This window comes from Tistrella arctica (assembly GCF_039630945.1).
In the GTDB taxonomy this organism is placed as follows: domain Bacteria; phylum Pseudomonadota; class Alphaproteobacteria; order Tistrellales; family Tistrellaceae; genus Tistrella; species Tistrella bauzanensis.
This window is the reverse complement of sequence record NZ_JBBKTV010000017.1, coordinates 1-57,115: the sequence shown is the minus strand read 5'-3', so window position 1 is coordinate 57,115 and position 57,115 is coordinate 1. Positions and strand designations below refer to the sequence as shown.

The following is a 57,115-nucleotide window of genomic DNA, read 5'->3' as shown; positions in this document are numbered from 1 at the left end:
CTCGATCTCCTGGGTGTTGCCGTCGCGGTCGAGGAAGCGGACCCGCGCGGCGGCGGGCCTGGCGACGTCGGCATAATGGGTCGGCACCGACAGGCAGCCTTCCTCATAGGTCTTGTCCTCGTCGGACACCCAGATGATTTCCGGATTGGCCATGAAGATCGGCGTGGGCTCCTTGCCCTCGCGCCCCCAGCAGACATCGATGACGATGACCCGGGTCAGCGCACCGACCTGGGGGGCGGCAAGCCCGATGCCTTCGGCGGCATACATCGTCTCTAGCATGTCGTCCATCAGCCGGCGCACGTCGTCGTCGACGCGCGCGACCGGGGTCGCGGTCTTGGTCAGGCGCGGATCGGGTGCTGTCAGGATGGGCAGGATGGCCATGGACGTGACGACTCCAATTCTGTTCAAGGGTTAGGTATTACGGCGGGGGCGCCGGGTCAAGACGGCCCGGCGCCCTGCAGCCCTGCGGGCGTCACGCGACTGTTGCATCAGCCCTGCGGGCGTCACGCGATTGTTGCATTTGGCGCCGCCCTGGCCATTGATGGGCGCCCACCGCGACCCGCGCACCGTATAAGACGATGGTCCCCCTGCCCGGAGCTCCGCCCATGCCTGATTTCGCCGCCATCGATCCCGCCCTGCTGATCATCGCCGGCCTGTTGTTGATCGTGCTGCTGGGCGCCGGCATGGCGGCGCTGGCGGCGGCGCGCCGCGCCCGAGCCGCCGAGGATGCGGCGCTGGACCAGTCCGACGTGCTGGAACGGCTGGCGGCGGATCTGGCACGGTCGAGCGCCGTGCAGGCCGGCCGGATGGATCAGGTCTCGGCCGCGCTGTCGGCCCAGCAGGCGCAGGTGGACGCCAGACTTCAGATCCAGGAACGGATGATCGCGGAAGCGGTGGATGCGCGGCTGGTGGGGCTGGCGGCGCGGCTGGATCATCGCTTCGACATCGAGGGCCAGCGCGCGGCGCAATCGGCATCGGAGGTGCGCGCCCGGCTGGCGGTGATCGATCAGGCGCAGCGGCTGATTTCGGACCTGGGCGAAAAGGTGGTCGGTTTTCAGGACATCCTGTCGAACAAGCAGGCGCGCGGCGCCTTCGGCGAGGTGCAACTGAACGACCTGGTGTCGCAGATGCTGCCGCCCGGCGCCTATCGGATGCAGGCGACCCTGTCGAACGGCCGGCGCGCCGACTGCCTGATCAACCTGCCCAACCCGCCGGGGCCGATCGTGGTCGATGCCAAATTCCCGCTGGAGAGCTTTCACCTGCTGCGTCAGGCGAAGACCGATGCCGAGCGCAACGAGGCGGCGCGCGCCTTCCGCACGGCGGTGCAGGCCCATATCAAGGCGATTTCAGAGCGCTATCTGATCCCCGGCGAGACGGCGGACGGTGCATTGATGTTCCTGCCCTCGGAAGCGGTTTATGCCGAACTGCACGGCAATTTTCAGGACGTGGTCGACAAGGGGTTCCGGGCGCGGGTGTGGATCGTGTCGCCGACCACGCTGATGGCGACGCTGACCACGGTGCGGGCGATCCTGAAGGACACCCGGGTGCGCGAACAGGCATCGTTGATCCGCGCCGAGGTGACGGCGCTGCTGGAGGATCTGGGCCGGCTGGACGACCGGACGTCGAAGCTGGTGCGCCATTTCGAACAGGCGACCGAAGACCTGCGGGCCTTGAGGATCTCGGCCGACCGCGCCACCCGCCGTGGCGAGCGCATCGAGGCGCTGCAACTGGGCGATGGCGCCGGCGAGGCAGACGGCAACGCGGCCGGTTGACCCGGCAGACGCCCGTCTTGCCGGATCAGCGGCCGGCGCCGGCCTCCGCCAGCCATTCCAGCGCATCGACGGCGGCGCCGGTGCCGTCTTCGGCGGCCATGCGCCGGCCGATGCGGCCGGCGGTGTCGGTGAGGGAGCGGTGACGCAGGGCCTGACGGATCACGTGCCCCAGGCGCTCGCCGGCGCGGGCACCGCCGCCATCGGCGGCCAATGCCCGCAAGCCCGGCCCGCGCAACCCATAGCCCAGGGCGCGGGCCTGTTCCGCCCAGAACGGTTGATCGGCGCCCCAGGGGCAGATCACCGCCGCGCGGCCGGCGAGAAGGCCGGCGGCCAATGTGCCGACGCCACCATGATGAACCACCAGATCGACATGCGGGAAGATCCGGGCATGAGGCGCGCGATCCAGCACCAGCACCCGGTCGCCGGCCGTGGCATCCAGCGTGGCGCCGTCGATGCCGCCCCAGCCGGTGGTGACCAGGGCCGCGACATCGGCGCGATCGAGGGCACGGGCGATGCTGCGCGCGACTGCGGCACCATCGACCCCGGCCATGCTGCCGAACCCGATATGGACCAGCGGCCGGCGGCGCGCGGCGGCACGGCTGGCGAAGGCCGCCGCCGGCGCGGGCAGGCCACCGGCACGGGTTTCATCGGCCGGCGCCTGCCAGATGCCGGTGGTGACGACATCGGGCCCCCAGTCATGGACCGGCGGCAGCAGGGCGGTGGAGAACGCATTCAGGACCAGGGACGCCGGCGGCGGCGGCGCCAATCGCCGGGGCGCCAGGCCGAGCGCCGCCTTGCGCCAGCGATCGGTGCGCCGGTCGAGTGGCCGGGTGAGCAGATCGGTCAGGCGATAGCTGAGCCGGTTGCCGATCCGGCCCAGACTGCGTGAAAACAGCGCGGCATTGGGAAAGGCGGCCGTGGGCGCGATGCAGGGCAGCAGCGCCAGCCGCACCCAGGGCACGCCCCCAAGCACCTGCGCCAGATCGGCGGCGCCGGTGAATTTGGGATGGGCCAGAATGATGTCCGGCCGGCTCTCGACCGACCGCGCGGTGGCATCGAGCAGCCGGTCGATCACCTTCGACAGGCTGCCCGCCGCCATCAACCGGTCGTGCAGCGCCGGCAGGCCGGCGGCCTGGGCCTGACCGCTGCGGGCCAGCGCCCTGAAATCGACATCCACCGCGACATGGCTGGCGCCGGTGGCCACGACATCGGCGGCATCGGTGGCCGGCGCCACCATGGTGACGGCATGACCGCGCCCCACCGCGCGCGCCGCCAGATGCAGCACCGGCCGGACATCGCCTTCGGTGCCGGCGGTCATCAGCAGCAGACGCGCCATCGGTGGCCCTCTCGATCGCGTTCGGACATGGCTGGCATGGGCGGGCAGGGTGTCGGGCGGCTCAGACCGGGCCGTTCAGACCGGGCGGCGCGCCTTCAGCGCCGCCTGAATGGTGCCGTCATCCATGTAATCGAGCGCACCGCCCACCGGCATGCCATGGGCCAGGCGGGTGATGCCGGTATCGGGGGCGGTTTCGGCCAGCCGGTCGGCGATGTAATGGGCGGTGGTCTGGCCGTCGACGGTGGCGGGCAGGGCCATCACCACCTCGGTGATGCCGCCATCGGCGATGCGGGCGGCCAGACGCGGGATGCCAAGCTCGTCGGGCCCGACGCCGTCGAGCGCCGACAGGGTGCCGCCCAGCACGTGATAGCGGCCGCGAAACGCGCCGGCACGCTCCATCGCCCACAGATCCGCGACCTGTTCGACCACGCACAGCACCGAGGGATCGCGGCGCTCGTCGGCGCAGACCCCGCAGGGGTCGCGGGCATCGAGATTGCCGCAGATCGAACAGCGCCGGACCTCGGCCGCCGCCCGGGCCATGGCGTCGGCGAGCGGCAGCAGCAGGGTTTCACGCCGCTTCAGCAGATCGAGCGCCGCCCGCCGTGCCGATCGTGGACCCAGCCCCGGCAGCTTGCCGAGCAGGGTCACGAGCTTGTCGATTTCAGGTGCGGCCATGGGGCGGGCTTCCGGCAGAAGACAAAACGGGGCGCCCGACTATAGGACAGACGGGCGCCCCGATCCTAGTGGTCTGGCCGGAGGTTCACATGTCGCGCGGGCTCAACCCTCGCGGGCGGCCTCGAACAGGAACCAGGCGCGCTGCTCGGCCATGTCGGTCCAGTCGTCGAGCACGCCGGAGGTGGCGTTATCCTTGGCGGCCTCGGCCACCTCCTTGGCGTCGCGCAGCAGCTTCACCAGGGCCAGATTGTCTTCGCGCAGTTCGGCCAGCATGTCGCGGGCGCCGACCATCTCGGCGTCATTGTCCTTGATGGTCTGAAGCTTCGAGACATGGCCGATCGAGCGCAGCGTGGTCTGGCCGATCTTGCGCACGCGTTCGGCGATCTGATCGGTGGTGCCCAGGATCTGGGTCGCCTGCTCGTCGAGCAGCAGGTGGTAATCGCGGAAATGCGGGCCCGAGACGTGCCAGTGGAAGTTCTTGGTTTTCATGTACAGCGCGAAGCTGTCGGCCAGCACGACATTGAGCGCATCGGCGACGCCGCGGGTGTTGCGGCCGGCAAGATCGGTGGGGGTGGCAAGGTCTGCGGCAGGGGTCTTCTTGGCCATGGGAGGCTCCGGTAACGGGAGTGGAGGGCTGGATAGGGGGCGGGCGGCCGGACGGCGCCACCCCCTGATATGTCGGGCGTCGCCGATGACGCGCAACCCTTCCGGACGCGTCAATATCACATGTCGTAACTAACGTATTGCGAGAATGTTGTGGGTTGCTATCCTGCACCGATTGCGGTCATGCTCCACCCCATCCGGATGCGCACAGCCCCCATGGCTTCCACGATATCGTCTTCGGCCCGACCGGTCCGGTCGGCCTTGCGCCGCAGTTGGCCGGTCTGCCTCGCGGTCAGCCCGGTGGGGCTGCTGTTCGGCATCCTGGCCGCCGCCCAGGGCTGGGCGGTGCTGGAGGTTCTGGGCATCGCCATGATCGGCTTCACCGGCAGCGGCCAGTTCGTCTGGCTGCGGCTTGCGGCCGAAGGCGGGCCGGCGCTGGCGGGTTTTGCCGTGATCCTGCTGATCAATCTGCGCTATGTGCCGATGATCCTGACCATCTCGGCGCCGTTCCGGGGCACCGGGCCGCTGAAGGGCGTGGCCGCGCATATGGTGAGCGACGAATCCTATGCGGTGGAGGCGCCGGGCGATGACCGCAGGGCGCGCTGGACGGTGCGCGGCGCCCTGTTCGTGACCTGGACCACCACCAATCTGGCCGGCGCGCTGATCATGCCGCTGATCGCCGGCACCGAGGCCGCCGCGGTTCTGGGCCTGCTCGCCTTCTTTCCCGCCAGCCTGCTGCTGTTCACATTGTCGGTTCTGCGGCTGGAGGCGGCATCGCGCGACCTCAGTGGCCGGCCGGTGCCACGCATGGTGCTGGCGATCGCCGCCGCCGCCGGCCTGGCCCTGATGCTGTATCTGGTGCTGGGACCGCAATGGTTCTGGCTGCCGGGCATTCTGGTCTGCGCGGTGGTGGTCGATCGGTTCGGGTTCGGTGATGCCGCGGCCGATGCACGGGTGGTTGCGCGATGACGATGGCGGCAGGGTTCGATCCGGTCGCGATGCTGGGTGTGCCGCTGACCGGCATTCTGCTGCTGGGGCTGGTCTCGGTGCTGGTGCGGGTGCTGCCGGCCTATCTGCCGCTGCCGACCTCGCCCGCGACCCGGCGCCGGATCGAGGTGGTGCTGCCGGTGGCGGTGTTCATCAATCTGGCGATCTATTGCGCCGCCGGTGAAATCGGCACCGCGACCCGGCCGGCGCTGGCCGGCTTCGCCACCCTGGCGCTGCTGTTTCCCTGGCGCCGGCGCCTGCCCTTCATCCTGCTGGTGCTGATCCCGAGCGGGGTTTATGTCGCGGTGTTGAAGCTGTCGGGCAGTTGATAGCTGGGGCCGGCCGGTCGTCGCCAGTCAGCGCAGCACCAGTCGGTCAGCGCAACACAGGATGGATGCTGTGCGCCTCGGTGGCGTCGGGCACTTCCCAGCGGCTGATCATGCGGTCGATGACCGCATCGGGCACGCGGCCGGCGCGGGCACGGTTCTGGCGGAGCAGGGTTGCCGGCGCGCTCTCGACATAGACGATCCGCACGCGGGCACCATAGGATCGGAACAGGGAAATCCACTGGCTGCGGCTTCGGGTGCCGATATTGGTGCCGCTCCAGGCGAAATCGGTGCCGGCGCGCAGATGGGCCCTGGCGCGGGCCTTGGCTTCCTGCACCACCCGGCCCTCGGCCTCGCCATGGCTGACGCCGAAATCGCGCCGGATCTCGTCGAGCCCCACCACCGGCAGGCCGGGATGATGGCGGGCCAGCCAACTGGTCTTGCCGGCGCCCGGCAGGCCCGACAGCAGATGCACGGTCAGGCGGGTGTCGTCGTGCTGCGGATGGTCGGGGGCGATGCCGGCGGTGTCGTGTTCGAAGAACCGGATGCGGGTGTGGTCGGACGGGAAGACGAACGGCCGGGCCAGAACGCCCTCATCGTCGCAGAGCGTGCGGAACAGCGCGATGTTGCCGAGCAGCCGGCCGGGATCGGCACAGATCCGGCCGCGGGCATCGGCTTCGGCCAGCAGCGCCAGAAGGTCGTTGCGGCCGGTGAGGCTGATGGCGATGGCGCGTCGGCGGGCCTCGACCGGGTTCTTCTCGATCAGGAACAGCGGGATCTGATGCCAGGCGATCAGCGCGCAGACCCGTTCGCGCAGCGCGAAATCCATGCCCATCCGCCACAGGATGGCGCGGGCCATGATCGCGCCCTTGCGGGAATGGCCGGGCTGCGACACCCGGCCATCGGCATTCACCCGCGTGGTGGCGGGCTTGGCGACGTCATGCAGCAGGGCGGCCGCGAACACGCAGGCGCGGTCTTCCGCCGGCAGGGCCTGATAGCCGTCGAGGGCAAGCAGCGCCTCCATGACCATGCGCGTGTGCACCAGCACATCGCCTTCGGCATGATGAACGGGATCATGCGGGCAATCGGCCAGAGCCTGAAGCCAGGGAAAATCGGCGAGCATGCCCTGCCAGTCGAGCGCGGTATCGCCCGGCGCGGGTATGTAGTCTGACAGGGCGGTCACGGGTGGATCTCCGGATGGACAGCCTTACAGAATATCCCGGCAGCCACGCCCTGACCAGCCCCACCCTGCGACCCTCAACCCGGCACGGGGCCGCACACCTCCAGCAGCAGGCCGTCGGGATCGCGCAGGAAGGCGACAAGCTGGCCCCAGGGCTGGCGGGCGGGGGCGGTCAGCAGATCGGCGCCGGCGGCGATCGCGCGGTCGACGGTGACCGCCACCGCCTCGTCGGCGACCACGAAGGCAAGCTCGGTGCCGACCGGCGGCGCTGAACCGGCGTTGCCGGGATCGACACCCAGGTTCCGGATCAGCTCGGGGGTGGCGAAGGCGAGCACGGTGGCGCCGGTCTCCATCTCGATATAGCTGCCGCTGTCGTGGACGAGGCGGGTGGTCAGATCGAAGGCGGTTTCATAGAACCGGCGGCTGCGCTCGACATCGGCGACATGGCGGATGACATAGCCGAGATGCACGGGGCCGGCGGGATCGGCAGGGGTGGCGGGCATGGGATGTCCTCTCAATCCTTTGGGGGTGAGCGGTCAGCATGCCTGATGCGGGCCGGCGCGGTCTTGAAGCTTTCGGACAGCCAGGACGATGCCCTGTTCGGCCAGCAGCCGCGCCGGCGGCAGACCGGTCAGACTGCGGCAGTCGCGGGTCATATGCGGCTGGTCGGCATAGCCGGCGGCGGCGGCGAGGTCGGCCAGCCCGGCGACGCGAGCCAGCCCGAGGATATCGGCGGCATGGGCATCGCGGGCCAGGGACAGCATCCGCTGAAGCCGGAAGACCCGCGCCAGATGCCGGGGGGTGAGGCCGGTGGCCCGCAGCACCGCGCGGTCGAAGCGCCGCTGGCCGTAACCAGTTTCGGCGGCGAGCTGGCCGATCGACAGGGGCGCGTCGCTGGTGGCCAGATGGTCGAGGGCGGCGCCGATGGCGGCTGGCGCCACGAACCGGCGGCGATCCTCGATCGCGCGGCCAAGCGCCCGCATCAGCCGGTCGAGGCGGGCCGGGTCGGCCGGCGCATCGGCGAGATGGCGGGCGGCGTCGTGCACGCCGCCGGCAAGCAGCAGGGCCGCCGGATGGCTGGTGCCGACCAGTTCGGCCGGCGGCGCATCGATCAGCGCCGCCATCCGGCCGGGCCGGAAGCGCAGCCCGATATGGCGGCGGCCGGGCTGGTGCGCGACCATCCGGGCGGTATCGTCGGTGCCGGCGATCAGGATGACGGGGTCAAGCCCGCCGCCATGGGCGACGATCAGGTCCATGCAGCCATCCGGCAATACCCGGAAGGGCGCTGTCCCGGCCGGTGTCGGGCCCGGTGATGGCGCGGCCATGCGGGCGTGCCACACGGCCTGAACCATGCCGGCAAGGGCCGGCGGCGGTGCGTGCTCGCGATAGAGCCCGGCACCGGTGCCGGTGGCCGCTATTCCGTCCGCCATGGCGGTTCCGTCGGGTCTCAGAACGGCAGATTGCCCATGCCGGGGATGCTCAGGCCGCCGGTCATCTTCTGCATCTCGTCGTTCACGAAGACCTCGACCTTCTTCTTCGCGTCGTTGACGGCGGCGACGATCAGGTCTTCAAGCATCTCGACCTCTTCGGCGTCGACCAGCTTGGGATCGATCTTGAGGCTGCGCAATTCAGACTTGCCGGTCATCACCGCGGTGACCATGCCGCCGCCGGACTGGCCGGAAATCTCCACCTGACCAAGCTGCTCCTGCATCTCGGCCATCTTCGACTGCATCTTCTGGGCCTGCTTCATCAACTGGCCGATATTGCGCATCGCACGGGGCTCCTGGAATGGGGGCATGGTGGTTGGAGTGTATATAAGGCGGGGGATGGGGGTGGCGCCAGTCCCGCGCCATCCATTCGCCGCGCGCCGGGCGTAAAACGGCGGGGCGTGGCTTAGAAATCGCCGAATCGGGCATCGTAATCTGCTCCGGCGCTGTCCTCGTCGCCGGCGCCATAGGCGTCTTCGTCGATGCCGTCGCCAAAGATCTCGGCGTCCAGACGGTCGATGGCGGTGCCGCCGGCCGGGGCATCGGTGGTGGCGGTGGCGAAGATCGGCGTCACCTCTTCCAGCGTCGCACCCGGGAAGGCGCTGAACACCGCCGACACCATCGGATGCCGGCGGGCCAGCGCCATCATCCGGCGGCGGCGCATCTCGTCATACTGCACCAGCGTGGGGGTGGCGCGGGCGGCGGCGACCAGGGCCGGGTCGCCCAGCACCGCGGCATTGCGCACCGTCCAGGGCGCATCGTCGATCCGCCCCAGAACATCCTGCAACTTCTGGGCGAGCCCGCTATCGGCGCCGGGCTCGAAGGCCAGCACCAGCCGGCGTTCGGCGGCGGTGACGCTGATCTCGGCGATATGGGCCATGCCGCGCAATTCCGGCACGATCCGGATCTCGCGATGCCGGCGCAGCAGATCGATGATCTCGCGCCAGCGGTCGAGCCGGTCGCGCACCACATCATCCAGCAGGGGGGCGGTATCCGCCTCGGGCGCTGCCGTGGCTCCGGGCGCCGGCTGCGGTTCCGCCGTCGGGGTAGTCGGTTCCACCTTTGGGGCAGGCTTCGGCGCTGGTGCGGGTGTCGACGCGGCAGGGGCCGGCGGCGCCGGTGGACGCGCCGGTTGCGTTGCTGCCGGATGAGTGACGGCCGGCAGAGGGGTGGGCGTCAGAGGGGCGGGCGGCCGGGGGGCGGCAGAGAGGGGGGCGGCAGAGAGGGGGGCGGCAGCGGGGGTCGGCGGCACGGCCGCGGGCGGGGTGGTCGGGCGCCGGTCTGGCGCCGCCGGGGTCGGCGCATGCGCCCCGGCGGCCGGGCTAGGGCGGGGCGGTGGCCCGCCCTCGGCCTTCATCCGGTCCAGCATCCGGGCAAGCTCGGCCGGGTCGGGCAGGTCGGCGGCATGGGCCAGGCGGATGACCACCATCTCGGCGGCCGCCTGCGGCACCGGCGCCATGCGGACCTCGCTCAACCCCTTCATCAGCATCTGCCAGGCGCGGCCCAGATGGGCCATGCCGATCCGGCCGGCGATGCGGGTGGCGGCGCCGCGTTCCGATGCGGTCAGCACCGGCCCACGGCCATCGGCGCCGGCCAGCTTCACCCGGGTCATCAGATGGACCAGGGCCAGCATGTCTTCGACGATCACCGCCGGATCGGCGCCGGCGCGGGCCTGATCCTCCATGATGTCGAGTGCCGCCGCGATGTCGCCGCCAAGGGTGCGGTCGAGCAGATCGATCACCACCGCCCGGTCGGCCAGCCCCAGCATGTCGCGGACCTGGATCTCGGTGACGGCGCCGGCGCCATGGGCGATCGCCTGATCGAGCAGCGACAGCCCGTCACGAACCGAGCCGTCGGCCGCGCGCGCGATCAGCGCCAGAGCGGCCTCGTCGATCTCGGCGCCCTCGATGCCGGCGATGCGGGCGAAATGGGCGGTCAGCACCTCGGGTTCGACCCGCTTCAGGTCGAAACGCTGGCAGCGCGACAGCACGGTGACCGGCACCTTGCGCAGTTCGGTGGTGGCGAAGATGAATTTCACATGCGGCGGCGGTTCCTCAAGCGTCTTCAACAGCGCGTTGAACGCGCTGGTCGACAGCATGTGAACCTCGTCGATGATATAGATCTTGAACCGCGCACCGACCGGGCGATAGCGCACGCCTTCGATGATCTCGCGGATGTCGTTGACGCCGGTGCGGCTGGCGGCGTCCATCTCCAGCACGTCGACATGGCGGTCTTCGACGATCAGCCGGCAGGTCTCGCACACGCCGCAGGGTGCGGGCGTGGGGCCGCCGGTGCCGTCGGGCCCGGTGCAGTTCAGCGCGCGCGCGATGATCCGCGCGGTCGAGGTCTTGCCGACACCGCGGACACCGGTGAGCAGAAAGGCATGGGCCAGCCGTCCGGTCTCGATCGCATTGGTCAGGGTGCGGACCAGGGCGTCCTGGCCGATCAGTTCGGCGAAGGTGCGGGGGCGGTATTTGCGGGCGAGCACGCGGTATTCGGCACCGCCTGCCTGTGCGTGGACCGCGCCTGCGTCCGGTGCCGTGGCGCCACCGGCCGCGATGGCGGCTGGGGCTGGCTCTGCGGCACTGTCGGATGCGGTCATGCCGGGTTCCGGTCGCGTCTCTGGCTGGCGGGCCGCCTGGACCCGCGACGAGAATAAGTGAGGTGGAAGACTGGACAGCGACCCGGATCGCGAACTCGTTACGGCTGCTGCCTTCCGGCCCTGACCGGTTTGGCGAGGCTCTCCGCCCGCGCCAGCCTTCCGGGGTGCACTATGGGGATCGTGTCCCGGCTTTGCAAGCCCGCTATGCGGCTGATGCCACGCGGGGACAGTGACGCGCCCCCGTGCTATCGTCCCCGACATTGCCGCCAAGAGCCCCGATAAGACGCTGCGTTCCGAGGTCCAGACCGATGTACGATCCCCATGATCCCGACCGCCCGAATGTTCTGGCGGGCCTGCGCATCGACCGCGCCGGCCGCCATCGCCGCGACGATGCCTGGCTGTCCGCCCGTCAGGCGGCGCCCGAGGCCCGCACCGTGCTGATCTGGCGCGACCAGACCGTGGTGGTGCCGATGGGTGGTGGTGCCGCCGTCGCGCTGCTGGCCGATCTGGCCGGGCTGATGCAGGCGGCGCGCGATCTGCTGGACGACCCGCCGGTCTATCTGGGCGATGTCGATGGCCGGCCGCTGTTCGCGGTGGACATCACCCGGGTCGAGGATCTGGCCGGGCTGCTGGGCGGGCTGACGCCTGACGATCCGGCGATGGACATCGCCGCCGCGGCACCGGTGGATCTGCGGCAGGCGGCATCGACCCTCGACGATCAGCAGGCGGCGCTGGTCGCCTATGGCCGGGCGATGGCGCATTGGCACCGTCGGCACCGGTTCTGCGGCGTGTGCGGCGCACCGACCGAGGCGCGCCAGGGCGGCCATGTCCGCCGCTGCACCTCCGAGACCTGCGGCACCGAGCATTTTCCGCGCACCGACCCGGCGGTGATCATGCTGGCGGTGAAGGACGACTGGTGCGTGCTGGGCCGCCAGCCGCGCTTTCCGGCCGGGATGTATTCCACCCTGGCGGGGTTTCTGGAGCCGGGCGAAAGCCTGGAGGAATGCGTGCGCCGCGAGATGATGGAAGAAGTGGGCTTGAGGATCGGCCGGGTCAGCTATCGCCACAGCCAGCCCTGGCCGTTTCCGGCCTCGCTGATGGTGGGATTCCGCGCCGAGGTGCTGGAAGGCGGGCCGCTGGATATCGACCATCACGAGCTGGAAGACGCGCTATGGGTGCATCGCGATGAGCTGCGCGACCCGGAATTGTCGCCGGTGACCCTGCCGCACCGGATCTCGATCGCCCGTCGCCTGATCGACGAATGGATGGCGGAGCGCTGACCGATGCGGGTTCTGCTGGTCGAGGATGACGACCGTCTGGCCGAGGCCGTGACATTGGGGCTGACGCAGGCGGGGTTCGCCCTCGATCGGGTCGAGGATGGCGAGGGCGCCGAGGCGGCGCTGGCGGTGAGCCGGTTCGATGCGGTGGTGCTGGATCTGGGGCTGCCCGATATCGACGGGCTGGACCTTGTGCGCCGCTGGCGCGACCGCGGCCTGACCGTGGCGGTACTGATCCTGACCGCGCGTGACGGCATCCGCGACCGGGTGGCGGGGCTGGACCGGGGCGCCGACGACTATCTGCCCAAACCCTTCGCCATGCCGGAACTGGCGGCGCGGTTGCGGGCGCTGATGCGACGCCCCGGCGGCACGCTGGGCGTGGACATCACCTGCGGCGATCTGTCGTTCGACACCATCGGCCGCGAGACCCGGGTGAACGGCCGTGTGGTGTCGCTGGGCCGGCGCGAGACCGGGCTGCTGGAAGTGCTGTTGCGCCGCCAGGGCCGGGTGGTGCCCAAGGATGCCGCCGAAGAGGCGGTGTATGGTTTCGACGACGCCGCCAGCGCCAACACCCTGGAGGTGCTGGTGCATCGGCTGCGCAAGCGGCTGGATGCGGCCGGATCGTCGGTGCGCATCCACACCCTGCGCGGCCTGGGCTATCTGCTGGATGGCGGGGATGGCGATGGCGGGGTTGGCGATGGCGGGGGAGGGCATGGCTGACCGGGCGACCCCGGGCGGCTGGTCGCTGGCCCGCCGGGTGGCGTTGCGCGCGGTGCTGGCGGCGGTGCTGGTGCTGGGCGCGATCCTGACGGTGCTGGTGCTGGAGCTTCAGGATGTGCGCGACGATCTGGACGATCAGTCGCTGCAGGCGCAGGCCCGGCAGATCATGCGTTTTCTGGACATGACGGGGGTTGTGACGGGCCGGCCGGTGTTCGCGCCGCCGCCGGCGGTGGCGGCGCTCTATGGCGACCCGGCCGGCAATCAGGCCTTCGCGCTGGTCGATGGCACCGGCCGGCTGGTGCTGGGGTCGGCCGGCATCGACGGGCCGCTGGCCGATCTCGGCGACATGCCGGCGGCCACCGCGCCGGGTGATCCGCCCGGATTGCCGGATCTGGGCATCCCGTTTCGAACCATCACCGATGGCGGCCGCAGCCTGACCGGCGCCAGCTTTGCCGTGATGCTGGGCGACCGGGCGATGATGCTGCAGGTGGGCCAGGGCCCCGATCACCCCGATGTGCTGGCCGACAGCCTGATCGAAGAGTTTCTGGAAACCGCCGCCTGGTGGGTGGTGGGGGCGTTCACGGTGCTGATCGCGGTGACCTTGTGGACGATCCGCGACGGGCTGGCGCCGCTGCGGCGGCTGTCGGCGCGCGCCGCCCGGATCGGCCCCGCGACCAGCGGCGTGCGGCTGGCCGACGGGTTGAAGCCGGCCGATCTGCCGCGCGAGGTGGCGCCGCTGGTGGAGGCGATCGACCGGGCGCTGGACCGGCTGGATGGGGCGCTCGACCATCAGCGCAGCTTCATCGCCGATGCCGCCCATGAACTGCGCACGCCCATCGCCGCGCTGCGGGCGCGGGTGGAGGCGACGCTGCCGGCCGATCAGGCGCGGTTGCTGGCCCCGGATTTCGACCGGCTGGCCCGGTTGGCCGGCCAGCTTCTGCGGCTGGCCGAGGTCGACACCCTGGCGATTGGGGCCGATGAGCGGGCGGATCTGGCGGCGATCGGCCGCGACGTGCTGGCCGATCTGGCGCCGCTGGCGGTGCAGCGCGGCCGCAGCCTGGCGCTGGATGGCGCCGCACGGCCGGTGACGGTGCGCGGTCGCGCCGAGCCATTGGCGCGGCTGCTGCGCAATCTGGTGGAAAACGGCCTGGCTCATTGTCCGGCCGGCGGCACGGTGACGGTGCGGGTGCAGGCGCCCGCCCACGGCGCCGGGGCGGAACTGCTGGTCGAGGATGACGGGCCGGGCATCCCGCAGGACCGCCGCGACCGGATCTTCGAACGCTTCTGGCGGGCGGATCGCCGGCGCGGCGACGGTGCCGGGCTCGGCCTGGCGATCGTGCAGCGGATCGCCGACGCTCATGGTGCCGGGGTGTCGGTGGGGGACGGTCCGGCCGGTGGCGCCTGCTTCCGGCTGCGGTTTCCGCCGGTCGACCGCCCGGTATCGACCGGCCGGGCGGATGGGGGGCCTGCGTAAGGCAGGGGTAAGTGCCGGCGCCTAGGGTTGGGACGGTGATGGCGATGCCGCTTCGGCACCGCCGCACCTCCACCCCCTGAAGGCGAGGCCCCTGCCATGCCCCCGAGCCCGCATTCCACGCCGCTGAGCGTGCCTCTGAACGGGGGCCCATTGTTCAGCGTTGTGCTGCCGGTACGCGACGAGGCGGCGGCGATCCTGCCGCTGATCGCCGAAATCCACAGCGCCTTTGCCGATGGCATCGTCGACGTCGCCGGATACGAGATCATCGCGGTTGATGACGGCAGCACCGACGGGTCGCCCCGGCTGCTGAGCGCCGCGGCATCGGTGGATCGGCGGCTGGTCGTGCGCAGCCACGATCGCGGGCGCGGCCAGAGCGCCGCGATGGTGACCGGTGCCCGTATGGCGCGCGGGCTGGTGATCGCCACCCTGGATGCCGACGGTCAGAACGATCCGGCCGATCTGGCGCGTCTGATCCGGCGCTGGCTGGCGGAGGTCGGCGAGACCGGCCGCGGCGTGATGGTGGCCGGCCATCGGGTGGGCCGGGCCGACGGGCCATGGCGCAAACTGGTGTCGCTGGTCGCCAATGGCATCCGCAGCCGGGCACTGTCGGACGGCACACCCGACAGTGGCTGCGGCCTGCGGGTGATCGCCCGCGCCGACCTGTTGTCGCTGCCGCTGTTCGACCATGCCCACCGGTTTCTGCCCAGCCTGATGACCGCCGCCGGCGGCCGGGTGGTCTCGATGACCGTGACCGATCGCCGGCGCCGGGGCGGACGATCAAAATATCGCACCATCACCCGCGCGGTTCAGGGCGTGATCGACCTGGCCGGTGTCGCATGGTTGCAGGCGCGGCTGCGGCCGATCGACCCGATCGGTGCGGCGGTGGTCGCCGCCGAGGGCGCGCGGCCCGATCTGGTGCCGGTGCTGGTGCCGTTGATCGATGTCGCGCGCGCGGCCTCGCGCAAGGGTGAGGCGGTGGCATGAGCCTGATTCTGACCATCATGGATGCCCTGAACCCCGGACCCGGCTGGATGCCCGATCTGTGGGGGATCGATCTGTGGCTTGTGGTGGGCTTTGCCGGCCAGTCGCTGTTTTCGGCCCGGTTCATGGTGCAGTGGCTGGCGAGCGAGCGCCGCCGCCACAGCTATATCCCGGTGGTGTTCTGGTATCTGAGCCTGGGCGGCGGCGCGTTGCTGTTCGTGTATGCCATCAAGCGCGGCGACCCGGTGTTCATTGCCGGCCAGGGCGTGGGGCTGGTGGTGTATCTGCGCAATCTGGTGCTGATCCGGAAAAGCCGGCAGCCCGCCGCCGCCGACCGGAGGATGACGGCGGCATGACGATGGCGGTGGGACGGCCCGGCAGCCGCGGCCATACGGGCGTCGGCCTGAAGGCCGCATGGGGCGATATCGCCCTGGCGGCATCGATGGTGCTGGCGCTGGCGGTGGTGACCATCGCCCTGCGCCCGCCCCTGCCGGTGGATGAAACCCGCTATCTGACCGTGGCCTGGGACATGGCCCGGTCGGGCAGCGTGCTGGTGCCGCATCTGGATGGCAGCGGCTATACCCACAAGCCGCCGCTGCTGTTCTGGGCGATCCGGCTGGTCTGGGCGCTGACCGGGGTGTCCGAGACCGGCGCGCGCGCGGTGCCGTTTCTGTTTCTGGCGGCATTGCTGGCGGCGACCCATGGCCTGGGGCGGCGGCTGTGGCCCGACCGGCCGGGGGTGGCGGGGCTGGCCCTGCCGCTGCTGGTGGCGATGGGGCCGATGACCGTCTTTGCGACCCTGGTGATGTTCGATGTGCCGGTGGCGCTGGGCGTGGTGCTGGCCTTGACCGGCCTCTATGGCGGCGCCACCCGTGGCCGGCGGCGCGACTGGGCGCTGATGGCGGCGGGGCTGGGGCTGGGGCTGCTGGCCAAGGGGCCGGTGGCGGCGGTGTTCGTGCTGCCGGCGCTGCTGGCGGCGCCGGCCTGGGCGCCCGTGGCCGCCGATGCCGGCGGCGCGCGCCGGCCGGCGCGCGGCTGGCGGCGCTTTGCCGCCGGTGGCGCGCTGGCCAGTCTTGGCGGGATTGCCATGCTGCTGGCCTGGGCCCTGCCGGCCGCCATGGCCGGCGGCCCCGATTTCGCGCGGATGCTGCTGTGGGGGCAGACCGCCGGCCGGGTGGTGCAGGCCTTCGACCATGCCCGGCCCTGGTGGTTCTATCTGGCTGTGGCGCCGGCAATGGTGCTGCCGTTCCTGTTCGTGTGGCTGGCGCGCGGGCCGGCGATGCTGGCGGCGCTTCGCCACCCTGCGCGGCCGGACGAGGCCAGCCGGTTCCTTCTGGTGGTGGTGGCCGGCGCGGTTCTGGTGATGAGCCTGGTGAGCGCCAAACAGATCCACTATCTGCTGCCGATGCTGCCCCCTCTGGCGCTGCTGATCGCACGCTTTGCCGCACCTGCGGCCGCTGCCGCCGCCGCCGGCCCTGACGACGCCCGATTGCCGGCGGGCCGGCGGTGGCCGCGCCGGATGACGGCGGCGCTGCGGAGAGCATGGGTGCTGCCGGCGCTGGGTGTGGGGCTGGCCGGGGCGGCGGCGGCGGTGGTGCCGCGGGCGGCCGGGCTGGCTGCCGCCGACGGGATCATGCCGGGGCCGCTGCTGATGGCGCTGGCGCTGATCGCGCTGGCGGTGGGGGCGGCATGGCGGCTGCGTGGGCATCTGCGGCATGCGGCGGCGCTGTGGGTTCTGACCGTGATCGCGATCACCATCTATGGCGGGCTGGGGCCGTTCGCGGCTTTCGACGTGCGGCCGATCGCGCGGGTCGTGGCCGGGCTTGCCGCATCCGGCGGTGTGGTCGGGTTTGCCGCATCCGGCGGTGTGGTCGGGTTTGCCGCATCCGGCGGCGGGCCGGTCGCCTATATCGGCGGCGATCATCACGGGCTGCTGGATTTCCAGGGCCGCCTGCCGGCGCCGGTGGTGCCGCTGCCGGCCGATACCGACATCCTCGCCTGGGCGGCGGCACATCCGGATGCGGTGATTGCCGGCCGGCCCGATGCCGCCGGCGCGCCCGGCTGGGCACCGGTGGCCCAGATGCCCTATCGGACGCGCCGGCTGGCGGTGTGGCGGGCGGCCGATGCTCCGGTGCGGCCGGATGATGCCGCACCACACGCGCCCGCCGAGCCGGAGCGTCGTGGCAGACTGGGTGGTTGATGGCCGCAGATGGCCGAACCGCGCCGGGGATAGCTGCCGATGCCTGACAAGACCACCAGACCCATGACCGTCGCGACAGATGGCCGCTCCCCTGACCCCGCCCCCGACCCCACACCCGACGCCGGCTCCGATCCGGCCAGGCCAGTCTTGTCGCAGGCGCTGGACGCGCGACACACGGTGCTGCTGGCGCGGCTGGCCCGGGCGGCGCATCTGATTCTGCGTCGGGCGGCGGCCAGACAGGCGGCACTGGACATGGCCGGCGATGTGTATGGCTGCACCGCGCTGGTGGGACTGCAAGCGAGGGTGCTGGAGGTGTTGACCGGCGTGGAGCAGGCGCAGCGCGATCTTCAGACGCGGGCCGCACCACTTGATGACGATCCGCTGGCCGTGCTGGGCGACTGGTTGACCCTGCGCCGCGGCTGGATCAGGGCCGGGCCGCCGAAGAGCATCGCCAGCGCGATCGATCTGCCAGGGCTGGTGATCGAACCCGGCTTCGTCCGCACCGGCGGCGATCCCGCTCCGCCGCCCCTGGCCGACCATGTGGACCCGGCGGCATGGCAGGACTGGTGGGACAGCGCGCCCTGGCGGCGATGAAGGGCCGAACCGCCGCACCTGATACCGGGTCTTCAGCCGCGGCCGAACAGATCCATCTGCCCGGCACGCTCGGCGGCGGTGGCGCGGATCGGGGGCGTGAACAGGGCGCTGGTCAGGCGCCAACTGGTGCGGTTGAGGCCGAGCCGCGCACAGGCCAGCCTGAAACGGTCGGCGATCAGCGCCGCCTCGGTCCCGGTGCCGGTCATCCGCCGGCCGAAGCCGCTGTCGTAAAGCGCACCACCCCGGGTGGCGCGGATGCGGGCCAGGACCCGTTCGGCCCGGTCGGGGCGTTCCAGACGCAGCCATTCATCGAACAGCCCGGCGATCTCACGCGGCAGGCGCAGCAGAATCCAGCCGGCACGCGCGGCACCGGCATCGGCCGCCGCGGCCAGGATCGCCTCCAGTTCGTGATCGGTCAGGCCCGGCACCATCGGCGCCGCCATCACGGTAACCGGTATGCCGGCGGCGGCAAGGCCCCGGATGGCGTGGATCCGCCGGGCCGGCGTGGCGGCGCGGGGTTCCATCGCCCGCGCCAGCACCGGATCGAGGGTGGTCACCGACACGGCGACCTGGGCCAGACCCGCCGCCGCCGCCGGCGCCAGCAGATCGATGTCGCGCAGCACCAGGGCCGATTTGGTGATGATGGTGAAGGGATGGCGATGGCGGGTCAGCACCTCGATCACCGCCCGGGTCAGCCGCTCGGTCTTTTCGGCCGGCTGATAGGGATCGGTGTTGCCGCCGATGGTGATCGGCGACGGCTGATAGCCGGGGCGCGCCAGATCGGCCAGCAGCGCATCGGCCAGACCGCGCTTGACCTCGATGATGGTCTCGAAATCGAGCCCCGGCGACAGGCCCAGATAGGCGTGGCTGGGCCGGGCATAGCAATAGATGCAGCCATGCTCGCAGCCCCGATAGGGGTTGATCGAGGCATCGAAGGGAATGTCGGGGCTGTCGTTGCGCGCCAGCGCCCCGCGCGCGACTACGCCGCGCAATTCGGTCGGCCTGCGCGCGACTACGCCGCGCAATTCGGTGGGCCGGCGGGCGGTGGTCTGCGTTGGCGCGTCGCCATCGACCGTGGGGACGTCGTCTGTCGCATCGGCTGCCCCGGACCAGCCGTCATCCACCGCTTCATGGACGAAGCGTTCAAACCGGCCATCGCGGTTGCTGGCGGCGCCGCGCCCGCGATGCGGCGCCAGCCCCATCCGCGCGGCCGCGGCGGCACGGTCGGATGCGGCCTTGCGGGCGCCGGGGCGGGTGGTAACGGGTTTGAACGGGTCCATCGGCAATGCTCCGGAACAAAACAGGAACATACGCAGTGTACCAGAACCCGCCCGCCATGGAAGGGCGATCAGTGCGGATAGGGCCGGATCAGACCTCGTGCTCGCGCAGCCGGGGCATCAGTTCGACGAAGTTGCACGGCCGGTGGCGGTTGTCGAGCTGCGACAGCAGGATCTCGTCCCAGGCGTCGCGGCAGGCGGAATTCGAGCCGGGCACGGCGAAGAAATAGGTGCCGCGGGCCACGCCGGCCAGCGCCCGCGACTGAATGGTCGAGGTGCCGATCTTGGCATAGGACAACCAGCGGAACAGCTCGCCGAAGCCTTCGATCGGCTTCTCGATCACCCGGCGCAGGGCTTCGGGCGTGACATCGCGGCCGGTAACGCCTGTGCCGCCGGTGGAGATGACCACATCGATCGACGGATCATCGGCCCAGGCGGAAAACTGGCGGGCAAGACCAGCCTCGTCGTCGGGCAGGATCAGCCGCGCCGCCAGTTTATGGCCGGCATCGGTGATGCGGGCCGCCAGCAGATCGCCCGAACTGTCGGTTTCCGGCGTGCGGGTGTCGGAGACCGTGAGCAAGGCGATGTTGACGGGCAGGAACGGACGGGTCTGGTCGATGCGTCCGGGCATGGGGGCTCCTCCGCCGGCTTCGGGGCTGATTTTGAACATCACCGAAGCTAGCGCGGCAGGCGGCCACGGTCCAGAGCGGGCATGGTCCAGAGCGGGCATCAAACGGGGGAGGCGATGCCTCAGCGGCCCGAGGCGATCGCCGCGTTGTCGCGGCTGACATTGCCGTCGATGGTCTCGTAAGACGGCCAGTCGCCTTCGGCGAGGGCTGCCAGCGACGGCGAGGTCTGGCCCAGGCGGCTGCGATAGATCCACAGGTTGGTCAGGACCTGTTCCAGGAAGTCGCGGGTTTCAGAGACCGGGATCGTCTCGATGAAGAACAGCGGGTCGGTTTCCTGGTCGATGCCGCGGGCATCCTGCCAGCGACGCAGATTGCCGGGGCCGGCATTATAGGCCGCCAGCACATTGACCAGATTGTTGCCGATATGGCCTTCATCCATCAGCCGGCGCAGATAGGCCTGACCGAGCTGAAGGTTGATGTCGGGGTGGTTGAGCGACAGCCCGCCGCCCAGCCCCAGGCTGCGCGCCACCAGTTGTGCCGTGCCCGGCATCAACTGCATCAGGCCGCGCGCGCCGGCGGGGCTGACCGCCTTCGGATTGAAATTGCTTTCCTTGCGCGCCAGCGCATAGAGCAGCGCCCGATCGACCGAGAAACCGCCACGCGGCCGATAGTCGGGCACGGGGAAGATCGAAGACACATCGGGCATGCCCGAGGCGGCGGCGACCTTGCGCCCGATCACCGTCGCCGCTTCCGGCGCATTAACCCGTTCAGCCAGTTCGATCACGGCCGAGGCTTCGGCGGGACCGGCGGCGGCGGCGATCAGCTCGACCTCGCTGGCGGCGCGGTCGTATTCGCCGATCTCGGCCAGCGCCAGGGCCCGTCGGGCCCCCTCGCTCTGCAGCACGCTGCGGCGCTGATCGGGGGTCACGCCGTCGCCGGCCAGACGGGGCTGCCAGAGATCGCTGGTGGGCGCGCCCAGAAGCGCGCGGGCGATCTGGCCATAGAAGGTGAGCGGCTGACGGGCGGCACGGTCGAGCCAGCCCTGCGCCTCGTCGAAGGCGCCGATCGCCAGATTGGCGCGGGCGGCCCAGAAGGCGCCGGCGGCCTCGTTCCAGGCCGACAGACCAGCGGTGCGGGCAAACAGTTCGAAATGCCGGCGGGCGACTTCAGGCTGATCCAGCTTCCAGGCCGACAGTCCGGCGATCCAGTGGCCATAGGGCGCGATCGCGGCCGAACGGTCGGCGGCGGGGCCGGCCAGATCATAGGCGCGCTGGGTGCGGCCTTCGACCAGATGCAGCATCGCCACCCGGATCCGCGCCTGATCGAGCGCCGGGCGGTCGAACAGCTTCTTCACCTCGCCCGAAGCAAGCAGTTTTTCGGCATCGTCGCCGCGGCCCTTGCGGATCAACGCGGAAATCTGCGCCTCAAGCGCGCGGGCACGTTTGGCGGCGGCACCCTTCAGGCGATCGGCGGCGGAATAGGTATCGAGCCGATCGACGGTGCTGGGCTGACGGGTGGCGGTAACGGTGGTGACAATTTCGTCTTCCGGACGCTCGGGCCGCCGGGGCCGGGCTTCGCTGCCCGGCCGACGCTTCATCGCCAGGGCATAAATGCGTTCGGCATCCGGGTGATCGCCATAGAAGGCCATCCAGTCGCGCAGTTCGTCGTAACTCGCGGTATAGGCGGTCGGATGCATCAGTCGCTGCTCGGTCACATGGCCAAGCAGCACGCGATCCCCCAGCCGGGCGATCAGCTTGTCAGCCTCCGCGAACCGGCCGTCAGATTGCAGTGCAAAAATCCGCGAATAACGATCCGCGTCCTCGGCTGAAAGCACCTGCGGCCAATCGTCGAAAGCTTCGACAAGGCCGAATCCCACCAATCCGAAGTCGGCCTCCTCGGCCGTCTCCAGGCTGATCGGTGCAGTGGTCTCTGCCCGGGCCGGTGCGGTCAACACACCGGGGGCAATGGGACCGCCGAGCAAGAGGGCCAGCGCCATCACTGGGCCCGATACCGCACGCGCGAAGCTACGTACGATATGCGGAAGATGGCGCACGTCGTTGCTGTCCGAAGCCATGATGGAAAGGTTATAGGGGAGGATGTGGTGTCGGAGCAAGCCCTGCGACGCAGCCGCTTGCGTGACACGGCATTGTCACCGGCCGGTTTCTGGTAATTTTTCCAGGCGTTCCGCGATGTGCAGCCAGTCTGTCCAGGCCAGACGTTTCTGCGCGGGCTGGCGCAGCAGATAGGCCGGATGGAAGGTGGCGAAGACCGGCACCGGCTGATCGAGGCCGTCGATCATCAGTTCGGTCGACCGGCCGCGCAGCCGGGTGATGCCCTCGGGCCGGTCGAGCAGGGCCTTTGCCGACACCCCGCCCACCGCCACCACCAGCCTTGGCCGCACCAGGGCGATATGGCGCAGCGCGAAGGGCAGGCAGGCGGCGATTTCGGCGGGCGATGGCGTGCGGTTGCCCGGCGGCCGCCAGGGCAGGACATTGGTGATATAGACTTGGCCCCGATCGCGACCGATCGCCGCCAGCATCCGGTCGAGCAATTGGCCGGAGGCACCGACGAAGGGCAGGCCGCGGCGGTCTTCCTCGGCGCCCGGCGCCTCGCCCACCAGCATCAGATCGGCTTCGGGGTTGCCGTCGGCGAAGACGGTGTGCGAGGCGGTGGCCTTGAGGGCGCAGCCTTCGAACCCGTGGAGGGCGGCTTCGAGTTCGGCCAGGGTCCGGGCTGCGGCCGCATGGGAACGGGCGCTGGCGGCCACCGCCTGCGGGCTCATCGGGTCGACGGCCGCGGGATCGGCGCGCAGCAGGACGGCCGGTCCCGGGGCTGCCGGTCCCTTGCCCGCCTGTCCTCTCTGGCCCGCCGACCCCTTGCCCGCCGACCCCTGGCCCGCCGGCGGCGCGGCCGCCGCTGTCCGGCCGGCGATGTCGGCCGGGGCCTCGGTGCCGCGCGGGCGGTTCGCGATCATGCGATCGCGGGCGGCCTCGGCGGCTGCGTACCAGTTGACGGCCTGGTCGTCCATCGACAGGTCGACACCCCACTCCAGATACCACTGGGCGAGTGCGTGAATGGCGGTTTCAGGGGTGGCTTCGGTCGACATCATGGCCTGGACTGTAGCAATTTAGCGGCTGCGCTGATAGAAAACCTTACTGAATCACGGCGTGCCGCATATATGGAAGCCGGATACAGGGAACCGTACAAGCGAGCCGGGCGTGAGCGTTGGGGGACGCGAACGGCGCCGCGTGTCGAACGAGAACGAGATCACCCGGCCGCGCCTTTGGACGAGGCGGCTTGAGGAGGGGTCATGGAACGGGAAGTCATGGAATTCGACGTGGTCATCGTTGGCGCCGGCCCTGCCGGCCTGTCGGCGGCGATCCGTCTTAAACAGCTCGCCGCCGAACACGACCACGAGGTCTCCGTCTGCGTCATCGAGAAGGGATCCGAGGTCGGCGCGCATATCCTGGCGGGCGCCTGCTTCGAACCGCGCGCGCTGGACGAGCTGATCCCCGACTGGAAGGAGAAGGGCGCGCCCCTGAAGCAGCAGGCGGTGGAAGACCGCTTCCTGATGCTGACGGAGCACAACCATATCCGGCTGCCGACGCCGCCGACCATGAACAATCATGGCAATTACGTCATCAGCCTGGCGAACTTCGTCCGCTGGCTGGGCGAGCAGGCGGAAGCCCACGAGGTCGAGGTCTATCCGGGCTTCGCCGCGGCCGAAGTGCTGTATGACGAGACCGGCGCGGTCAAGGGTGTCGCCACCGGCGATCTTGGCATCGGGCGGGATGGCGAGCAGAAATCGGGCTATACCCCGGGCGTGGAACTGCACGCCAAATACACCCTGTTCGCCGAGGGCGCGCGCGGGTCGCTGACCCGGATGCTGACCGACACATTCGATCTGCGCCGCGACTGCGAGCCGCAGACCTATGGCATCGGCATCAAGGAGCTGTGGGAGATCGATCCGGCGAAGCACAAGGCCGGGCTGATCATCCACACCATCGGCTGGCCGCTGGACACCAAGACCTATGGCGGTTCGTTCCTCTATCATATGGAGGACAATCAGGTCGCGGTGGGCTTCGTGATCGGGCTGGATTACGAGAACCCGCATCTGTCGCCTTTCGACGAGTTCCAGCGGTTCAAGCACCACCCGGCGGTGAAGGATTTCTTCGAGGGTGGCAAGCGCATCGCCTATGGCGCGCGCGCGCTGACCGAAGGCGGGCTTCAGTCGGTGCCGACCCTGGCGTTTCCGGGCGGCGCGCTGATCGGCTGCACCGCGGGCTTCATGAACGTGCCCAAGATCAAGGGCAGCCACACGGCCATGAAGACCGGCATGATGGCGGCGGAAGCGGCCTTCGAGGCGATCCGGGCCGAGCGCGGCCGCGACACGCTCGACGCCTATCCGGCCGCCTATCGGGAAAGCTGGGTGCATGAGGAATTGAGGCGGGTGCGCAACATCCGCCCGTCCTTCCACAAGGGCCTGCTGGCGGGGCTCGCCTATTCGGCGTTCGACACCTATCTGCTGCGCGGCAATGCCCCCTGGACCTTCGGCCATCACGAGGACCACAAATCGCTGAAGCCGGCATCCAAGAGCCGGAAGATCACCTATCCCAAGCCGGACGGGAAGATCAGCTTCGACAAGCTGTCCTCGGTGTTCATGTCGAACACCAACCATGAGGAGGATCAGCCGATCCACCTCAGGCTGAAAGATCCATCGATCCCGGTCAGCTACAACCTGCCGAATTTCGATGCGCCCGAGCAGCGCTACTGCCCGGCCGGTGTCTACGAGATCGTGCAGGAGGACAAGGGGCCGCGCCTGCAGATCAACGCCCAGAACTGCGTGCACTGCAAGACCTGCGACATCAAGGACCCGTCGCAGAACATCGTCTGGACGGTGCCCGAGGGCGCCGGTGGGCCGAATTACCCCAATATGTAATACCGCGACCGGCATGGCCGGTGGGGGATATGGACCAGATCAGGGGCGATGCCGCGGATGCCGTGGCATCGCCTTTGTCGTTCGGGGGATGGACCGCAGCGCCGGCTTCACGCGCCACAGGGATCGGCGGGCAGGCGGATCAGGCAGCCGGAACCCAGTTGGCGCTGTGGATCGAAGCGGCTGCCGATGGCCTGCATGCAGGCATCCACGGCGGCGATCGCCGGCCGCCGTTCGGCATCGACATCATCGGGTGGCAGCATCAGCAGGTCCGATATCGTGCCGTGGAACAGGCAGTAGCATGTTCTGGCCGCCGTGGGCGGTGTCCATCCGGCGGCCAGGCTGCCATCGGTGGCGGCGCGCCGCATCACCTTCTCGATCACCGACATGAAGTGGTTGCGGTCGCTGGCCTGACGGGCGCGCAGCACGCTGAACTCGTCATTGACGTCGGTGCGGGTGAACAGGAGCCGGAAGACCAGCCGCCGGCGTTCGTCGCCGACGATCATGCCGATGGCGTCGCGGCTGGCCTCGTGAAGCAGGTCGAGGGGCGCGCGGTCGGTGATCAGCCCGTTGGCCAGATCCTCGATCACCCGTTCCTGGGGCAGACGAACCCGTTCCAGCATCGCATCGAGCAGATCGGCCTTGTTCTTGAAGTGCCAGTAGATGGCGCCACGGGTGACGCCGGCATTGCGCGCGATGTGTTCCAGGGCACAGCGCGCCACCCCCTCGGCATCGAACACGGACGCCGCGGCGTCCATGATCTGCTGGCGGGTCTTTTCGGCATCTTCCTTGGTGCGTCTGGCCACGGTCGGTCTCGGTTCGTTCAGGTGGGGGGCGATGAGGGTGGGCGGGATCACCAGCCCGCCGGGTCGGTGTATCACGTTGTTAACAAAAAATAACCAATCTGGCGGGGATTGCCGTGACATCCGTCACTTTACATACATTCTTGAACGTATACTTTTTGTGCAGCGCATCCCCGCACCACAAGATGACGCACGAACAGGGCCGCACAGACGGCCGACCCGGGTGAGAAGACACCGCGGTCGCGTGTAGCAGGCATCGACAGAAATTTGAGGAAGAACATGGTCCGGTTTCGTTTCGGGCGGCGCGGTGGACGCGTCGGCCCCGCTGTCGTTCTGTCGACGATCGCCGCCCTGGCTCTTGCCGCCTGTGACGCGGCGGAATCCAACGCCCCCCAGCAGGGCGCTGGTCACGCGCCGCCGCCGCCGCAGGTGACGGTGGCCGAGGTGGCGCCACGCAATCTGCCGCTGAGCTTCGAGTATGCCGGGCGCGTCGCCGGCTCTCGCTCGGTGGAGGTGCGCGCCCGCGTGCCCGGCATCCTGCTGGAGCGGACCTATATGGAGGGCGCCCGCGTCAAGGCGGGCGACCTGCTGTTCCGCATCGACCCCGACACCTATCAGGCGACCCTGGCCCAGGCCGAGGCGAGCGTCGCCGAGGCGCGCGCCAATCTGGACAAGGCCGAGCGCGACTGGTCGCGCGGCTCGAAGCTGTTCAAGCAGAACGCCGTCAGCGCGTCGGAACGCGACCAGTTGCTGTCGGCGCGCGATCTGGCACGCGCGTCGCTCGCCTCGGCGGAAGCCGGGCTGAAGACCGCCACGATCAATCTGGACTATACCGAGGTGCGCGCGCCGATCGACGGTGTGACCAGCATCGAGCAGGTGTCGGAAGGCAGCCTGGTCGGCACCGGATCGACCGACAGCCTGCTGACCACCATCACCCGGCTGGACCCGGTTTATATCAACTTCTCGGTGCCGGATGACGAGCGGATGCGCCAGCGCCGCCTGATCGCGGCCAATGGCGGCGGCGATGCCGCGCGGCTGGATGTGGCGGTGACCCTGGAGGGTGTGGCTGAACCGCTGCGCGGCGCGGTCAACTTCTCAGACAGCACCATCGACCCGGCGACCGGCACCGTGCGGTTGCGCGCGGTGGTCGACAACCCCGACGAGGTGCTGATGCCCGGCCAGTTCGTGCGCATCCAGTTGGAAGGCATGACCCTGGAGAACGCGCTGGCGGTGCCCCAGATGTCGGTGCAGCAGGGCCCGAACGGCACCTTTGTCTATGTCGTCAAGGATAATGGTCAGGCTGAAGCGCGGCCGGTGGTGCTTGGCCCGACCGTCGGCGATGAGTGGGTTGTGGAACAGGGGCTGAACGCCGGCGACGACGTGGTCGTCGAGGGCAGCGTGAAGGTGCGCCCGGGCGCGCCCGTGCAGGTGGCGACCGATCGCAAGCCCGCCCCGGCCGGCGCGGAAGGTGGCGCATGATCTCGCGCTTTTTCATCGACCGCCCGGTCTTCGCGGCGGTGATCTCGATCATCATCGTGCTGGCCGGTTTCATGGCCATGCGCGCGCTGCCGATCGCCCAGTATCCTGAAATCGTGCCGCCGGAAGTGGTCGTGACCGCGACCTATCCCGGCGCCAGCCCGCAGGTGCTGTCGGAATCGGTGGCATCGCCGTTGGAGCAGGAGATCAACGGCGTCGAGAACATGCTCTACATGACCTCGAACAGCTCGGCCTCGGGCAGCCTGTCGCTGACGGTGACCTTCGCGATCGGCACCGATCCGGATCAGGCGACGATCAACATCAACAACCGGGTGCAGGCCGCCGAGGCCCTGCTGCCGGAAGAGGTGCGCCGCCAGGGCGTGCGGGTGGAGAAGCGGTCGAGTTCCATCCTTCAGGTGGTGACCCTGTCGGCCGAGGAAAGCCGGTTCAACCCGATCTATGTCAGCAATTACGCGCTGCTGAACGTGGTCGACGAGTTGAAGCGCGTGTCGGGCGTCGGCGATGCGTCGCTGTTCGGCGCCAAGGACTATTCGATGCGGATCTGGCTGAAGCCGGATGCGCTGGCCCGCTATGACCTGACGCCGACGGATGTTTCCGAGGCGATCCAGGAACAGAACGCCAATTTCGCCGCCGGTCAGTTCGGTCAGGAACCGGTCGCCGCCGACCAGCCCTTCACCTATATCGTCAAGACCCCCGGCCGCCTGCCCGACGCCGAGGCCTTCGGCAATATCATCCTCAGATCGGATGTGAACGGCGCCGCGCTGCGTCTGCGCGATGTGGCGCGCGTGGAACTGGGCGCGCAGGATTACGCCTTCCAGTCGTATTACAACGGCGCGCCATCGGTCGCGATCGGCATCTACCTGCAGCCGGGCGCCAACGCGCTGTCGACCGCCGAGGCGGTGACGGCCCGCATGGATGAGCTGTCGCAGCGCTTCCCCGACGGCATCGAATATGCGGTTCCCTATGACACCACCCTGTTCGTGCAGGTGTCGATCGAGGAGGTGATCAAGACCTTCATCGAGGCGATCGCGCTGGTGATCGTGGTGGTGTTCCTGTTCCTGCAGAGCTTCCGCGCCACGCTGATCCCGCTGATCGCGGTGCCGGTGTCGCTGATCGGCACATTCGCCGGCATGTATCTGCTGGGATTTTCCATCAACCTGCTCACCCTGTTCGGCATGGTGCTGGCGATCGGGATCGTGGTCGACGACGCCATCGTGGTGCTGGAAAACGTTGAACGGGTGATGCGCGAGAAAGGGCTTGGCCCGCGCGAGGCCGCCATCGAGGCGATGGATGAAGTCTCGGGTGCTGTGATCACCATCGTGCTGGTGCTGTGCGCGGTGTTCGTGCCCGTGGGCTTCCTCGGCGGCCTGACCGGCGAGATGTACAAGCAGTTCGCCATCACCATCGCGGTATCGGTGTTCATCTCAGGGATCGTGGCGCTGACCCTGTCGCCGGCCATGTGCGCCCTGCTGCTGAAGCCGGGCGAGCATAAGCCCTGGGCGTTCTTCCGCTGGTTCAACCGCAATTTCGACCGGCTGACCCGTGGCTATGTCGCCGGAGTCGCATTGATCGTCAAGCGGGCGCTGATCGCGGTGCTGGTACTGGTGGCGGTGGGCGTCGCGGCCTGGGGCCTGTTCCAGAAGGTGCCGGGCGGCCTGCTGCCGGCCGAGGATCAGGGCTATGTCATCGCCCAGTCCTATCTGCCGCCCGCGGCTGCCCTGTCGCGGACCAGTGAGAGTGTGCTGGGGCTGACCGACACGTTCATGCACCATCCGGCGATCAAGCAGGTGGTGACGCTGTCGGGCTTCGATCTGCTGTCATCGGCGAACAAGACCAACGCGGGCGCCTATTTCATCATTCTGAAGGACTGGTCGGAACGCACCGATCCATCGATGGATGCGCGCAACCTGCCCGGCGCCCTGATGGGGATCGGCGCATCGGACCGCAATTCGATGACGCTGGCCTTCAACCCGCCCCCGATCATGGGCATCAGCCTGACGGGTGGTTTCGACGCCTATATCCAGAGCCGGACTGGCGGCACGGTGGCGGAACTGGAACAGGCGGTGCAGAAGGTGCTGCAGGCGGCAGGCGAACGCCCGGAGCTGACCGGCCTGTCGACCACCTTCTCGGCCAACGTGCCGCAGTATAACGTCGCGGTCGACCGCGAGAAGGCGAAGGCCCTGGGGGTGCCGATCGCCGATGTCTATACGGCGATGCAGGCGACCTTCGGTTCGCTCTATGTCAACGACTTCACGCTGTTTGGCCGCACCTTCAAGGTCAACATGCAGTCGGAAGGCGATTTTCGTCGCAGCCCGGATGACCTGCGCCATGTGTTCGTGCGCTCCGACAGCAACGAGATGATCCCGCTGGATGTGCTGGTGACCGCGAACCGCGTGGTCGGCCCGGACATGCTGGAGCGGTTCAACCTGTTCCCGGCCGCCAAGATCATGGGCCAGCCGGCCCCCGGCTTCAGCTCGGGTGAGGCGCTCGCCGCCATGGAGCAGGTGGTCGCCGAGGCGCTTCCTGAAGGCTACACCATCGGCTGGACCGGTTCCGCCTATCAGGAAAAATCGACCGCCGGCTCGGGCATGCTTGCCTTTGGCTTCGGTATTGTGATGGTGTTCCTGATTCTGGCCGCCCAGTATGAACGCTGGACCATGCCGCTGGCCGTGGTCGCGGCGGTGCCGTTCGCGGTGCTGGGCGCCCTGGTCGCGATCTGGCTGCGCGGCATCGAGAACGACGTGTATTTCCAGATCGGTCTGGTTACCCTGATCGGGCTGGCCGCCAAGAACGCCATTCTGATCGTGGAGTTCGCCATGCAGCAGCGGCGGGCCGGGCGCAGCATCGTCGAGGCGGCGGACGAGGCGGCCCGGCTGCGCTTCCGGCCGATCGTGATGACCTCGCTGGCCTTCATTCTGGGTGTGGTGCCGCTGGCGATCAGCACCGGCGCCGGTTCCGCCAGCCGGCATTCGATCGGCACCGGCGTGATCGGCGGCATGCTGTTCGCAACCTTCATCGCGATGTTCTTCGTGCCCGCATTCTATACACTGGCGGCGCGGGCCTCGCGCAAGGACCGCAACCCGCAATCCGGTACGCATCCTGAAACGACACATCGTGAAACCGCGGAGACCATTGATGCCCGCAGCTGACTTCAGCCTTCAGCCGGCCCGACCGCGCGGGCTGGCCGATCCGCATGCCCTCAGGCCCGACGCCTCCACAACGGCGCGGCGTCGGCGCCGGTCGGTGGCGACCATGCTTGCGGCAGCCCTGCTGCTGTCGGCCTGCGCGCTCGCCCCCGATGACGCTCCGCCGGTGATGGATACGGGATCGGGCTGGGGCGAACGCGGCCGCATCGCCGCGGCCGAGCGCGCCGCCGAACTGCCCGACACCGAGGTTGACGTCGACTGGTGGCGGAATTTCGACGACCCGGCCTTGACCCGGCTGGTGGAAGAGGCGCTGCTGGCCAATGACGACCTGCTGCTGGCGATCGAACGGGTGACCGAAGCCCGCGCGACCGCCCGCGGCACCGGCGCCGACCTGTTCCCGTCGCTGGACGGCAGCGGCGACGCCGCGCGCAACGGGCTGTCTGATGCCTCGCGCGCCAGCACGGGTGGCGTGGTCAACAGCTTCTCGGCGAGTGCTGCCCTGTCTTACGAGGTGGATCTATGGGGCCGGCTGAGCAATGCCGACCGCGCCGCCCGCGCACGGCTGCTCCAGACCCTGGCCAACCGCGACGTCGTGCGCCTGACGGTTGCCGCCGATACCGCCAATGCCTATCTGCAGATGCGGTCCCTTGATCTGCAGCTTGAAATCGCGGAACGCACGCTTGCCGCCCGCGAAGAGACGCTGGGGCTTCAGCAGGCGCAATACGAAGCCGGCGCGATCGACGCGCTCAATCTGGCGCAGGCGCGGTCGGAGCGGGAATCGACCCGCGCCCAGATCCCTGAGATCCGTGGTAACCGCGATCAGGCGGAGAATGCGCTGGCGGTGCTGCTGGGCCGCAGTCCGCGCGCGTTGATCGCCGACCAGATCGAGCGCGGCCGCTCGCTGGATGCCTTGCCCGAGGCGCCGGTCCCGCCCATGGGCCTGCCGTCGGAACTGCTGCTGCGCCGCCCCGATATCGCCGCGGCCGAACAGAACATCGCCGCCGCCGCGGCCGATGTCGGTGTTGCCCGGGCGGGATATTATCCCCGCCTGACGCTGACCGCATCTGGCGGTCAGCAGAGTTCGGAACTGAACGACTTCTTAAGCTCGGGCGCATCGATCTGGGGGCTGGCGTTGGGGCTGACCGGGCCGATCTTCGATTTCGGCCGTACCGATGCCCAGGTCGAGGCTGCGAAATCGCGCTTCGCCCAGGCCGCCATGAGCTATCGCCAGACCGTGCGCACCGCCTTCCGCGAGGTGCTGGACGCGCTGGCGGCACGCAGTGCCGCGGAAGGCCAGATCGAGGCACAAACCGCCCAGATCGCCGAACTGACACGGACGGTGGAACTGGCACGGCTGCGTTATGATGCCGGCTATGCCGATTATCTGGACGTGCTGGACGCCGAGCGGACGCTGCTGAATGTGGAGTTGAGCCGGGTATCGACCCGCCGCACCCTGTATTCGGCCTCGGTCGACCTTTACAAGGCGCTGGGCGGCGGTTGGGAGGGACTGGCGTGGACGACCGAGACCGTGCCGACGGAGCCCGGCACCATCCCGGTCTCCGCGCCGGCCGAGACCGGTGTGCGCGGCTGAACAGCGCCACCACACGCCTGAACACCCCTTGAACGACGAACCGCCGCGGATGGCATATCCGCGGCGGTTCGTCGTTCAAGGGGCATCCGGGCCGGGCTATTGCATCAGCTTGCGGCCGTCCGCCGCCAGAATCTGTTCCATCAGGTCGTTCAGCCACCCGGCCAGAACGACGTCCTGCGGCTTGCTGTCGGCTTCGATGATGGCGCGTTGCAGCGTGCGCTTGACCAGCCGGTCGGCTGCCGCCTGATCGGGCAGCATCAGCCGGGCGGCCAGGCGCAGCATCGGCAGCATCGAGACGATGTCGTGATCGGGCTTGATCCCGCTCCGGCGCCGTGCCGCACTGCCGGATGTGTCGATGGTGTCGGCGCGGCGCGCGCCCTCTGCCGCGACAGCGCCGGATGGAACCCTGCCGGTGGTGGCGGCAGGGCCCGTCGAGGCCGGGGCTTCATCGAACAGCGCCATCAGCAACCGCCGCCAGCTGACCGGCTTGCGCAGCTTGCTGGCATGGCGGAACCGGTCCGGGATCAGGATGTCGTCATAGCCGGTGAAGAACACGAACGGGATGTTCCGCTGCGCCAGATCATCGGCGATCGAGAACACCTGCTGCCCGTTGAGATTGATGTCGAGGATCGCCGCCTGCACCATCGGCAGAAAGGCGGCCGCCGCCTCCAGTGTCGGCGTCGGCCCCAGAACGTCCGCGCCCATATCTTCGAAGGCGCGTGCGAGATCGTCTGCCAGCAGGAACTCGTCTTCGGCGATCAGGATGCGTAAGCCTGTGAGGTTCTGCAAAACGGCCTCCATGGCGCGTGCCGTGGCACGAGGCGTCGATTAGGGGTCAAACAACATCGGCCAGACGGCCGTGCCGCTCTCAGTGCAGCTTGTTGCGCAGTTTCCGTCGCAGTTGGCGATCGACGTCGGCGTTGTGGCGCCGCCTCTCGTCCAATGCCATGGTCAGGGCTTCCTCAAGCTCCTCGGCCAGTGCCAGAAGCGATTGAGGGATGGGATCACAGGCGGCGGCCACGGCATCAGGATGAGGCTCGTGGCGCCGCGACGGCATGTGCAGGCGAATCTGATCCAGTGCAGTGCGGCCCGGCCGGCCGTCGCCCAGGGCGCCGTCCGTCTTCTTCCTGTCCGCCATTTTTTTCACCTTGGCTGTTTCTTCTGCGCGCGGCCATCCACGACCTGCGCAGGATACGGGGGCGTCTCGCCCATGCCCGCCGCGGTCATTGTGCCATCTGGCGTGCGACCATCCGGTGCGTCGCCGTCGGAAAGCCGCCTTGTGGCGCGCCACATCTTCGGAGATTTCCATCCCAACGCCGTGCGCCGCAGATGGTTCCGCCCGATCTCGCCCTGGCCCCGGGCTCGTGATCCTCGTCCCGGGCCGCCTTGTGGTCGCGGTGTCGCCCGATCCGCGCGCCCGACGATCCGCGCGCGCCGTGACCACGACCGCAATCGCCGTCCGCCGGCCGATGATCGCATTACTGTCTATATTTCGGGATCGTCACCCGGCATGTCAATTGGACAGACGTATGACGCGGAGCTTGGCCGGGCTCTGCACCTGTGCGACAAACAACGCCTTCGATTGTCTCGCAATCGATGACACCAGATCTATAGGATATTTCCATGGGAACAGACCGGCCAACGCACCTCATTGTCGGCATAGGCGCCTCCGCCGGCGGGATTCCCGCAATGGAGGGCTTCTTCAAGGGAGTGCCGCAGGGGTCGGGTCTGTCCTTCGTGGTGGTCACCCATCTGAGCCCTGAGCGCGAGAGCATGCTGCATCAGGTGATCGGCCATTACACGGATCTGCCGGTCGTCATTGCCGGCGAAGGCATGCGGGTCGAGCCCGATCATGTCTATGTCATGCCGCAGAACGCCTTGCTGAGCATCAAGGGCGGCCGTCTGACCCTGCGCCGGTTGAATGTGATGCAGCGCGAGCGCAAGCCGATCGATATCTTCTTCAGCGCACTGGCCGCCGATATGGGCGAACGGTCGGTGGGCGTGGTGCTGTCCGGGGGTGATTCCGACGGCACTCTGGGGGTCAAGGCGATCAAGGAACGGGGCGGGCTGACGCTGGCGCAGGTGGCGGACGGATCGGGGCCGCGCAATCCCGACATGCCGCAAAGCGCCATTGCCAGCGGCCTGATCGACATCGCCGTGCCGGCCGAGGAGATGGGCGGCAAGCTGGTGGAATATGCCCGCAGCTTCGATCTGCTGGATCGTCTGCCGGTGGCGTCCGGCGACACCGAGGATCTGACCGAGGCGAAGAACGCCATCTATGCCATCCTCCGCACCCAGACCTCGCATGATTTCTCGGGCTATAAGACCAACACCTTCATGCGCCGGGTCAAACGGCGGATGCAGATCGTGCAGGCGATCACGATGGATGCCTATGTCGCGCAGTTGCAGGAGAAGCCGGAAGAATGCATGAACCTCTTCCGCGATCTTCTGATCAACGTCACCAACTTCTTCCGCGATGGTGACGCCTTCGACGCGCTGGCCAGCATGGTGTTCCCACGTCTGTTCAAGAACCGGGCCGCCACCGATACGGTCCGGATCTGGGTTCCGGGCTGTGCGACGGGCGAAGAGGTCTATTCGATCGCCATTCTGGTGCGCGAGCATCTGGCGACGCTGGCGGCGGCGCCGCGCGTCCAGATCTTTGCGACCGATATCGATGACGCGGCACTGGGTGTCGCGCGCGCGGCCCGCTATCCCGAGACGCTGCTTGAGCACGTATCGCCAGAGCGGCGCGAGCGCTTCTTCACCAGCGATGGCAGCAGTTTCGTCGTCGACAAGGAGGTTCGCGACCTGTGTGTGTTCTCGCCGCACAGCGTGATCCGCGACCCGCCATTCTCACGCATGGATCTGATTTCCTGCCGCAATCTGCTGATCTATCTGGGGCCGGATGTCCAGAACCGGGTGTTGCCGACCTTTCATTATGCGCTGAAAGGCGGGGGTTACCTGTTCCTTGGCACGTCGGAGAGTGTGGGGCAGCACGGCAACCTGTTCGTGACGCTGGACAAGAAGCAGCGGCTCTTCCAGGCGCGGGAGCATGTGACCGCACCCCGCCTGCCCCTGCTGCTGGGTACCGGCGATCCGGGGTCTTTCGGCATCGCTCCGTTGCGCCGGGACGGCGGCTTGTCGCCGTCGATGCGTCAGGCGGTGGAGGCGCAGGTTCTGGAACGCTTCGCCCCCGCGCATGTGGTGGTCAACGGCGATGGCGAGGTGATCTATTACTCGGCCCGGACCGGCAGGTATCTTGAGGCACCGCAGGGGGCGCCGTCGCGGCAGTTGATCTCGATGGCGCGGCGCGGCCTGCGCGCCGATCTGCGCGCGGCGCTGCGCGAGGCGATCGAGAGCGGCCGCGCCGTGGTGCGCGAGAATGTGGCGGTCGACGAGGCCGACGACCGGGTTCAGTTCATCACCCTGACCGTTGAACCGCTGGCCGGCCGGGGCAGCGGCGAGCCGCAATTCCTGGTGCTGTTCGAGCCGGTGGGCCCAGCCCAGACCCGCGCCGAGGCCCTGAGGGGCGTCGATCCCAACGATACCGCCGATCTGGAGCGCGAGTTGCGCGACACGCGCGAGCGCCTGCAGTCGACCATTGAGGAATACGAGACTGCGTTGGAGGAACTGAAATCGTCCAACGAGGAGCTGGTGTCGGTCAACGAGGAAGCGCAATCGACCAATGAGGAACTGGAAGCCTCGAAAGAGGAGATGCAGTCGCTCAATGAAGAACTGAACACGATCAACGCCGAACTGACCGAGAAGGTCGAGGAACTCGACCGCGCCAACACCGACCTCAAGAACCTGTTCGAAAGTACCCGGATCGCGACGATCTTTCTGGACAGGGATCTGGTGATCCGCACCTTCACGCCGGCGGCATCGAGCTTCTTCAACCTGCGCATGGCCGATATCGGGCGGCCGCTGACCGACCTCGCCAGCCAGTTGGACTATCCCGACCTGAAACGGCATATCAGCGCGGTGTTCTCGTCGGGCGAGATGATCGAGCACCAACTGGCCCGCGACGAAAGCGGCGCCCATTACCTGGTTCGCCTGATCCCCTATCGCGGCAGCGACAACCGGATCAGCGGCGTGGTGGTGACCTTCGTCGACGTCACCACTCTGGCCGAGGCTCAGGACCATCAGTCGGTGCTGATTTCCGAGTTGAACCACCGGGTTAAGAACATGCTGGCAGTGGTGATCAGCATTGCCAACCGCACGCTGGAAAGCGCCCCCGACCCCAAGGCGTTCAGTGAGGCCCTGATCGGCCGACTGCATGCGATGGCGCGCGCATACGGCCTGTTGTCACGCAAAAGCTGGTCGGAAGTGGCCATGGAAGACCTGATCCGCCAGGAAATGGACCCGTTCGGCCCGGACCGCACCGTGACGGAGGGGCCGGTGATCCGGCTGAAGCCGGAACAGGGCCTGTCGCTGGGCATGGTGATCCACGAACTGGCGACCAATGCCGCCAAATACGGCGCGCTGTCGATCCATGGCGGCCGCGTGGAGATCACCTGGTCCGCCGACCAGGAGCATGTTCATCTGAACTGGGCCGAGCGGGATGGTCCGCGGGTCGGCTCGCCCGAGGAGACCGGTTTCGGTCTGCGGCTGGTCAAGGGCGAGATCGGCTACCGTCTGGGCGGAACGGTGGAAACCTTCTTCGCTCCGGACGGTTTGAAGGTGGTGATCTCGTTCCCCCTGACCTGACAGGAGACGGCATGGCCCGGCGAGCGCGTGTGCTCATCGTCGAGGACGAATGGGTCGTGGCTGAAGACCACGCGTGGCAATTGCGCCGCGCCGGCTATGACATCGCGGGGCCGATCCCCGATGTCGCCGCGGCGCTGCGGCTTCTCGACGGGGCGCCGATCGATGTGGCGATCCTGGATGTGTGGCTGAGGGGCGAGAACAGCTATGCGCTGGCCGACAGGCTGAATCGTGGCGCCATTCCCTTCGCCTTCGTGAGCGGACTGTCGGCGGGCGACCTGCCGCCACATCTGCGGCCGCACCCGATGTTGTCGAAGCCGGTGCTGCCCGACACTCTGCGGGCGATGGTCGATATGCTGCTGGACGAGACGCCGACCCCGGGCCATGAGGAACCGTAGCTCCGGCGCCGCTTGAGGCCGGTCGGCGCTGTTCCCGCGCCGTCGCCGCCCCAGTTTCGCGTCTGATCCGGTTTCCCCGGGGTAAGGAAGGTGCCATCACCACAGACGGGAGACCTGTTGGCATGACCGAGCAACCGCCCGCGACCGATGCCGGCGATGACGAGACGCCGGCCCGGCGCGGCCTCGCGGCGTGGTGCACCTTCTTCGAGACCCTGTCGCCGGCGACCCTGGACCGGATCGACGCGTTGTCGGTGCCGGATCTGCGCTTCGTGGACCCGTTCAACGACGTCACCGGCCGCGAGCGGGTGCGGGCGCTGCTGGCCCATATGTTCCAGACGCTCGATGCGCCGCGTTTCGTGGTGCTGCATCAGGCCTGTGACGGCGATATCGGCCTGATCCGCTGGCGGTTCACCGCCCGCCGGTCCGGACAGGCAGCCGGCTTTACGATCGAGGGCATGAGCGAGGTGCGGCTGGCGGGTGACGGGCGAGTGATCGCCCATATCGACCATTGGGACGCGGCGGGCCAGATCTATGAACGGGTGCCGGTGCTGGGCTTTGTCCTGCGCCGGATCCGGGCGCGTCTGGCGGCGCCGGTCGCCAAGAAACCCCGCCGATCGCCGCCGCTGATCAGCCTTTCACCAGCCGTGCGGCAAGCGCCAGCCACCAGCGGCTGGGCAGGGCGCGGGCCAGCACCAGAAACAGGGTGAAGCGCTTCGGGAAATGGATATGGAAGCGGCGGGATTTCAGCCCGTCGCTGATCGCGCGCGCGGCGGTGGCGGCATCGATCATCGCCGGCATCCTGAAGCTGTTCATGTCGGTCAGCCGGGTGCGCACGAAGCCGGGATTGATCACCCGGACATCGATGCCACGCGGCGCCAGTTCGATCGCCAGCGTTTCCGCCAGATTGAGCACGCCGGCCTTGGACGCGCCATAGCCGATCGCCCGTGGCAGGCCACGATAGGCCGAGGCGCTGGCGACGAGGGCAAGCTGCGGCCGGGTGCCGCGCGCCAGCACGGGGATCGCCACCGCCGCCACGCGCAGGGCGCCGATGAGATTGACCTCGATCATCGTTGCGGCCTTCTCGATGTCGAGATCATCGGCCCCCATCGGCCAGTAGACGCCGGCCGCATAGATGACGTGATCGACACCGCCCCAATCGGCCAGCAGCGACGCGGCGGCGGCATCCAGTGCCGCCTGATCGGTGGCATCCAGCGCGAGCGCGCGGGCATCGGGGCCGAGTTCGGCCGCAAGGGCCGCGAGGTCGTCGGCGCGTCGGGCGCTGATCGCCACCCGCGCGCCCTCTGCCGCCAGCAGCCGGGCGAGGTCGCGGCCGATGCCGTCGCTGGCGCCGATCAACCAGACCCGCCGGCCGTGCCAGCTTTCAAGCCGGCGCAGCAGCGGGGCGGGGCCGGCATCGGAAGGCGGCAGGCGGTCGGCTGGTAGGCTGGCATCATCTGGCAGGCCGGGGCGGGTTGGTGGCATCTCAGCGGGCATGGGCCATCTCCACCTGCACCACATCGATCCGGCCGGTGTCGAAACCGGCGGCGCAATAGGCCAGGTAATAGCGCCACAGCCGGATGAAGCGGTCATCGAAGCCGGCGGCCACGACGCGGGCACGGGCGGCATCGAACCGGGCGAGCCAGGCGATCAGGGTGCGGGCGTAATCCGCCCCGAAGGCATATTCGTCGGTGACGGCCAGCCCGGCCGCCGCCGCCTGATCGCGGATGATCTGGCGGGTGGGCAGCATGCCGCCCGGAAACACATAGCGCTGGATGAAATCGGCCCCGCGTCGATAGCGGTCGAAATGCGCGTCGTGAATGGTGATCGCCTGCACGATCGCCCGGCCGCCGGGGGCCAGGCGGTCGGCGAGGGTGCGGAAATAGGCCGGCCACCAGCGTTCGCCCACCGCCTCGATCATCTCGATCGACACGATGTGGTCGAACCGGCCCTGAAGGTCGCGATAATCGCGGAAGTCCAGCACCGCGCGATCATCCCAGCCGCCGGCCCGGGCCCGCGCCTTGGCATAGGCAAGCTGGGCACGGCTGATGGTGATGCCATGGACAGTGTGGCCGCGCTCGGCCGCGCGCTCGGCGAAACCACCCCAGCCGCAGCCGATTTCCAGAATATGCGCGGCCTTGCTGCCATCCCCGGCAATCCGGTCGAGAATGCGGTCGTATTTGGCATGCTGGGCGGCGATGAGGTCGCCCGTATCATCGGAGGCCGTATCATCGGAGCCTGGGCCGTCGGAGCCGGGGCCATCGGGGCCGAAGATGCCGGCCGAATAGCTCATGCTGGGATCGAGCCAGAGTTCATAGAAGCTGTTGCCCAGATCGTAATGGGCGTGGATGTTGCGCTTCGACCCGCGCCGGCTGTTGCGGCGGACCAGCGCATGGGCCATCCAGCCCAGGATCCGGGCTGTCCGCCGGCCGGCAAAGCCCGCGGCGAGGGCGGCCTCGTTGCGGGCAAGCAGGGTGAGCAGGGCAGGGAGATCGTCGGTATCGACCGCGCCGTCGATATAGGCTTCGGCGAACCCGACCGCGCCGCGTTTCAGGCAGCGGCGGACCACCGACCAGTCGGCCAGCCGCATCAGCGCATGCGGACCGGGGGTGGCGCCCCGCGCCACCACCCGGCGGCCATCGGGCAGGATGATGGTGAGGTCGCCCACCGCCCAACGCTCCACCGCGCCGCGCAGCAGGGCTGGCAGGTCGATACCAGCCAGACCGGCGCCGGGCCCCCCCCGCGACAGGCTGTCGGTGCTCATCGCGTCGTCTCCTCAATCGGTGGCGCGGGCCGGCGGTGGAACGACACGGCCCCCCGGGTCCAGAGCCTGAGTGCCTGCCAGTGGATGCGGGCGACCACACCCAGCGTCATCAGCGGCATCGACAGCAGCAATCGCAGAACATGACTGGTGTCGAGCGCGCCGCGCCGGGCGGTGACGGCGGTCAGCAGCAGGGGGCCGCTGTCATCGTGATAGTCGATGGCGGCCGTGATGGTGTCGTCGCTCACCCGGAAGCGAAAGCGGTAATGGCCCTCGATCGCGCAGAACGGCGAGACGTGGAACACCTTGCGGGCGGTGATCCGGCAGGCGGGGGTGATCGGCCGGCCATCATCATGCGCCACCAGATAATTGTGGCGGTCGCCGAAGGTGTTGTTCACCTCGGCCAGAACCGCCCTGAGCCGGCCCGCATCATCGTGGATGAACCAGAAGCTGACCGGGTTGAAGACATGGCCCAGCACCCGGGGATGGGCCATCAGCAGCACCCGGCCGCCGGCCAGATGCGCCAGACCGAACGTGGCGAGGATGCCGTGAAGCCAGGGCGACCAGGGGCTGCCGTCACGGGGGCCATGATCGCGGGTCAGCAGCGCCAGCGGCCGGCGGCGGTCGACCCCGAACAGCAGATTGCCGGCGCGGTCCAGCTCGTCGAGCCACAGCGTGATATAGAACGCCGGATAGACGAAGCTGTTCTCGCGCGGCTTCAGGCGCCTGTGCATGACCCGGGCCGGGCTGAGCCCACCTGCAACGACCATCAGTGTCCTCGTGGCGCCAGGGCCGGTGAACCCGGCCGATTAAACTTGTGGTGTCACGTCAGTCAGGATGGGAATGACCGGCCGCCAATTCCAGTGTGATCGGAACCGGCGGTTGTGGCGGTCATTCTGCGGCGGCGGCAAGGTCCGCGGCCGGGCTGTGGCTCGGGCGCGCCATCGCCGCCACCCGCCGCGTAAGCCGCGGCGCCAGACCGTCGAGCGCGGGCAGCCGCCGACGCGTCTGTTCGCCCAGAAGATCCGCCCAGGGCAGGTCGGCCCCGGCCATGACGCCCGCGGCCAGCCCGCTGGCGCAGGCATCTTCGTGGAAGCCGAAGCCGAAATAGCTGCCGGCATAGAACACGCCGCCCTGGCCCTGCAGCGCGCCCAGCCGGTGCTGGGCGGCGATGGCGGCGGCATCGAACACCGGATGGGCATAGGCGATATCTGCGATCGCCGATGCCGGTTCCACCGGCGGGTTCAGGGTGACGAACAGATTCCGGTCAGTGGCCAGCGGTTGAAGGCGGTTCATCCAGTAGCTGACCGCCAGATGCTCGTGGCCGGCGCCGGCGCCGGCGCCGGCGATGCTTCGGCCGAGATAATTCCACGCCGCCCAGGCCCGGCGCCGGCGCGGCATCAGCCGGGTATCGCGGTGCAGGACCGCGCGGTTCGCCTGATAGCCGAAGGCGCCCAGCACCGATGTCTCAGCGGTGGTCGGCTGGTCGAGCAGCGCCAGGCTGTCATCGGCATGGGCCGCCAGCACCACGGCGGCGAAGCGCCGGGGGGCATGGTCGCGGCACTTCACCAGCGGTCCTGCAGCATCGCGCAGCACCACCTCGACCCCCGCATCGCCGGCGAAGCTGATCAGCGGATGGGCCAGGATACGGGCGGCATAGCTGCCGGTGCCACCAGCCACCGTCCGCCAGACCGGCCGGCCGCGATAGTCGAGCAGGGCATGGTTGTGAAAGAAGCGGATGAAGCTCTCGGCCGGAAAATCGAGCATGGTCGCCATGGGCGCCGACCAGATCGCCGCACCCATCGGCAGCAGATAGCGGCGGGCGAAATCGGCCGAATAGCCATGCGCGGCCAGAAACGTGCCCAGGCTCTGGCCGGGCGGTGGCGGCTGTATCCGTGCCTGACGGTTGAAGCGGTGCATGTCGCGCAGCATCCGCCAATGGCCGGGATCGATCAGGTTGCGGGGGGCGGCGAACAGCCCGGCCGGGCTGCCGCGATATTCATAGGCGCCGTTGCCCAGGCTGACCGCGAACGACATCTCGCTGGCGGTGGTCTCGGTCCCGATGGCATCGAACAACCGGACCAGATTGGGATAGTTGCGCTCGTTATAGACGATGAAGCCGGTATCGACCGGCACCGGAAGATCCAGGCCCAGCGCCGGCCCGGCATCCCGCGTGTCGATATGGCCGCCGGCGCGGGGGCCGCGTTCCATCAGCACCACGGGCCGACCCGAACGGGCCAGCGCCCAGGCCGCGGCAAGCCCGGCGCCGCCGCTGCCGATCACGGCGGTTGCAACCGCAGGGTCGTTGCCGCCGCCGGCGGCACTGGTGTCGCTCAAAGGCTGGTACATGGTTGGGGGCAACTCCTCAGAGCGCCGCGGCCGGTGTGTCGGCGGGGCCGGTGGTGGCGCGCAGGCCCGCGAAGGCCGCAAGGGCACGGTCGCGGGCATGGGCGTGATCGACGATCGGATGGGGATAGGTGGTGCCCAGGGTGACGCCGGCCGCCGTCAGCACGGATGCGGGGGCCGCCCAGGGTTTGTGCAGAAAGCGGTCGGGCAGGCGGGCAAGTTCGGGCACGAAGCGGCGGACATAGCGGCCGTCGGCATCGAAACGCTCGCCCTGAAGCACCGGGTTGAAGATGCGGAAATAGGGGGCGGCATCGGCGCCGGTGCCCGTCACCCACTGCCAGCTTGCGGTGTTGCTGGCCGGATCGGCATCGACCAGCGTGTCCCAGAACCAGGCTTCTCCCGCGCCCCAGTAGATCATCAGATGCTTGACAAGGAATGAAGCGGTGACCATCCGGACGCGATTATGCATCCAGCCGGTCTGCCAAAGTTGGCGCATGCCGGCATCGACGATCGGATAGCCGGTCAGCCCCCGCTGCCAGGCGGCGAGGCCCGCCGGATCGTCGCGCCAGGGAAAGGCGTCGAACTGGTGTTTCAGATTGCGCGTGGGCAGATGGGGAAAGTGATGCAGCAGGTGATAGGAGAATTCCCGCCAGCCGAGTTCGGTCAGGAAACCCTGCGCCGATGCCCGCGCCGGGCCTGTCAGGCCCTCGGCCTCGATCCGATGGTGGACCGCATGCCATATGGTGCGCGGCCCGATCTCGCCGAAACGCAGATGGGGCGACAGCCTAGAGGTGATGTCGGCGCCGGGATGGTCGCGATCGGGCCGGCCGCGATCGGACTTGTAATCGGGCAGATGCAGGTCGAGGAAGTCGCCCAGGCGCCTGCGGGCATCGGCCGATCCTGGCGTCCAGTCGCGGGCGATGCCGCCGGCCCAGTCGATGGCCGGGGTGAGGCCGAATGCCGCCAGCGGCAGGCCGGCCGGTGCGGTGTCGGCCATGTCGATCTGCGCGGGTGCCGGCAGCGGTGCCGGCACCTCTCCCAGCGCACGGGCGGCGCGCCAGAACGGCGTGAACACCTGATACGGCCCGCCGGTCCTCGTGCGCACCGTCCAGGGTTCGTGCAGCAGCAGGGCGTTGTGGGACAGAAGCCGCACGCCGCGCGCCGCCAGCCGTTCGGTCAGCATCCGGTCGCGTGTGGCACCCTCTGGATCATAGACCCGGTTGACCAGCACGCGATCGGCACCGGTCCGGTCGATCAGCCGGTCGAGTTCGAGTGCGGCCGGGCCTTTCAGCCGCAGCAGATGTCCGCCGATGGCCCGCAGATCCCGGTCGAGTGCTGCCAGCGCATGATGCAGCCACCAGCGCGCGGCGGCGCCCGGCTTGCGGGGGGATGGCATGCCCTCCACCGCCGGGTCGTCGTCTTCGTGGATATAGACGCAGATCAGCAGGCGGCCGCTGGATGCGGCGCGGCGCAGGGCCGGATTGTCGGTGATGCGCAGATCCTGGCGGAACCAGACGACGGAAGGGCGGTCGTTCATCGGGCCTCGGATGCCGTGTCGGACAAGGGGCACGCCCAGGCATGGGCGCGGGTGGCGACCGTGATGGCCGCTCCTTGTCCGACTATACGGACGGGCTCCGGCGCCGGATCACCGATCCCGTCGCGGGGCGTCGTCGTGTCGCGCCGGCGGTGCCGGGCGTGCCGACGGCGCCCGGCTGGTCAGCACCAGCCCGGCCAGAATGGCGATACCGCCCACCAGATGATGGACACCCAGCCGTTCCCCCAGGAACAGCATGCTCCACAGCGGCGTCAGGATCGGCATCAGATGCATGAACAGCCCGGCGCGGTTGGGGCCGATGGCCGCCACCGACCAGTTCCACAGGATATAGGCGATGATCGAGGGGAAGATCGCCACATAGGCGACCGCCGCGATGGTGGCGGGCGTGACCACCGGCAGATGTCCGGCGATCGCCTCCGACGCGGCCAGCGGCGCCAGCGCCAGCATGCCGACCAGCATGTTGGCCGCCAGCAGCGCGAAGGGGTGGACATGGGCCGGCTTGAAGCGCAGCGCCACCGAATAGATGCCCCAGCAGACCGTGGCGCCCAGGATCCACAGATCGCCCGCGCCGATCTGAAGCGACAGCAGATGGGCAGGGTTGCCGCCGGCGACGATATAGGCGACGCCGCCGAACGACACGGCGACCCCCAGGGCCTGGAAGCGGCTCATCCGTTCCACCCCGGCGACCGCCGCCATGATCGCGATCACGATCGGCATGGTGGCGTTGAGCAGAACCGCGTTGATCGCCGTGGTTCGTTCCAGCGCCAGATAGACGAAGGTGTTATAGCCGGCAACCGAGGTGAGCCCCATCAGCAGCAGCTTTGGCCAGGCGCGGAGCAGCGACGGCCAGTCGCGGCGCAGATGCCGCCAGGCAAAGGGCAGAAAAATCAGCAAGGCGCCCAGCCAGCGCAGGAAAGACAGGGTCAGCGGCGGAATGTCGCCGGCGACGGCCCGGCCGACGACGAAATTGAACGACCAGAAGGTAACCGTCAGCGCCAGCGCCGCCATGGCGCGACGCCGGGTTGTCGCATCGGCGGTGGTGGCGGGACTGGGATGTGCGGACACCGGCTGGAACCTTGGCGGGGGTGGGGCGCGACTGCGGATGCCTGAACGACATGAGGCGCCGAACCTTAGCGGTTCGGCGCCTCATGGTCGAGTGCGTGCAGGGCTTGTTGCCGCTCGCGGTCGGCGGGCGCGTGGATCGGACATGTTGCGATGCAACATGATGCCGCGGTCCGCGCGGAGCCGTCGAGCCCGACGATCCGGCCGTCGGCGATGGCGATCAGCGGGCGGCGAGACCACCATGATGACCACCGAACAGCCGCCCGATGCGGGCGGTGAGTGCGTCGATGCCGGCGGCGAAGGTCTGGGCGCGCAACTGGCGGGCGTCGCGGATCAACTGGTCGATCTCGTCCTGGGTCGGGATCTGGGCGATCTGGGTCTGAGTGTTGGCCATGGGACGGCTCCGGAGGTCGGCACCGGGGTGTCTGCCATGGGGAGGAGGAAGCTGGCAGGCGCCGCACCGGTGCGGGGTGTTTCGATACACCAAAGCTAGGCGCGGTCACCGGGTTTTCCCAATGCGGTTTTTGCAATGCAGCACACGCATTGCAGCGCACGCATGGAAGGCGTGCGGGGGGGGGCGCCGCCGGGCGGGCCGATCGCACGGTCAGGCGCGCGGCGGACGGGTTTTGGAGCGTGTCGCCGGCGCCTTGCCTCGTCCGCCCGCGACACCCGCCGCCGCCAGGGCCGCCGGCACATGGCGGTGCATGATCTGGGCGATCAGATATTCGCGGCCGCCGGCGAAGATGTTGGGCAGCGCGATATCGGCTTCGATACGGCCATCGGGCAGTTGCTGCCGCGGGCCCGGCCTGTGTGGGAACAGGCCGGCCGGGCCGGGCCGGGCGCCATGCACCGCCGGATCGATCCGCACCGCCAGCACGATCCCCATGAACCAGGCGCCCAGCGCCGAGCGACGCATCTGAACATCCGCCCAGGGGATGGGGCGGGTGCTGCCAAGGAAAGGCGCCACCAGCCCGTCATCGGTCAGCAGCAGCACGGGCCCCGGCCGGCGGGCAAGATCCACCACCGCCCAGACCAGCGCGCCGGCGGCACCCCCCAGCAGCAGCGCGAAGATCACCAGCGCCGCCGGATCCTCGATCGCGCCGCGCGCGGCCTGAACCACCAGCCACAGACAGGCGCCGATCCAGGCCGCCGAGACCACCAGAAGGCTGGCAATGCGCATCGGGCTCTTATGGACGGCAACGGCCGGTGTCGCGGTCATGGGATGATCCTGTCGTCGTCATCGGCGGTGCTGGTGGCCGGCGGCTCAGAGGGGGCCGGCTCAGGGGGCGTCGGCTCAGGGGGCGTCTGGGGTTCGGCGCTCTGGCGGGCCCAGAGCCTGGCATAAAGGCCGCCGGCCGCGACCAGCGCCTCATGCCGCCCCTGTTCCACCACCCGGCCATCATCCAGCACCACGATCAGATCGGCATCGACCACGGTCGACAGGCGATGGGCGATGACCAGCATGGTGCGGCCCCGGCCGGCCGTTGCCAGGCCATCACGGATCAGGGCCTCGGTGCGGGTGTCGAGGGCGGATGTCGCCTCGTCGAAGATCAGGATCGGCGGGTCTTTCAGCAGCGCGCGGGCAATGGCGACCCGCTGCTTCTCGCCGCCTGAGAGCTTCAGCCCGCGTTCGCCCACCCGGCTGTCCAGACCATCGGGCAGCGAGGCCACCAGCGGCCCCAGCGCCGCCCGTTCGATCGCGGCCATGATCTCGTCGGTGGTGGCATCGGTGCGGCCATAGGCGATGTTGTAGCCCAGCGTGTCGTTGAACAGCACAGGATCCTGCGGCACCATGCCGACCGCGTCGCGCAGGCTGGCCTGGGTGACGGCGCGCAGATCCTGACCATCGATCAGGATCGCGCCGCCATCCGGATCGAAGAACCGGAACATCAGCCGTGAAATTGTCGACTTGCCGGCGCCTGATGGCCCGACGATCGCGACCGTGGCGCCGGCGGGGGCGGTGAAATCCAGCCCCTTCAGGATCGGCCGGCGCGGGTCATAGCCGAAATCGACCGCCTGGAAGCGGATCTCGCCACCCGCGACCGCCAGCGCCGGGGCATCGGGCCGGTCGGCGACATCCGGCCGCACCGCCGCCAGCGCGAACATGGTTTCCATGTCGGTCAGCGCCTGACGCAACTGGCGATAGACGAAGCCCAGCACGTTCAGCGGCACATAAAGCTGGATCAGATAGGCATTCACCGCCACGAAATCGCCAACCGTCATCTCGCCATCGGCGATGCCGCCGGCGGCCAGCAGCATGATCGACACCAGACCGCCGGCAATGATCACCGCCTGACCGACGTTCAGCGCCGACAACGACAATTGCGACCGCACGGCCGCGACTTCATAAGCCGCCAGCGCCTGATCATAGCGGCCGGCCTCACGCGTCTCCGCCCCGAAATACTTCACGGTCTCATAGTTCAGCAGGCTGTCCATCGCCCGGCCGCCGGCTTCCTGGTCGCGGGCATTCATCTCGCGCCGATGGATCACCCGCATCTCGGAGACGCGGATGGTGAAGGCGACATAGGTGCCGACGGTGGCCAGGGTGACGGCGGCGAACCGCCAGTCATACATCTGCCACAAGACGCCCGCGACCAGCAGCATCTCGATCAGGGTGGGCACGATGCTGAACAGCACCGTCGACAGCAGGAACTGGATGCCTTGCACGCCGCGTTCGATGGCCCGCGCCAGCGCGCCGGTGCGCCGTTCCAGATGAAAGCGCAGGCTGAGCCGGTGCAGATGGCGGAAGACATCCAGCCCGGCGGCGCGGGTGGCATGCTGGGCGACGCGCGAGAAGATCGCGTCGCGCAATTCCCCCATCGCCTGCCCGGCCAAGCGGGCGACACCATAGGCGACGATCAGCCCCACCGGCACCAGAACGGCGGTTGCCGCCGCCCCGCCTTTGGCACCCAGGGCATCGACCGCCTGCTTGTAGAACAGCGGCACGGTCAGCATCGCGGCCTTGGCCAGCAGCAGCGCCAGCACCGCCAGCACGACCCGGATCTTCATGTCGGGCCGACCGCGCGGCCACAGATAGGGCAGCAGATCGCGGGTGGCCGCGAATTGCGGGCGCTCCACCGGTGTTGGCGGCAGGTCGGCGGGCATGCCGCCGCCGCGGCCCATACCGCGGCTCATGACAACGGGCCTCCGCTCATGCGCGCGGGTCGCTTGGGCGGGGCAGGTCGCGTCCGGGAAATGGTGTGGGTCGATCGATCAAGACGGGGATCCTGTACGGGTCCGGGGCGAGCCTGCGCGCCATCTCGGGGGCTATGCGGCGGATCTCGACCAGACAGCTTTGTGCCGAGGGCGCCTGGGCGATCGGCGAGGTGCCGGTGTCGGGCGTCAGCAGATTGGGATTGCCATGGCGGCAGACCGGCCGGCCCCGGGCATCGGTGCCGGCCGGTCCGGTATCGGCCGGCGCCGGGTCGTACCACGCGCCGGTCGGCAGGGCCACCACGCCGGCCATGATGGTGGGGCAGATCCGTGCCGCGGCAAGGCAGGCGCCGCGATCGTTGAACACCATCACGCAATCGCCATCGGCGATACCGCGCGCCGCCGCGTCATCGGCATGCATGTCGATCCGCTCGCGTCCGTCCAGCTTCGCATCGGCGGAAGGGCCTGCGTGATCCATCTGGCTGTGCAGGCGGGTCGCCGGCTGGGGCGAGAGCAGATGGAGCGGGAACCGGGCCACGGCACCGGCCGCACCCAGCCATTCATCGGGGGGTGTGAACACCGGGTGGGACGCCAGCCCCATGGCGGCGATCGCATCGCAGGCAAGCATGATCCGGCCATCGGGCGTGTTCAGGGGCGCTGTGGCCGGATCGGCGCGGAAGCGGGCAAGCCTGCCGGCACGTATTCCGGCCGGCGCGTGCAAAGGGGCCGGGTCGATCCGGCCAAGCGCGCGCAAGGTGGCGAGATCGGGCAGGCTGACATCGGCCGCGCGATAGTCCGCCCACAGCCGCTCAAGGGCGGCAGCCGCGGTCTCGCCGCCATCGAAGGCGTCGCGGCAGCCCAGACGGTCGGCGATGGCGGCCAGGATGGCGTGGTCGTCACGGGCCTCGCCCACCGGTGGATGCCGGGGCTGCATGGCAATGATCGTGGGGCCGTGCAGCCCGCCGCCGATATCGGCGCGCTCCAGCGGGCCGGTCGCCGGCAGCACCAGATCGGCATGGGTTGCAGCCGATGTCCAGGCCATGTCCTGCACGATGATGGTGTCGGGCCTGGCCCAGGCGCGGCGCAGGCGGTTGATGTCCTGATGGTGATGGAACGGGTTGCCGCCCGCCCACCAGACCAGCCGGATCTCGGGCAGGGTGATGTGGCGGCCGTCATGGATGATGCGGCGGCCGGGATCGAGCAGGGCGTCGGCGAAACGCGACACCGGAATCTCCATGCCGGCCGGATTGGGCAGGGGGCCGATCAGGCCCGGCCGGCGGCCGTTCTGGGGCATGCCGAAGCCGCCGCCGGCACCATAGCCGATGCCGACCCCGCCGCCGTCCAGGCCGATCTGGCCCAGCGCCGCCGCCAGCGCGATGGCGGCCCAGACCGCCATTTCGCCATGCTGGTGGCGCTGGACCGCCCAGGCCATGGCGATCAGCACCCGACCATCGGGGGCCGCCGCTTCATCGGCAAGCTGGGGGGCCAGCGCCGTGATGATGCCGGCCGGAATGCCGGTGATCGCCGCCGCCCAGTCCGACGTCTTCGGCGGCGTGCCGTCCTGTCCGCGCAGATGGCGGCGCAGCACCGGCCAGCCGCTGGTGAGCCGGACCAGCGCCGGTTCGTCGATCAGGCCATGCGCGTCAAGCTCATGCAGCAGAGCCAGGATCAAGGCTGTATCGGTGCCGGGGCGGATGGGCTGCCATGCGGCCTTGCCCTGGGCTGCCGCATCATCGGCCACCGGCGCCACGGTCACCATCCGCATGCCACGGGCAAACCCCTGGTCGAGCGCGGCACCCACCCGGTGACTGGCGACGCCGCCCCAGTCGAGCTGGGCGTTCTTCAGCGGCATGCCGCCGAAGCTGAGGATCAGTCCGGTACGGTTGGCGATCTGGTCCCAATCGGGTGCGGCGGCGGCCGCGGCGGCGAAATCCATCCCCAGGACATGCGGGATCATCCGTTCGGCCGCGCCATGAGAATAGGTACCGGTGCCCATGGTGAAACCGCCGGCGGCGCCGAGCAGCCGGTGCAGATGAACGCGCGCCCGGTTGAACCATCCGGCCGATCCCCAGCCATAGCTGCCGCCATAGATCGCGGTCGGGCCGTGGGTCCGGCGGATGCGGGCCAGTTCGACGGCGGCCAGATCCAGCGCCTCGTCCCAGGGCAGTTGAACGAACGGTTCGGCGCCGCGCCGGCCACGGTGATCATTCGCGCGGCGACCATCGGCGGCAGGGCCGGCTTCCATGGCTTTCAGCCAGCCGGCGCGCGCGGCGGGCCTGCGGATGCGCACGGCGTGATCGGGCCCGGCCAGCGCCGTGCCCAGGATCGTGGGCGCGGGATCGGCCGGATCGGGTTCCAGCGCCAGGGGCGCATGCGCCGTGGCCGGCCGCACCCGATAGGGGCCGAAATGGGTCATCACCCAGGCGGGGACGATATCGGTGCCGCTGCTGTCTGTCATGATCGACAGACTAGCCGTGCCGCGATGGCGCCGAAAGAGGCGTTGGCATCGGGGCGCCATGCTTTTCCCCCGAATCCGTGGAGAAGTCTGTGGACAACCGCCCCAAGCCCTTGACTCCATCCGTGCCGTTCAGGGTCTGCCCAAGAATCGGGCATCGGTGTCGGCCACACGGTCAAAAAGAAAGCCTCGCACGGCGCGCGGCCGGCGAGGCTTATCAAGTTTAGCATCAGCACCAATCGGGTAGGGTTCGTCCGGCACGGGTGACGGACGAACGGGATGCCGGGGAGTGGGAGCTGCCGCCGGCATCACGGCTACACAACTCACCTTAGAAATTTCCAGGCAATGATGAAGTGACGGGTGTCACAGCCCCGGCGATGTTCGCGCATTTTGCGTGGGCGGGGGGGGGGGCGGCAGGGGCGGCGCGCTGGCAGCAGGGCGCCGGGGGCGCTGGTGCCGGATGAGGGACTTGAACCCACAACCTTCCGCTTACAAGGCGGGTGCTCTACCAGTTGAGCTAATCCGGCTGGCTGCGCCGCGTCGACACAGGCTCTACATACCGCGTGGCGGCGCGCGCGACAAGACCGGCTGCCGTGAAACATGCGGCGACAGACCGCGCGCGCCACATGAACGTGCGTTCATCCTGGTGACACCGGCCGGTGAGGGCGGGGCTGCTTGAATGGCCATCGAGTTTTCCGCCGGCCCACGGCCCCCGCCGTGGTCATACCAAAGGATCAGCAGCCGATGACCAGTTCCGATCGCTCCCGCACAGCCATCAGCCCCCGTGACTTTTCGGCCCGGCCCGTCGGGGCCGGCCGCGGCATCCGGCCGATCCGCCGCCTGGGCGCGGCCCTGATGGCCGGCGCCGCCCTGGCCCTGCCGCTGGCCGGGGTCGGCGGCACCATGCTGGCGCCGATGCCGGCCAGTGCCGCCCCGTTGCCGCAGAGCTTCGCGCCCCTGGCCGAGCAGGTGATGCCGGCGGTGGTCAACATCTCGACCACCCAGGAGGTCGAGCGGCCGAGCGGCCCGCAGGGCCTGCCCTTCGATCTGCCCGAGAATTCGCCGTTCCGCCAGTTCTTCGAACCGTTCATGCAGAATGCGCCGCGCGGCGCGCCGCAGGTGGTGAACGCGCTGGGTTCTGGCTTCATCATCGACCCCGACGGCTATGTCGTGACCAACAACCACGTCATCGACAGCGCCACCGAGATCAAGGTGACGCTGGAGGACAAGAGCCAGTATACCGCCAAGCTGATCGGCACCGATCCGCTGACCGATGTGGCGTTGCTGAAGATCGATGCCGGGCGCAAGCTGCCGGCGGTGAATTTCGGCGACAGCGACGCCGCCCGCGTGGGCGACTGGGTGCTGGCGGTGGGCAACCCCTTCGGCCTGGGCGGCAGCGTGACCGCCGGTATCGTATCGGCCCGCAACCGCAACATTCATGCCGGGCCTTATGACGATTTCCTTCAGATCGACGCCGCGATCAACCAGGGCAACAGCGGTGGCCCGGTGTTCAATGGCAATGGCGAGGTGATCGGCATCAACACCGCCATCGCCAGCCCGAATGGTGGCTCGGTCGGCATCGGCTTTTCGATTCCCGCCAAGATCGCCAGCCGGGTGGTGACCCAGTTGAAGGAGACCGGCAGCATCCAGCGCGGCTGGCTGGGCGTGGAGATCCAGCCGCTGACGCCTGAAATCGCCGAAGCGCTGGGCATGGACGAGCCGGCCGGCGCGCTGGTGGCCCGGGTGCTGCCGGGCAGCCCCGCGGGCGATGCCGGGCTTGAACGCGGCGATGTGGTGACCGGTGTCGACGGCCAGCCGGTGAAGGATGCCCGTGACCTGACCCGCCAGATCGGCGACATGCCGCCCGATCAGCGGATCACGCTGGACGTCCGTCGGGGTGGCGACAGCCGCCAGATCAAGGTGAGGCTGGGCGAGCGACCGCAGGACATGGCCAGTGCCCGTGGCGAGCCGGGCCAGGGCGGCGGCGGCGCCGGCGAGGCCGTGGCATCGCTGGGCGTGCGGTTGGCGCCGCTGGACGATGCCCTGCGTCAGCGCCTGGGGATCGACCCGTCGGTGAACGGCGTGGCCGTGGTCGACATGCTGGCTCCGGATGCCGGCCCCGGGGGCCGTCCGGGCGGTCGTCCGGGTGACGGGCATGGCGCGCCGCGCGATGCCCGGCCGGGTCGGCCGGCGCCGGGCGGCGATGGTCCGGAGTTGCAGCCCGGCGATGTGATCGAGCAGGTCGGGGGTACCTCGGTCGACCGGCCGTCGCAGGTGACGGCGCTGGTCGACGAGGCGCGCGAGCGCGGCCGCGATCATGTCCTGCTGCTGGTGGCGCGGGGCAATGAGAGCCGCTTCGTGGCTGTGCCCATTCAGTAACCGGTTCATCAGCCAACCGGGGCATCAGCCGCAGGCCGGCGGCTGAGACGGATGGCCGCAGGTTCCGGATAGCGCGCGCATGGGCCTTGTGGGGCAGACACAGGGGCCGGCCCGCGGGCACCGGGACTTGCGGGCGACGGCGGGCGGGTGCCACCATCGGCACCCGCCCGTTCGTGTTTTTCCGCGCCGTCCGGGGGGCGCCCGATCCGTCCGGCAAGGTCCGAGGTATCATGAAGATCCTGATCATCGAGGATGACGACCGCACCGCCGCCCAGGTCGCCCGCGCGCTGACCGAGGCGGGGCATGTGGTCGACCGTGCCGGCGACGGCCGCGACGGGCTGTTTCTGGCAACCGGCGGCGGCCATGACGTGATCGTGCTGGACCGGATGCTGCCGGGACTGGACGGGCTGGCGGTGCTGGGCGCCCTGCGCGGCGCCGGCCAGAGCGTGCCGGTGCTGATCCTGTCGGCGCTGGCCCATGTCGATGAACGGGTGCGGGGGCTGAAGGCGGGCGGCGACGATTACCTGTCGAAACCCTTCGCGGCCGTGGAACTGGTGGCGCGGGTCGAGGCGCTGGGCCGGCGCCCCGCACAGGCCCAGGCAAGCGACCGGCTGGTGATCGCCGATCTGGAGATCGACCTGCGCACCCGCCGCGTGACCCGTGCCGGCCGCGCCATCGATCTGCGCCCGCAGGAATACCGGCTGCTGGAATTCCTGATGCGCCATGACGGCCAGGTCGTGACCCGGGCGATGCTGTATGAGGGGGTGTGGGATTTTCATTTCGAGCCCCAGACCAATGTGGTCGAGGTCCATGTCAGCCGGCTGCGCCAGAAGATCGATCGCGGCTTCGGCCGGCCCCTGATCCGCACCCATCGCGGCGGCGGCTATTCGATCGGCCTGCCTGACGGCGATCCGGATGACGGTGGCCCCGATGGTGGCACCCCGGATGACAGGGACGGGGCGGCCGGTGGTGACCATGACTGATGCCGCGCAGGGCGGCGGCGGCCTGTTCCGGCGGCTGCGGCGGACCTCGGCCGCGCGGATCGTGGCGCTGTATCTGGCCGTCTTCGTGGCCTCGACCGCGATCGTGCTGGGATCGGTCACCTGGGCGGCGCTGGCGCTGATCGACCGCCAGATCGACCAGACGCTGGATGCCGAGGTGCGCGGCCTTGCCGAGCAATACCGCCTTGAAGGGCTGGGGCGGCTGATCGAGGTGGTGCGGGCGCGGTCGGGCATCCGGTCGTCGGGCATCCGGTCACACGCCGGCCCCGGCGATCGTGGCGACGGCCCCGGTCCTGGTCCTGGTTCTGGCCCTGGCGACAGCGGCATTGGTCTGGGCGGGATCTATCTGCTGGCCGCCCCCGACGGGGTGCCGATCGAGGGCACCTTGAGCGGCTGGCCGCGTGCCGCCGAGCGCGCGGCCGACGGCACGCTGGACGCCGAACTCGCCGATGGGCGCCGCGCCCGGATCCGGGTCTATCGGCTGGCCGGCGGCTTCCGGCTGCTGGTCGGGCGCGACCTGGCCGAACGCGCCCGGTTCCGGGAACTGGTGGTCGAGGCCTCGTTCTGGTCGCTGGGGCTGGTGCTGGTGCTGGGGTTGTATGGCGGCTGGATGCTGGCGCGCCGGTCGCTGGCGCGAGTGGATGCGATGGCGCTGGCGGCACGCCGGATCGTCGGCGGCGATCTGGATGAGCGGCTGCCGCGCGCCGGCAGCGGCGATGAATACGACCGTCTGGCCCAGGCGGTGAACGCCATGCTCGACGAAATCGGCCGGCTGATGACCGCGAGCCGGGTGGCATCGGATGCCATGGCCCATGATCTGCGCGGGCCGCTGGCGCGCGCGCGGGTGACGGTGGAAGCGGTGGCCCTGCGCCAGCCCGACCCGTCGGAGGCGCGTGCCGGGCTCGACGAGGCGCTGGCCGAGATCGACCGGGTGATCGCGACCTTCGAGGCGCTGACCGCGATCGGCCGCGCCGAAAGCGGTGCCGGGCGCACCGCCTGGTCGGATGTCGATCTGAGCGCGCTGGTCACCGAACTGGGCGAGATCTATGAGCTGCTGTTCGAGGATGCCGGCCGGGTTCTGGAGGCGCGCATCGCCCCCGGCATCACCCGGCCGGGCGACCGGGCGCTGATGCAGCGGGCGGTGGCCAACCTGCTGGAAAACACCTTGAAACATGGCGCCGGCCCGGTGGTGCTGTCACTCGCCCGAGACGCGCATGATGATGCGATCGTGATCCGGGTCGCCGACCGGGGGCCGGGCGTGCCGGCGGCCGAGCGCGCGCGGGTGGTGGAGCGCTTCGCGCGGCTCGATCCGGCGCGCAGCCTGCCGGGAAGTGGTCTGGGGCTGGCACTTGTCGATGCCGTCACCCGGCTGCATGGCGGCCGTCTGGTGCTGATGGACGCCGATGCGGGGGCAGCCGGTACCGCCGGCGGCACCGGGCCGGGGCTCGCCGTGGAGTTGAGGTTGCCGGCCGGCGGCGGCGCGCCGCAACCGGCCGGAAACGAGCCGACGGCGGCTGGCGGTCAGCCGGCCGAGGGCGTGGCGCCTGTCGGGGACGTGGCGCCTGTCGGGGACGTGGCGCCTGTCGGGGACGTGGCGCCAGTCGGGGGCGTGGGGGCCGGCAGCGGCGTGCGGCCGGGGCCGAGCGCATAGAGCGCCACCGCGGTCGCCGTCGCCACGTTCAGGCTTTCCACCTGATCCGAAATCGGCAGCCGCACCAGCAGATCGCAGGTCTCGCGGGTCAGCCGGCGCAGACCCGGCCCCTCGGCGCCCATCACCAGCGCCAGCCGGTCGGGCAGGCCGGGCGCGCGGATATCGGCCGTGGCATGGCCGTCCAGCCCCACACACCACCAGCCCAGCCGCTTCAGGTCGTCGAGCGCCCGGGCGAGATTGCCGATCCGGATCAGCGGCACGGTTTCCAGCGTGCCGGAGGCCGCCTTGGCGAGTACGGCACTTTCCGGCGCCGCCCGGCGTTCGGTCATGACCACGGCCACCGCCCCGAAGGCCGCGGCCGCGCGCAGAATGGCGCCGACATTGTGCGGATCGGTAACCTGATCGAGCACCACGATCAGGCCGGTGCCGGAGGACGCGCCGGCGGTCAGCGTCGCTTCAAGATCACGCTCGGGCAGGGGGGCCAGGTGCAGGGCGATGCCCTGATGGACGGCGTCCTCGCCGAAGCGGCGGTCGATATCGGCCCGCGATACGGTCTCGACCTCAAGGCCACGGCCGCGGGCCAGGGCCGCGAGCTTCGGGTCGCCCGCCGCTTCCGAGCGTTCCGCCACCACCAGACGGTGCAGGCTGCGGGCGGGGTTGGCGAGCGCCGCCTCGACCGCGTGGCGGCCATAGAACCACAGCCCGCCGCCATCGCCGCCACCCCCGCGGGGACGGTTCGGGCCGCTGGCCTGACGGCCCCGGGGGCCTGTGGATGAGCCGCTGCGTGACGGGCGATGACGATCTGGGTTTGACATCGGTCCTCGGTTTGGTTACGAACGCGCTACACCGCGCCGGACACGGCAGGGCACCAGACGAAACGCCGCCGGATCGGGCGATGTTTCGGCCGGAACGCCAGCCGGGTCGGGCTAGCCCGCAGCAATGCGGGTCGCGTCGGATCGCCGGAGTGTGTCGATGGATTGCTTGCCCTGCAACATTCCCGTTGACTTCTTCCCGCGAATTTCCATAGTGCCGTCGCCAAGGCGCGGTGCAGGACGCACCCATGGAGGGGTGGCCGAGCGGTCAATGGCAGCAGACTGTAAATCTGCCGGGTTTTCCCTACGTTGGTTCAAATCCAACCCCCTCCACCACTTTTCTCCTGCAGCGCAGCTTGGTCGCGGATGCAGACGCGGGACGTGCGGACCTCTTCGCCTGAAGGGGCGCGCGTCGCGCGCGGACGCGGGTGTAGCTCAATGGTAGAGCTCCAGCCTTCCAAGCTGGCTATGCGGGTTCGATTCCCGTCACCCGCTCCAAATCCCTGACGTCAGAGCCGCCCTCGCGAGCCTTCTCCGGTTTCGATCGGGGGCTGGTTCCGTTTTGGGGGGTGTCTCGCGTCGTCTCAGTCGGTACAGCTCTCAAGTCGGGTTTGAGCAACGATGGGCAAGGAAAAGTTCGAGCGCAGCAAGCCGCACGTGAACATCGGCACGATCGGTCACGTGGACCATGGCAAGACGACGCTGACCGCTGCGATCACGAAGGTTCTGGCGCTGACCGGTGGTGCGA

At 69.3% G+C, this 57,115-nt stretch carries 47 protein-coding genes, 3 tRNA genes, 1 other RNA gene and 1 pseudogene (1 of these 52 cut by a window edge); 23 read left to right on the top strand and 29 right to left on the bottom strand.

The features are described from left to right. Positions 1-381 carry the 5' portion of a peptide deformylase gene (def, locus tag WG924_RS26080; protein WP_345935962.1) on the bottom strand. 165 nt of this gene lie to the left of the window's left edge, so 381 of the gene's 546 nt are visible here — the first part of the coding sequence; it begins with the start codon at positions 379-381; the stop codon falls past the left edge of the window. A gap of 224 nt (positions 382-605) precedes the next feature. Between def and WG924_RS26075 the strand changes: the two genes are divergently transcribed. Beyond that, positions 606-1,772, top strand: coding sequence for a DNA recombination protein RmuC (locus tag WG924_RS26075; RefSeq protein ID WP_345935961.1), 1,167 nt, complete (start codon positions 606-608; stop codon positions 1,770-1,772). Positions 1,773-1,797: 25 nt separating this feature from the next. Here the strand turns inward: WG924_RS26075 and WG924_RS26070 are convergent, their stop codons facing one another. The 3 genes from WG924_RS26070 to WG924_RS26060 form a co-directional block, all read right to left on the bottom strand. Next, on the bottom strand, positions 1,798-3,108 hold the full coding sequence (locus tag WG924_RS26070; RefSeq protein WP_345935959.1) for a glycosyltransferase: 1,311 nt from the start codon (positions 3,106-3,108) through the stop codon (positions 1,798-1,800). Positions 3,109-3,183: 75 nt separating this feature from the next. Next, positions 3,184-3,783 (bottom strand): recombination mediator RecR, encoded by a 600-nt coding sequence (gene recR / locus WG924_RS26065; protein ID WP_345935958.1) that lies wholly within the window; start codon positions 3,781-3,783, stop codon positions 3,184-3,186. Between the two features lie 102 nt (positions 3,784-3,885). Beyond that, on the bottom strand, positions 3,886-4,389 hold the full coding sequence (locus tag WG924_RS26060) for a Dps family protein (protein ID WP_345935957.1): 504 nt from the start codon (positions 4,387-4,389) through the stop codon (positions 3,886-3,888). Positions 4,390-4,602: 213 nt separating this feature from the next. Between WG924_RS26060 and WG924_RS26055 the strand changes: the two genes are divergently transcribed. Continuing rightward, positions 4,603-5,355: an AzlC family ABC transporter permease gene (locus tag WG924_RS26055; protein WP_345935956.1), complete on the top strand. Its 753-nt coding sequence runs from the start codon at positions 4,603-4,605 to the stop codon at positions 5,353-5,355. Then, positions 5,352-5,702: a hypothetical protein gene (locus WG924_RS26050; RefSeq protein WP_345935955.1), complete on the top strand. Its 351-nt coding sequence runs from the start codon at positions 5,352-5,354 to the stop codon at positions 5,700-5,702. Before WG924_RS26055 ends, WG924_RS26050 begins: the two co-directional genes overlap by 4 nt. A gap of 46 nt (positions 5,703-5,748) precedes the next feature. Here the strand turns inward: WG924_RS26050 and WG924_RS26045 are convergent, their stop codons facing one another. The 6 genes from WG924_RS26045 to ffs form a co-directional block, all read right to left on the bottom strand. Next, positions 5,749-6,882, bottom strand: coding sequence for an AAA family ATPase (locus WG924_RS26045; protein WP_345935954.1), 1,134 nt, complete (start codon positions 6,880-6,882; stop codon positions 5,749-5,751). A 74-nt stretch (positions 6,883-6,956) separates the two neighbouring features. After that, positions 6,957-7,382, bottom strand: a complete 426-nt coding sequence (locus WG924_RS26040) for a VOC family protein (protein WP_345935953.1) — start codon at positions 7,380-7,382, stop codon at positions 6,957-6,959. Positions 7,383-7,415: 33 nt separating this feature from the next. Then, a complete protein-coding gene (locus WG924_RS26035; RefSeq protein ID WP_345935952.1) occupies positions 7,416-8,309 on the bottom strand; it encodes a DUF6597 domain-containing transcriptional factor in 894 nt (297 codons plus the stop codon). Between the two features lie 17 nt (positions 8,310-8,326). Further along, positions 8,327-8,650 carry a YbaB/EbfC family nucleoid-associated protein gene (locus WG924_RS26030; protein WP_188581760.1) on the bottom strand — a complete coding sequence of 108 codons (324 nt, stop codon included), beginning with the start codon at positions 8,648-8,650 and terminating at the stop codon, positions 8,327-8,329. Between the two features lie 122 nt (positions 8,651-8,772). Then, a complete protein-coding gene (locus tag WG924_RS26025; RefSeq protein WP_345935951.1) occupies positions 8,773-10,968 on the bottom strand; it encodes a DNA polymerase III subunit gamma/tau in 2,196 nt (731 codons plus the stop codon). A 62-nt stretch (positions 10,969-11,030) separates the two neighbouring features. Then, positions 11,031-11,128: signal recognition particle sRNA small type (gene ffs / locus WG924_RS26020), an RNA gene on the bottom strand. A gap of 148 nt (positions 11,129-11,276) precedes the next feature. Here ffs and nudC point away from each other — a divergent pair. The 7 genes from nudC (at position 11,277) to WG924_RS25985 (ending at position 18,214) form a co-directional block, all read left to right on the top strand. Continuing rightward, the gene (gene nudC, locus WG924_RS26015; RefSeq protein WP_345935949.1) at positions 11,277-12,248 is read left to right on the top strand and encodes an NAD(+) diphosphatase; all 972 of its coding nucleotides are present in this window, start codon (positions 11,277-11,279) and stop codon (positions 12,246-12,248) included. A gap of 3 nt (positions 12,249-12,251) precedes the next feature. Continuing rightward, positions 12,252-12,965 carry a response regulator transcription factor gene (locus tag WG924_RS26010; protein ID WP_345935948.1) on the top strand — a complete coding sequence of 238 codons (714 nt, stop codon included), beginning with the start codon at positions 12,252-12,254 and terminating at the stop codon, positions 12,963-12,965. Next, complete coding sequence (locus tag WG924_RS26005; RefSeq protein WP_345935947.1) at positions 12,958-14,439, top strand: sensor histidine kinase; 1,482 nt, start codon at positions 12,958-12,960, stop codon at positions 14,437-14,439. Before WG924_RS26010 ends, WG924_RS26005 begins: the two co-directional genes overlap by 8 nt. 96 nt (positions 14,440-14,535) lie before the next feature. Further along, the gene (locus tag WG924_RS26000) at positions 14,536-15,423 is read left to right on the top strand and encodes a glycosyltransferase family 2 protein (protein WP_345935946.1); all 888 of its coding nucleotides are present in this window, start codon (positions 14,536-14,538) and stop codon (positions 15,421-15,423) included. Next, positions 15,420-15,776: a lipid-A-disaccharide synthase N-terminal domain-containing protein gene (locus tag WG924_RS25995; protein WP_345935945.1), complete on the top strand. Its 357-nt coding sequence runs from the start codon at positions 15,420-15,422 to the stop codon at positions 15,774-15,776. The genes WG924_RS26000 and WG924_RS25995 overlap by 4 nt, the downstream gene beginning before the upstream one ends. Continuing rightward, entirely contained in the window at positions 15,773-17,620 is a 1,848-nt protein-coding gene (locus WG924_RS25990; RefSeq protein WP_345935944.1) for an ArnT family glycosyltransferase, read from the top strand. Before WG924_RS25995 ends, WG924_RS25990 begins: the two co-directional genes overlap by 4 nt. 39 nt (positions 17,621-17,659) lie before the next feature. Beyond that, positions 17,660-18,214 (top strand): hypothetical protein, encoded by a 555-nt coding sequence (locus WG924_RS25985; RefSeq protein ID WP_345935943.1) that lies wholly within the window; start codon positions 17,660-17,662, stop codon positions 18,212-18,214. 32 nt (positions 18,215-18,246) lie between these two features. Here the strand turns inward: WG924_RS25985 and WG924_RS25980 are convergent, their stop codons facing one another. The 4 genes from WG924_RS25980 to WG924_RS25965 form a co-directional block, all read right to left on the bottom strand. Continuing rightward, positions 18,247-19,494, bottom strand: a complete 1,248-nt coding sequence (locus WG924_RS25980) for a PA0069 family radical SAM protein (protein ID WP_345935942.1) — start codon at positions 19,492-19,494, stop codon at positions 18,247-18,249. A gap of 88 nt (positions 19,495-19,582) precedes the next feature. Further along, a complete protein-coding gene (moaB, locus tag WG924_RS25975; RefSeq protein WP_345935941.1) occupies positions 19,583-20,122 on the bottom strand; it encodes a molybdenum cofactor biosynthesis protein B in 540 nt (179 codons plus the stop codon). Positions 20,123-20,241: 119 nt separating this feature from the next. Next, positions 20,242-22,116 carry a lytic transglycosylase domain-containing protein gene (locus tag WG924_RS25970; protein ID WP_345935940.1) on the bottom strand — a complete coding sequence of 625 codons (1,875 nt, stop codon included), beginning with the start codon at positions 22,114-22,116 and terminating at the stop codon, positions 20,242-20,244. 153 nt (positions 22,117-22,269) lie between these two features. Next, positions 22,270-23,226 (bottom strand): uracil-DNA glycosylase, encoded by a 957-nt coding sequence (locus tag WG924_RS25965; RefSeq protein WP_412767147.1) that lies wholly within the window; start codon positions 23,224-23,226, stop codon positions 22,270-22,272. Positions 23,227-23,430: 204 nt separating this feature from the next. Between WG924_RS25965 and WG924_RS25960 the strand changes: the two genes are divergently transcribed. Then, positions 23,431-25,059, top strand: coding sequence for an electron transfer flavoprotein-ubiquinone oxidoreductase (locus WG924_RS25960; protein ID WP_345935938.1), 1,629 nt, complete (start codon positions 23,431-23,433; stop codon positions 25,057-25,059). A 107-nt stretch (positions 25,060-25,166) separates the two neighbouring features. Here the strand turns inward: WG924_RS25960 and WG924_RS25955 are convergent, their stop codons facing one another. Next, positions 25,167-25,862 (bottom strand): TetR family transcriptional regulator, encoded by a 696-nt coding sequence (locus tag WG924_RS25955; protein ID WP_345935937.1) that lies wholly within the window; start codon positions 25,860-25,862, stop codon positions 25,167-25,169. A gap of 276 nt (positions 25,863-26,138) precedes the next feature. Here WG924_RS25955 and WG924_RS25950 point away from each other — a divergent pair, with 276 nt between their 5' ends. Genes WG924_RS25950 through WG924_RS25940 form a run of 3 tightly spaced genes read left to right on the top strand, consistent with a single transcriptional unit; the run spans position 26,139 to position 32,093 of the window. Beyond that, the gene (locus WG924_RS25950) at positions 26,139-27,338 is read left to right on the top strand and encodes an efflux RND transporter periplasmic adaptor subunit (protein WP_345935936.1); all 1,200 of its coding nucleotides are present in this window, start codon (positions 26,139-26,141) and stop codon (positions 27,336-27,338) included. Next, entirely contained in the window at positions 27,335-30,505 is a 3,171-nt protein-coding gene (locus tag WG924_RS25945) for an efflux RND transporter permease subunit (RefSeq protein ID WP_345935935.1), read from the top strand. Before WG924_RS25950 ends, WG924_RS25945 begins: the two co-directional genes overlap by 4 nt. Then, complete coding sequence (locus tag WG924_RS25940) at positions 30,492-32,093, top strand: efflux transporter outer membrane subunit (RefSeq protein ID WP_345935934.1); 1,602 nt, start codon at positions 30,492-30,494, stop codon at positions 32,091-32,093. Before WG924_RS25945 ends, WG924_RS25940 begins: the two co-directional genes overlap by 14 nt. A 96-nt stretch (positions 32,094-32,189) precedes the next feature. On the opposite strand, the gene WG924_RS25935 is transcribed toward WG924_RS25940, so the two are convergent. After that, positions 32,190-32,882: a response regulator gene (locus WG924_RS25935; RefSeq protein ID WP_345935933.1), complete on the bottom strand. Its 693-nt coding sequence runs from the start codon at positions 32,880-32,882 to the stop codon at positions 32,190-32,192. Positions 32,883-32,961: 79 nt separating this feature from the next. Further along, the gene (locus WG924_RS25930; protein ID WP_345935932.1) at positions 32,962-33,240 is read right to left on the bottom strand and encodes a hypothetical protein; all 279 of its coding nucleotides are present in this window, start codon (positions 33,238-33,240) and stop codon (positions 32,962-32,964) included. 476 nt (positions 33,241-33,716) lie between these two features. Between WG924_RS25930 and WG924_RS25925 the strand changes: the two genes are divergently transcribed. The 3 genes from WG924_RS25925 to WG924_RS25915 all read left to right on the top strand — a co-directional run bounded on the left by WG924_RS25925 (position 33,717) and on the right by WG924_RS25915 (position 37,902). Then, entirely contained in the window at positions 33,717-36,800 is a 3,084-nt protein-coding gene (locus tag WG924_RS25925) for a CheR family methyltransferase (protein ID WP_345935931.1), read from the top strand. 11 nt (positions 36,801-36,811) lie between these two features. Further along, positions 36,812-37,195 carry a response regulator gene (locus WG924_RS25920; protein ID WP_345935930.1) on the top strand — a complete coding sequence of 128 codons (384 nt, stop codon included), beginning with the start codon at positions 36,812-36,814 and terminating at the stop codon, positions 37,193-37,195. A gap of 122 nt (positions 37,196-37,317) precedes the next feature. After that, positions 37,318-37,902, top strand: coding sequence for a nuclear transport factor 2 family protein (locus WG924_RS25915; RefSeq protein ID WP_345935929.1), 585 nt, complete (start codon positions 37,318-37,320; stop codon positions 37,900-37,902). On the opposite strand, the gene WG924_RS25910 is transcribed toward WG924_RS25915, so the two are convergent. The 11 genes from WG924_RS25910 to WG924_RS25860 all read right to left on the bottom strand — a co-directional run bounded on the left by WG924_RS25910 (position 37,823) and on the right by WG924_RS25860 (position 51,051). Further along, the gene (locus tag WG924_RS25910; protein ID WP_345935928.1) at positions 37,823-38,689 is read right to left on the bottom strand and encodes an SDR family NAD(P)-dependent oxidoreductase; all 867 of its coding nucleotides are present in this window, start codon (positions 38,687-38,689) and stop codon (positions 37,823-37,825) included. The genes WG924_RS25915 and WG924_RS25910 overlap by 80 nt on opposite strands. Continuing rightward, positions 38,679-39,956, bottom strand: a complete 1,278-nt coding sequence (locus tag WG924_RS25905; protein WP_345935927.1) for a class I SAM-dependent methyltransferase — start codon at positions 39,954-39,956, stop codon at positions 38,679-38,681. The genes WG924_RS25910 and WG924_RS25905 overlap by 11 nt, the downstream gene beginning before the upstream one ends. After that, positions 39,953-40,723: a DUF1365 domain-containing protein gene (locus WG924_RS25900; RefSeq protein ID WP_345935926.1), complete on the bottom strand. Its 771-nt coding sequence runs from the start codon at positions 40,721-40,723 to the stop codon at positions 39,953-39,955. Before WG924_RS25900 ends, WG924_RS25905 begins: the two co-directional genes overlap by 4 nt. 121 nt (positions 40,724-40,844) lie before the next feature. Next, a complete protein-coding gene (locus WG924_RS25895) occupies positions 40,845-42,302 on the bottom strand; it encodes an NAD(P)/FAD-dependent oxidoreductase (protein WP_345935925.1) in 1,458 nt (485 codons plus the stop codon). 16 nt (positions 42,303-42,318) lie between these two features. Continuing rightward, positions 42,319-43,836 (bottom strand): cryptochrome/photolyase family protein, encoded by a 1,518-nt coding sequence (locus WG924_RS25890; RefSeq protein ID WP_345935924.1) that lies wholly within the window; start codon positions 43,834-43,836, stop codon positions 42,319-42,321. A gap of 108 nt (positions 43,837-43,944) precedes the next feature. Next, positions 43,945-44,919: a DMT family transporter gene (locus WG924_RS25885; protein ID WP_345935923.1), complete on the bottom strand. Its 975-nt coding sequence runs from the start codon at positions 44,917-44,919 to the stop codon at positions 43,945-43,947. Between the two features lie 217 nt (positions 44,920-45,136). Then, on the bottom strand, positions 45,137-45,310 hold the full coding sequence (locus WG924_RS25880; protein WP_345935922.1) for an RSP_7527 family protein: 174 nt from the start codon (positions 45,308-45,310) through the stop codon (positions 45,137-45,139). 210 nt (positions 45,311-45,520) lie between these two features. Then, positions 45,521-46,135 (bottom strand): hypothetical protein, encoded by a 615-nt coding sequence (locus WG924_RS25875; RefSeq protein ID WP_345935921.1) that lies wholly within the window; start codon positions 46,133-46,135, stop codon positions 45,521-45,523. Continuing rightward, positions 46,132-48,051 carry an ABCB family ABC transporter ATP-binding protein/permease gene (locus WG924_RS25870; RefSeq protein WP_372044953.1) on the bottom strand — a complete coding sequence of 640 codons (1,920 nt, stop codon included), beginning with the start codon at positions 48,049-48,051 and terminating at the stop codon, positions 46,132-46,134. Before WG924_RS25870 ends, WG924_RS25875 begins: the two co-directional genes overlap by 4 nt. A gap of 16 nt (positions 48,052-48,067) precedes the next feature. Beyond that, complete coding sequence (locus tag WG924_RS25865) at positions 48,068-50,527, bottom strand: molybdopterin-dependent oxidoreductase (protein WP_345935920.1); 2,460 nt, start codon at positions 50,525-50,527, stop codon at positions 48,068-48,070. Between the two features lie 448 nt (positions 50,528-50,975). Then, positions 50,976-51,051, bottom strand: a tRNA-Thr gene (locus tag WG924_RS25860). A gap of 217 nt (positions 51,052-51,268) precedes the next feature. Here WG924_RS25860 and WG924_RS25855 point away from each other — a divergent pair. The 3 genes and pseudogenes from WG924_RS25855 to WG924_RS25845 all read left to right on the top strand — a co-directional run. Next, on the top strand, positions 51,269-52,903 hold the full coding sequence (locus tag WG924_RS25855; protein WP_345935919.1) for a DegQ family serine endoprotease: 1,635 nt from the start codon (positions 51,269-51,271) through the stop codon (positions 52,901-52,903). A gap of 230 nt (positions 52,904-53,133) precedes the next feature. Continuing rightward, positions 53,134-53,886: a winged helix-turn-helix domain-containing protein gene (locus tag WG924_RS25850; RefSeq protein ID WP_345935918.1), complete on the top strand. Its 753-nt coding sequence runs from the start codon at positions 53,134-53,136 to the stop codon at positions 53,884-53,886. Then, positions 53,819-55,360 (top strand): annotated as a pseudogene (locus tag WG924_RS25845) (ATP-binding protein); the annotation flags it as partial. The gene WG924_RS25850 and the pseudogene WG924_RS25845, both read left to right, overlap by 68 nt. A 65-nt stretch (positions 55,361-55,425) precedes the next feature. Here the strand turns inward: WG924_RS25845 and rlmB are convergent. Next, the gene (rlmB, locus tag WG924_RS25840; RefSeq protein ID WP_345935917.1) at positions 55,426-56,370 is read right to left on the bottom strand and encodes a 23S rRNA (guanosine(2251)-2'-O)-methyltransferase RlmB; all 945 of its coding nucleotides are present in this window, start codon (positions 56,368-56,370) and stop codon (positions 55,426-55,428) included. Between the two features lie 247 nt (positions 56,371-56,617). On the opposite strand from rlmB, the gene WG924_RS25835 reads away from it, so the two are divergent. The 3 genes from WG924_RS25835 to WG924_RS25825 all read left to right on the top strand — a co-directional run. Further along, positions 56,618-56,703 (top strand) — tRNA-Tyr (locus WG924_RS25835). Between the two features lie 88 nt (positions 56,704-56,791). After that, positions 56,792-56,865, top strand: a tRNA-Gly gene (locus WG924_RS25830). 123 nt (positions 56,866-56,988) lie between these two features. After that, positions 56,989-57,115 (top strand): GTP-binding protein (locus WG924_RS25825; protein WP_345935981.1); only part of this gene is annotated, 127 nt, incomplete at its 3' end.

Coding starts and splice junctions, on each gene's coding strand:
- WG924_RS26075 (WP_345935961.1), top strand. CDS start 606: ATGCCTGATTTCGCCGCCATCGATCCCGCCCTGCTGATCATCGCCGGC.
- WG924_RS26070 (WP_345935959.1), bottom strand. CDS start 3,108: ATGGCGCGTCTGCTGCTGATGACCGCCGGCACCGAAGGCGATGTCCGG.
- recR (WP_345935958.1), bottom strand. CDS start 3,783: ATGGCCGCACCTGAAATCGACAAGCTCGTGACCCTGCTCGGCAAGCTG.
- WG924_RS26060 (WP_345935957.1), bottom strand. CDS start 4,389: ATGGCCAAGAAGACCCCTGCCGCAGACCTTGCCACCCCCACCGATCTT.
- WG924_RS26055 (WP_345935956.1), top strand. CDS start 4,603: ATGGCTTCCACGATATCGTCTTCGGCCCGACCGGTCCGGTCGGCCTTG.
- WG924_RS26050 (WP_345935955.1), top strand. CDS start 5,352: ATGACGATGGCGGCAGGGTTCGATCCGGTCGCGATGCTGGGTGTGCCG.
- WG924_RS26040 (WP_345935953.1), bottom strand. CDS start 7,382: ATGCCCGCCACCCCTGCCGATCCCGCCGGCCCCGTGCATCTCGGCTAT.
- WG924_RS26035 (WP_345935952.1), bottom strand. CDS start 8,309: ATGGCGGACGGAATAGCGGCCACCGGCACCGGTGCCGGGCTCTATCGC.
- WG924_RS26030 (WP_188581760.1), bottom strand. CDS start 8,650: ATGCGCAATATCGGCCAGTTGATGAAGCAGGCCCAGAAGATGCAGTCG.
- WG924_RS26025 (WP_345935951.1), bottom strand. CDS start 10,968: ATGACCGCATCCGACAGTGCCGCAGAGCCAGCCCCAGCCGCCATCGCG.
- nudC (WP_345935949.1), top strand. CDS start 11,277: ATGTACGATCCCCATGATCCCGACCGCCCGAATGTTCTGGCGGGCCTG.
- WG924_RS26010 (WP_345935948.1), top strand. CDS start 12,252: ATGCGGGTTCTGCTGGTCGAGGATGACGACCGTCTGGCCGAGGCCGTG.
- WG924_RS26005 (WP_345935947.1), top strand. CDS start 12,958: ATGGCTGACCGGGCGACCCCGGGCGGCTGGTCGCTGGCCCGCCGGGTG.
- WG924_RS26000 (WP_345935946.1), top strand. CDS start 14,536: ATGCCCCCGAGCCCGCATTCCACGCCGCTGAGCGTGCCTCTGAACGGG.
- WG924_RS25995 (WP_345935945.1), top strand. CDS start 15,420: ATGAGCCTGATTCTGACCATCATGGATGCCCTGAACCCCGGACCCGGC.
- WG924_RS25990 (WP_345935944.1), top strand. CDS start 15,773: ATGACGATGGCGGTGGGACGGCCCGGCAGCCGCGGCCATACGGGCGTC.
- WG924_RS25985 (WP_345935943.1), top strand. CDS start 17,660: ATGCCTGACAAGACCACCAGACCCATGACCGTCGCGACAGATGGCCGC.
- WG924_RS25980 (WP_345935942.1), bottom strand. CDS start 19,494: ATGGACCCGTTCAAACCCGTTACCACCCGCCCCGGCGCCCGCAAGGCC.
- moaB (WP_345935941.1), bottom strand. CDS start 20,122: ATGCCCGGACGCATCGACCAGACCCGTCCGTTCCTGCCCGTCAACATC.
- WG924_RS25970 (WP_345935940.1), bottom strand. CDS start 22,116: ATGGCGCTGGCCCTCTTGCTCGGCGGTCCCATTGCCCCCGGTGTGTTG.
- WG924_RS25965 (WP_412767147.1), bottom strand. CDS start 23,226: ATGTCGACCGAAGCCACCCCTGAAACCGCCATTCACGCACTCGCCCAG.
- WG924_RS25960 (WP_345935938.1), top strand. CDS start 23,431: ATGGAACGGGAAGTCATGGAATTCGACGTGGTCATCGTTGGCGCCGGC.
- WG924_RS25950 (WP_345935936.1), top strand. CDS start 26,139: ATGGTCCGGTTTCGTTTCGGGCGGCGCGGTGGACGCGTCGGCCCCGCT.
- WG924_RS25945 (WP_345935935.1), top strand. CDS start 27,335: ATGATCTCGCGCTTTTTCATCGACCGCCCGGTCTTCGCGGCGGTGATC.
- WG924_RS25940 (WP_345935934.1), top strand. CDS start 30,492: ATGCCCGCAGCTGACTTCAGCCTTCAGCCGGCCCGACCGCGCGGGCTG.
- WG924_RS25925 (WP_345935931.1), top strand. CDS start 33,717: ATGGGAACAGACCGGCCAACGCACCTCATTGTCGGCATAGGCGCCTCC.
- WG924_RS25920 (WP_345935930.1), top strand. CDS start 36,812: ATGGCCCGGCGAGCGCGTGTGCTCATCGTCGAGGACGAATGGGTCGTG.
- WG924_RS25915 (WP_345935929.1), top strand. CDS start 37,318: ATGACCGAGCAACCGCCCGCGACCGATGCCGGCGATGACGAGACGCCG.
- WG924_RS25910 (WP_345935928.1), bottom strand. CDS start 38,689: ATGCCCGCTGAGATGCCACCAACCCGCCCCGGCCTGCCAGATGATGCC.
- WG924_RS25905 (WP_345935927.1), bottom strand. CDS start 39,956: ATGAGCACCGACAGCCTGTCGCGGGGGGGGCCCGGCGCCGGTCTGGCT.
- WG924_RS25900 (WP_345935926.1), bottom strand. CDS start 40,723: ATGGTCGTTGCAGGTGGGCTCAGCCCGGCCCGGGTCATGCACAGGCGC.
- WG924_RS25895 (WP_345935925.1), bottom strand. CDS start 42,302: ATGTACCAGCCTTTGAGCGACACCAGTGCCGCCGGCGGCGGCAACGAC.
- WG924_RS25890 (WP_345935924.1), bottom strand. CDS start 43,836: ATGAACGACCGCCCTTCCGTCGTCTGGTTCCGCCAGGATCTGCGCATC.
- WG924_RS25880 (WP_345935922.1), bottom strand. CDS start 45,310: ATGGCCAACACTCAGACCCAGATCGCCCAGATCCCGACCCAGGACGAG.
- WG924_RS25875 (WP_345935921.1), bottom strand. CDS start 46,135: ATGACCGCGACACCGGCCGTTGCCGTCCATAAGAGCCCGATGCGCATT.
- WG924_RS25870 (WP_372044953.1), bottom strand. CDS start 48,051: ATGAGCCGCGGTATGGGCCGCGGCGGCGGCATGCCCGCCGACCTGCCG.
- WG924_RS25865 (WP_345935920.1), bottom strand. CDS start 50,527: ATGACAGACAGCAGCGGCACCGATATCGTCCCCGCCTGGGTGATGACC.
- WG924_RS25855 (WP_345935919.1), top strand. CDS start 51,269: ATGACCAGTTCCGATCGCTCCCGCACAGCCATCAGCCCCCGTGACTTT.
- WG924_RS25850 (WP_345935918.1), top strand. CDS start 53,134: ATGAAGATCCTGATCATCGAGGATGACGACCGCACCGCCGCCCAGGTC.
- rlmB (WP_345935917.1), bottom strand. CDS start 56,370: ATGTCAAACCCAGATCGTCATCGCCCGTCACGCAGCGGCTCATCCACA.